Source organism: Anaerocolumna sp. AGMB13025 (genome assembly GCF_029689925.1).
Classification (GTDB): Bacteria; Bacillota; Clostridia; order Lachnospirales; family Lachnospiraceae; genus Anaerocolumna.
In genome coordinates this window covers 3656886-3714556 of record NZ_CP121445.1, presented here as the reverse complement: position 1 = coordinate 3714556, position 57671 = coordinate 3656886, and the positions used below count along the sequence as shown (strand labels likewise).

Annotated in this window: 56 protein-coding genes, 1 tRNA gene and 1 pseudogene (2 of these 58 cut by a window edge); 55 read left to right on the top strand and 3 right to left on the bottom strand. The window is 37.4% G+C overall.

Annotated features, from left to right (window positions below; all coding sequences use genetic code 11):
- The 37 genes from fliG to QA584_RS15130 all read left to right on the top strand — a co-directional run.
- Window positions 1-787, top strand: partial view of a flagellar motor switch protein FliG gene (gene fliG / locus QA584_RS15310; RefSeq protein ID WP_278269916.1) — the 3' portion only. Its footprint begins 224 nt before the window's first position; only the last 787 of its 1011 coding nucleotides appear in the window; the start codon falls outside the window, past its left edge; it ends in the stop codon at window positions 785-787.
- Window positions 780-1598 carry a FliH/SctL family protein gene (locus QA584_RS15305; protein WP_278269915.1) on the top strand — a complete coding sequence of 273 codons (819 nt, stop codon included), beginning with the start codon at window positions 780-782 and terminating at the stop codon, window positions 1596-1598. The genes fliG and QA584_RS15305 overlap by 8 nt, the downstream gene beginning before the upstream one ends.
- A 64-nt stretch (window positions 1599-1662) precedes the next feature.
- Entirely contained in the window at window positions 1663-2973 is a 1311-nt protein-coding gene (gene fliI, locus QA584_RS15300) for a flagellar protein export ATPase FliI (protein WP_278269914.1), read from the top strand.
- A gap of 8 nt (window positions 2974-2981) precedes the next feature.
- A complete protein-coding gene (locus tag QA584_RS15295) occupies window positions 2982-3431 on the top strand; it encodes a flagellar export protein FliJ (RefSeq protein WP_278269913.1) in 450 nt (149 codons plus the stop codon).
- Between the two features lie 11 nt (window positions 3432-3442).
- Window positions 3443-4273 (top strand): MotE family protein, encoded by an 831-nt coding sequence (locus tag QA584_RS15290; RefSeq protein ID WP_278269912.1) that lies wholly within the window; start codon window positions 3443-3445, stop codon window positions 4271-4273.
- Between the two features lie 78 nt (window positions 4274-4351).
- Complete coding sequence (locus QA584_RS15285) at window positions 4352-5782, top strand: flagellar hook-length control protein FliK (protein ID WP_278269911.1); 1431 nt, start codon at window positions 4352-4354, stop codon at window positions 5780-5782.
- A gap of 20 nt (window positions 5783-5802) precedes the next feature.
- Window positions 5803-6612, top strand: coding sequence for a flagellar hook capping FlgD N-terminal domain-containing protein (locus QA584_RS15280; protein ID WP_278269910.1), 810 nt, complete (start codon window positions 5803-5805; stop codon window positions 6610-6612).
- Between the two features lie 72 nt (window positions 6613-6684).
- Window positions 6685-7083 (top strand): TIGR02530 family flagellar biosynthesis protein, encoded by a 399-nt coding sequence (locus QA584_RS15275; RefSeq protein ID WP_278269909.1) that lies wholly within the window; start codon window positions 6685-6687, stop codon window positions 7081-7083.
- 86 nt (window positions 7084-7169) lie between these two features.
- A complete protein-coding gene (locus QA584_RS15270; protein WP_278269908.1) occupies window positions 7170-8627 on the top strand; it encodes a flagellar hook protein FlgE in 1458 nt (485 codons plus the stop codon).
- Window positions 8628-8791: 164 nt separating this feature from the next.
- Entirely contained in the window at window positions 8792-8980 is a 189-nt protein-coding gene (locus QA584_RS15265) for a flagellar FlbD family protein (RefSeq protein ID WP_278269907.1), read from the top strand.
- Window positions 8981-9004: 24 nt separating this feature from the next.
- Window positions 9005-9829: a motility protein A gene (locus tag QA584_RS15260; protein ID WP_442870337.1), complete on the top strand. Its 825-nt coding sequence runs from the start codon at window positions 9005-9007 to the stop codon at window positions 9827-9829.
- Window positions 9822-10625, top strand: a complete 804-nt coding sequence (locus QA584_RS15255; protein ID WP_278269905.1) for an OmpA/MotB family protein — start codon at window positions 9822-9824, stop codon at window positions 10623-10625. Before QA584_RS15260 ends, QA584_RS15255 begins: the two co-directional genes overlap by 8 nt.
- A gap of 40 nt (window positions 10626-10665) precedes the next feature.
- Window positions 10666-11178 (top strand): hypothetical protein, encoded by a 513-nt coding sequence (locus QA584_RS15250; protein WP_278269904.1) that lies wholly within the window; start codon window positions 10666-10668, stop codon window positions 11176-11178.
- A 69-nt stretch (window positions 11179-11247) separates the two neighbouring features.
- Window positions 11248-12225, top strand: a complete 978-nt coding sequence (gene fliM / locus QA584_RS15245; RefSeq protein WP_278269903.1) for a flagellar motor switch protein FliM — start codon at window positions 11248-11250, stop codon at window positions 12223-12225.
- Window positions 12226-12231: 6 nt separating this feature from the next.
- On the top strand, window positions 12232-13419 hold the full coding sequence (gene fliY, locus QA584_RS15240; protein WP_278269902.1) for a flagellar motor switch phosphatase FliY: 1188 nt from the start codon (window positions 12232-12234) through the stop codon (window positions 13417-13419).
- A gap of 36 nt (window positions 13420-13455) precedes the next feature.
- Window positions 13456-13818 carry a response regulator gene (locus tag QA584_RS15235; RefSeq protein ID WP_278269901.1) on the top strand — a complete coding sequence of 121 codons (363 nt, stop codon included), beginning with the start codon at window positions 13456-13458 and terminating at the stop codon, window positions 13816-13818.
- 87 nt (window positions 13819-13905) lie between these two features.
- On the top strand, window positions 13906-14301 hold the full coding sequence (locus tag QA584_RS15230) for a flagellar biosynthetic protein FliO (protein ID WP_278269900.1): 396 nt from the start codon (window positions 13906-13908) through the stop codon (window positions 14299-14301).
- Window positions 14302-14316: 15 nt separating this feature from the next.
- Window positions 14317-15183, top strand: coding sequence for a flagellar type III secretion system pore protein FliP (fliP, locus tag QA584_RS15225; protein ID WP_278269899.1), 867 nt, complete (start codon window positions 14317-14319; stop codon window positions 15181-15183).
- 218 nt (window positions 15184-15401) lie between these two features.
- Window positions 15402-15677, top strand: coding sequence for a flagellar biosynthesis protein FliQ (gene fliQ / locus QA584_RS15220; RefSeq protein WP_278269898.1), 276 nt, complete (start codon window positions 15402-15404; stop codon window positions 15675-15677).
- Between the two features lie 29 nt (window positions 15678-15706).
- Window positions 15707-16438, top strand: coding sequence for a flagellar biosynthetic protein FliR (gene fliR / locus QA584_RS15215; RefSeq protein ID WP_278269896.1), 732 nt, complete (start codon window positions 15707-15709; stop codon window positions 16436-16438).
- A 20-nt stretch (window positions 16439-16458) separates the two neighbouring features.
- Entirely contained in the window at window positions 16459-17568 is a 1110-nt protein-coding gene (gene flhB, locus QA584_RS15210; RefSeq protein ID WP_278269895.1) for a flagellar biosynthesis protein FlhB, read from the top strand.
- 34 nt (window positions 17569-17602) lie between these two features.
- The gene (gene flhA, locus QA584_RS15205) at window positions 17603-19636 is read left to right on the top strand and encodes a flagellar biosynthesis protein FlhA (RefSeq protein ID WP_278269894.1); all 2034 of its coding nucleotides are present in this window, start codon (window positions 17603-17605) and stop codon (window positions 19634-19636) included.
- On the top strand, window positions 19636-20856 hold the full coding sequence (flhF, locus tag QA584_RS15200; RefSeq protein ID WP_278269893.1) for a flagellar biosynthesis protein FlhF: 1221 nt from the start codon (window positions 19636-19638) through the stop codon (window positions 20854-20856). Before flhA ends, flhF begins: the two co-directional genes overlap by 1 nt.
- A complete protein-coding gene (locus QA584_RS15195; protein ID WP_278269892.1) occupies window positions 20856-21737 on the top strand; it encodes a MinD/ParA family protein in 882 nt (293 codons plus the stop codon). Before flhF ends, QA584_RS15195 begins: the two co-directional genes overlap by 1 nt.
- 18 nt (window positions 21738-21755) lie before the next feature.
- Window positions 21756-22517: a flagellar brake protein gene (locus tag QA584_RS15190; protein ID WP_278269891.1), complete on the top strand. Its 762-nt coding sequence runs from the start codon at window positions 21756-21758 to the stop codon at window positions 22515-22517.
- Window positions 22518-22540: 23 nt separating this feature from the next.
- Window positions 22541-23659 (top strand): chemotaxis-specific protein-glutamate methyltransferase CheB, encoded by a 1119-nt coding sequence (gene cheB / locus QA584_RS15185; protein ID WP_278269890.1) that lies wholly within the window; start codon window positions 22541-22543, stop codon window positions 23657-23659.
- A gap of 1 nt (window position 23660) precedes the next feature.
- A complete protein-coding gene (locus tag QA584_RS15180; RefSeq protein ID WP_278269889.1) occupies window positions 23661-25766 on the top strand; it encodes a chemotaxis protein CheA in 2106 nt (701 codons plus the stop codon).
- A 13-nt stretch (window positions 25767-25779) separates the two neighbouring features.
- Window positions 25780-26232, top strand: a complete 453-nt coding sequence (locus QA584_RS15175) for a chemotaxis protein CheW (protein ID WP_278269888.1) — start codon at window positions 25780-25782, stop codon at window positions 26230-26232.
- 12 nt (window positions 26233-26244) lie between these two features.
- Complete coding sequence (locus QA584_RS15170) at window positions 26245-26859, top strand: chemotaxis protein CheC (RefSeq protein WP_278269887.1); 615 nt, start codon at window positions 26245-26247, stop codon at window positions 26857-26859.
- 8 nt (window positions 26860-26867) lie between these two features.
- A complete protein-coding gene (locus QA584_RS15165; protein WP_278269886.1) occupies window positions 26868-27353 on the top strand; it encodes a chemotaxis protein CheD in 486 nt (161 codons plus the stop codon).
- Window positions 27354-27431: 78 nt separating this feature from the next.
- Window positions 27432-27716 (top strand): hypothetical protein, encoded by a 285-nt coding sequence (locus tag QA584_RS15160; RefSeq protein WP_278269884.1) that lies wholly within the window; start codon window positions 27432-27434, stop codon window positions 27714-27716.
- 26 nt (window positions 27717-27742) lie between these two features.
- On the top strand, window positions 27743-28510 hold the full coding sequence (locus QA584_RS15155; protein ID WP_278269883.1) for a FliA/WhiG family RNA polymerase sigma factor: 768 nt from the start codon (window positions 27743-27745) through the stop codon (window positions 28508-28510).
- Between the two features lie 15 nt (window positions 28511-28525).
- On the top strand, window positions 28526-30130 hold the full coding sequence (locus QA584_RS15150; RefSeq protein WP_278269882.1) for a DUF342 domain-containing protein: 1605 nt from the start codon (window positions 28526-28528) through the stop codon (window positions 30128-30130).
- Window positions 30131-30143: 13 nt separating this feature from the next.
- Window positions 30144-30455 carry a hypothetical protein gene (locus QA584_RS15145; protein ID WP_278269881.1) on the top strand — a complete coding sequence of 104 codons (312 nt, stop codon included), beginning with the start codon at window positions 30144-30146 and terminating at the stop codon, window positions 30453-30455.
- A gap of 14 nt (window positions 30456-30469) precedes the next feature.
- Window positions 30470-31099 (top strand): DUF6115 domain-containing protein, encoded by a 630-nt coding sequence (locus tag QA584_RS15140; RefSeq protein ID WP_278269880.1) that lies wholly within the window; start codon window positions 30470-30472, stop codon window positions 31097-31099.
- Window positions 31100-31178: 79 nt separating this feature from the next.
- Window positions 31179-31784: a PT domain-containing protein gene (locus QA584_RS15135; RefSeq protein WP_278269879.1), complete on the top strand. Its 606-nt coding sequence runs from the start codon at window positions 31179-31181 to the stop codon at window positions 31782-31784.
- Window positions 31785-32124: 340 nt separating this feature from the next.
- Window positions 32125-32847, top strand: coding sequence for a DUF434 domain-containing protein (locus QA584_RS15130; RefSeq protein ID WP_278269878.1), 723 nt, complete (start codon window positions 32125-32127; stop codon window positions 32845-32847).
- A gap of 398 nt (window positions 32848-33245) precedes the next feature.
- On the opposite strand, the gene QA584_RS15125 is transcribed toward QA584_RS15130, so the two are convergent.
- Window positions 33246-33917: a hypothetical protein gene (locus QA584_RS15125; RefSeq protein ID WP_278269877.1), complete on the bottom strand. Its 672-nt coding sequence runs from the start codon at window positions 33915-33917 to the stop codon at window positions 33246-33248.
- A gap of 105 nt (window positions 33918-34022) precedes the next feature.
- Window positions 34023-34295: pseudogene (locus QA584_RS15120) on the bottom strand (transposase); the annotation flags it as partial.
- 280 nt (window positions 34296-34575) lie between these two features.
- Here QA584_RS15120 and QA584_RS15115 point away from each other — a divergent pair.
- Window positions 34576-35763, top strand: coding sequence for an Ig-like domain-containing protein (locus tag QA584_RS15115; RefSeq protein ID WP_278269876.1), 1188 nt, complete (start codon window positions 34576-34578; stop codon window positions 35761-35763).
- A gap of 626 nt (window positions 35764-36389) precedes the next feature.
- On the opposite strand, the gene QA584_RS15110 is transcribed toward QA584_RS15115, so the two are convergent.
- Window positions 36390-36472: transfer RNA gene (locus tag QA584_RS15110), tRNA-Leu, on the bottom strand.
- A gap of 239 nt (window positions 36473-36711) precedes the next feature.
- On the opposite strand from QA584_RS15110, the gene QA584_RS15105 reads away from it, so the two are divergent.
- The 17 genes from QA584_RS15105 to QA584_RS15025 all read left to right on the top strand — a co-directional run.
- Window positions 36712-37338 (top strand): anti-sigma factor family protein, encoded by a 627-nt coding sequence (locus tag QA584_RS15105; RefSeq protein ID WP_278269875.1) that lies wholly within the window; start codon window positions 36712-36714, stop codon window positions 37336-37338.
- Window positions 37339-37361: 23 nt separating this feature from the next.
- A complete protein-coding gene (gene polA / locus QA584_RS15100) occupies window positions 37362-40010 on the top strand; it encodes a DNA polymerase I (RefSeq protein ID WP_278269874.1) in 2649 nt (882 codons plus the stop codon).
- A 222-nt stretch (window positions 40011-40232) separates the two neighbouring features.
- Window positions 40233-40832, top strand: a complete 600-nt coding sequence (gene coaE / locus QA584_RS15095) for a dephospho-CoA kinase (RefSeq protein WP_278269873.1) — start codon at window positions 40233-40235, stop codon at window positions 40830-40832.
- A gap of 319 nt (window positions 40833-41151) precedes the next feature.
- The gene (locus QA584_RS15090) at window positions 41152-43497 is read left to right on the top strand and encodes a cell division FtsA domain-containing protein (RefSeq protein WP_278269872.1); all 2346 of its coding nucleotides are present in this window, start codon (window positions 41152-41154) and stop codon (window positions 43495-43497) included.
- A gap of 339 nt (window positions 43498-43836) precedes the next feature.
- Complete coding sequence (locus QA584_RS15085; RefSeq protein WP_278269871.1) at window positions 43837-44634, top strand: MBL fold metallo-hydrolase; 798 nt, start codon at window positions 43837-43839, stop codon at window positions 44632-44634.
- 115 nt (window positions 44635-44749) lie between these two features.
- Window positions 44750-45022, top strand: coding sequence for an ACT domain-containing protein (locus QA584_RS15080; RefSeq protein ID WP_278269870.1), 273 nt, complete (start codon window positions 44750-44752; stop codon window positions 45020-45022).
- Window positions 45023-45197: 175 nt separating this feature from the next.
- Window positions 45198-46562, top strand: a complete 1365-nt coding sequence (locus QA584_RS15075; RefSeq protein ID WP_278269869.1) for a PFL family protein — start codon at window positions 45198-45200, stop codon at window positions 46560-46562.
- Between the two features lie 437 nt (window positions 46563-46999).
- A complete protein-coding gene (locus tag QA584_RS15070) occupies window positions 47000-48451 on the top strand; it encodes an aminoacyl-histidine dipeptidase (RefSeq protein WP_278269868.1) in 1452 nt (483 codons plus the stop codon).
- 2 nt (window positions 48452-48453) lie between these two features.
- Entirely contained in the window at window positions 48454-49680 is a 1227-nt protein-coding gene (locus tag QA584_RS15065; protein ID WP_278269867.1) for a CapA family protein, read from the top strand.
- A 370-nt stretch (window positions 49681-50050) separates the two neighbouring features.
- Complete coding sequence (locus QA584_RS15060; protein WP_278269866.1) at window positions 50051-51382, top strand: LCP family protein; 1332 nt, start codon at window positions 50051-50053, stop codon at window positions 51380-51382.
- 305 nt (window positions 51383-51687) lie between these two features.
- Entirely contained in the window at window positions 51688-52701 is a 1014-nt protein-coding gene (locus QA584_RS15055) for a M23 family metallopeptidase (RefSeq protein ID WP_278269865.1), read from the top strand.
- A gap of 79 nt (window positions 52702-52780) precedes the next feature.
- A complete protein-coding gene (locus tag QA584_RS15050; protein WP_278269864.1) occupies window positions 52781-53584 on the top strand; it encodes a GTP pyrophosphokinase in 804 nt (267 codons plus the stop codon).
- A 26-nt stretch (window positions 53585-53610) separates the two neighbouring features.
- Window positions 53611-54999, top strand: coding sequence for an RsmF rRNA methyltransferase first C-terminal domain-containing protein (locus QA584_RS15045; protein ID WP_278269863.1), 1389 nt, complete (start codon window positions 53611-53613; stop codon window positions 54997-54999).
- A 22-nt stretch (window positions 55000-55021) separates the two neighbouring features.
- Complete coding sequence (locus tag QA584_RS15040) at window positions 55022-55738, top strand: pseudouridine synthase (protein ID WP_278269862.1); 717 nt, start codon at window positions 55022-55024, stop codon at window positions 55736-55738.
- Window positions 55739-55755: 17 nt separating this feature from the next.
- The gene (locus QA584_RS15035; RefSeq protein WP_278275183.1) at window positions 55756-56403 is read left to right on the top strand and encodes an HAD family hydrolase; all 648 of its coding nucleotides are present in this window, start codon (window positions 55756-55758) and stop codon (window positions 56401-56403) included.
- Between the two features lie 89 nt (window positions 56404-56492).
- Entirely contained in the window at window positions 56493-57461 is a 969-nt protein-coding gene (locus QA584_RS15030; protein WP_278269861.1) for an RluA family pseudouridine synthase, read from the top strand.
- Window positions 57462-57567: 106 nt separating this feature from the next.
- Window positions 57568-57671, top strand: the beginning of a protein-coding gene (locus tag QA584_RS15025) for a Holliday junction resolvase RecU (protein ID WP_278269860.1). The gene runs 493 nt beyond the window's last position; only the first 104 of its 597 coding nucleotides appear in the window; it begins with the start codon at window positions 57568-57570; the stop codon falls past the right edge of the window.

Sequence of the window (57671 nt, the reverse complement as noted above, 5' to 3'; positions counted from 1 at the left end):
TGGTATCGCTTATGCCAAAGAACTTTTAGAAAAAGCTTTGGGTGAAGAAAAAGCAAAAGATGTTATTGGTAAGCTGACTGCATCCTTACAGGTGCGTCCGTTTGAATTTGTCAGAAAAACAGATGCAAGTCAGATGATGAACTTTATACAGGATGAGCATCCTCAGACCATAGCCCTTATTTTATCTTATCTGTCTTCCGGGCAGGCCTCATCCATTATATCTGCCTTACCTCCAGATAAACAGGCAGATGTTGCAAAACGTATCGCACAGATGGACCGCACTTCACCGGATGTTATTAAAGAGGTGGAACGAGTGCTGGAACGTAAATTATCCTCACTGGTTAATCAGGATTACACCATTGTCGGCGGTGTGGATTCTATCGTAGCAATCTTAAATACGGTTGACCGTGGAACAGAAAAACATATTATGGAAACCCTGGAAATTGAAGAACCTGAATTGGCAGACGAAATCAGAAGAAAGATGTTCGTATTCGAAGATATTCTTTCCCTTGATGATAAATCGATTCAACGAGTACTCAGAGAAGTTGATAATAATGAACTTGCAGTTGCACTTAAGGGCTCCAATGAAGAAGTTCAGACAGTTATCTTTAATAACCTTTCCAAACGTCTTGCTGCTATGATTAAAGAAGATATGGAATTTATGGGACCTGTCAGATTAAAGGATGTAGAAGAAGCACAGCAGAAGATTGTTAATATCATAAGAAAATTGGAAGACTCCGCTGAAATTATTATATCCAGAGGTGGAGGTGACGAGATTATTGTCTAATATAATTAAATCAAGATTTATTTATCTAAATGACGACAACAAAAAAGTAATTGACTCCAACGAAAGAAGTGAACAGTTCCGGTTAATTAATCTGGATCAACGTTTCAATCAATATTCTGCCTGGAATGAATCAGCTGTCACAAAAGAAGCAGACGGACAGACATTTACGGAAGGTATCCAGGTGACTGTAATTGATACAGTTTCACTGGAGGAAGAAGACGAAATGTCAAAACTCCAGCGGGAACAGATTCTTAAGGAAGCCAGAGAAGAGGCTGCAAGAATAATAGAAGCAGCTCAATTGGATGCCCAAAGTAAAAGTGAAGAAATCTATGAAGAAGCACGCAGTCTTGGATACCAGGATGGAATGCAAAAAAGTATGGCAGAAGTACAGGAAAAGCAAAATGAACTCGACCGGTTAATGGATAGCCAGAAACAAGAGTATTTAAAGCAAGTCAGTGACTTGGAACCCAAATTTGCCGAGGTATTGGCTCTTTTAGTAAAAAGTCTTACCGGGGTAGTTATTGAGGATAAACACGATGTCATTTGTTATCTGATACATAAGGCAATCCTGAATGCCGATAGCAGTAAGTTTTACATAATCAGGACATCGAAGGAGGACTATGAACCTGTGATGTCGAAAAAAGTAGAATTAGCAACTATGGTTAAAGAAGGGACTTCAATTGATGTTATTATGGATAAGGACTTGGAGAGAAATCAATGCCTTATCGAAACGGATACCATTATAATTGATTGCAGCCTGGATATTCAGTTAAATAATCTGATACAGGATATAAAATTTCTTTCAATATAAAGAGTGAATCAGAAACGTAAGTTTTAGATGAAAATATGAGTGGAGTAACAGATGGGGGTCAGTTATGATTACTGTAGACATAAATAAATACAGGAAATTAGCAGATAAAACATACGAAAAATCTTTGGGCAGAGTTGTAAAGGTAGTTGGCTTAACCATCGAATCCATTGGCCCTAAGGCTAATCTGAACGATTTATGTTATATCGTTTCTAAAGATAAATCCCAAACCCTAATGGCTGAAGTGGTAGGCTTCCGTGATGACCGCATCTTATTGATGCCCTACGGCAATGTAGAAGGCATTGGTATTGGCAGTACCGTTGAAACCACGAAGGAGCCTCTAAAAGTTTACGTTGGAGATAGTCTCCTTGGTAAAACCCTGGACGGGCTTGGAAAACCTATCGATAATTCAGAATTAAAACTAAATACAGGATATTCCGTGGAAGCGGAACCGCCGGACCCTCTTAAACGAAAGTTGATTGATGAAGTCCTTCCTTTGGGAGTAAAAGCTGTCGATGCCATGATAACGGTGGGAAAAGGTCAGCGTATCGGAATATTTGCCGGCAGCGGTGTAGGAAAAAGTACCCTCCTTGGAATGTTTGCCAGAAATACCAAGGCGGATATTAATGTGATTGCTCTGATTGGTGAACGTGGCAGGGAAGTCAGAGAATTTATCGAGCGGGATTTAGGCGAAGAAGGCATAAGACGCTCTGTGGTGGTGGTTGCTACTTCGGATAAGCCTGCGCTGATCCGTAAAAAGGCCGCAAAGACCGCAACAGCAATCGCGGAATATTTCAGGGATCAGGGCAAAGATGTGTTACTGATGATGGACTCACTCACTCGTTTCTCCATGGCCCAAAGAGAAATCGGGCTGGCTTCCGGAGAACCTCCAGTTTCCCGTGGATATCCGCCCAGTGTTTATTCAGAAATGCCGAAATTGTTGGAACGGGCAGGGAATTCTGATAAAGGTTCTATCACCGGATTATATACAGTACTGGTAGATGGTGATGATTTTAATGAACCCATAACAGATACCGCCAGAGGTATCTTAGACGGACATATTATGCTGACCAGAAAGTTTGCCAATAAAAATCATTACCCGGCTATTGATGTACTGCAAAGTATATCCCGTGTAATGTCCTCCATAGCAGACAAAGAACATAAAGAAGCAGCCGGCAGGTTAAAGATGGTTTTGGCGACTTACAGTGAAGCTGAAGATTTGATTAATATCGGAGCCTATAAGACTGGTTCTAATAAAAATATAGATTATGCCATATCAAAAATTGATTCAGTAAATGAGTTCCTCAGGCAGGATGTCAATGATAAATTGGAATTCGGGCAGATAATTGATTTACTTGCAGAAATTTTTAAGGATTAGGTGAAAGAATGACTAAGTTTGTCTATAAAATGGAAAATATCCTCTCCATTAAGTACAAAATGGAAGATCAGGCTAAAACAGCTTACGGACTGGCAAGGATGAAACTTTCCGAAGAGGAGGAGAAACTTACTGCTCTTAAAAATAAGGTAACTATGTATCAGGAGAGGAAAAGAAATCTGGTACAGTCAAAGCTTAAACTGTTTGATATCTGTAAATGTGAAGAAGCTATTGATATTGTGAAACACCATATCAGCCTGCAGCAGCTGGCGGTTAAAAAAGCTGAAAAGCAGCTGGAGAATGCTCGGATCCGTTTAAATGTTACAATGATGGAACGTAAGACTCACGAAAAATTAAAGGAAAATGCATTAACGAATTATTTTATTGAATATGAAGCCGAGGAAAGAAAAGAAATAGATGAATTAGTCAGTTTTAAATATAATAATCCTGCCGATAACTAGGAGGAAAGAAGATGCCGGATAAAAATAAGGATTTAGACACGAATGAAAAGACCAAAAAAGCAGGCAGCCGGATAATAGCCGCCATAATTGTTTTATTTATAGTTCTGATATGGCTGGCGGTCTTTGCGGTTTTGATTAAATTAGATGTTGGTGGATTTGGAAATTCGATACTAAGACCTCTTTTAAAAGATGTACCCCTTGTAAATAAGATTCTTCCTGATGTACCGGAGGAACAAATTGCCTACGAAAATGATTATCCCTATACTACCCTGAAAGAGGCAATTGACCGTATTAAGGAATTAGAAACCTTAAATGACACTTTGTCAAAAGGTGATAAAACAAGCGCTGAGAAGATTAAAGAGTTGCAGGCGGAAGTGGATCGGCTGAAAGTTTTTGAAGATAATCAAAAGGCTTTTGAAGAAAAGGTAAAACAATTTGATGAAGAAGTTGTTTTTTCAGACCAGGCTCCAAGTATTGAGGAATATAAGAAATATTATGAAGGCATAGATCCGACCCATGCTGAAGAAATCTACAGGCAGGTTGTCGAACAGATGCAGTACGATCAAAAAATCAAAGAAAAAGCAGATATTTACCGAAAGATGAAGCCAGCGGAAGCAGCAGCTATTCTTGAAACAATGACTGCGGATATTGATTTGGTATCAGAAATGCTTTTATCCATGAGACCCTCGGAGAGTTCACTTATCCTGGCCCAGATGGATCCCACAGCAGCGGCAAAGATCACCAAGAAGATGTTTGATATGGATGCGGAGAAAAAAGCAAAACTCAGTTACAATAATACCTCCGACTCAAGTGATACTACGGACCAGACTGGTGGAAATTAAACTTATGTTACTTACGCAGTAATATCATTTGAAATACTGCTTAAGTATAAATATTACTCGAGAAAGGAGGAAAAAAGTATGGAGATGCAAACGGTAAAGACAGATGCCATTAAGATATTTGGTGAATCCAAAACCAGTAAAACTACTTATAGTAATACAAAAAGCACAAATACTGATTTTGGCAGTGTTATGGATAATAGCTTAAAGGCGAAAAGTACTGGAACCAAAGACAAAGACACTGTTAAAGCAACAAAAAATGACCCAGCTGCTGATAAACTGTCTGCTGAGGATAAGCCAACAGCGTCTGATGTGAAACAAAAGTCTGGGAGTACTAGCAAAGCTGTTAACGATAATACGGAAGCTGTGAAAAATCCAGATGATATTGTGAATTCTCAAAACACCCAGGTGAATGCTTCTGATGATAATAAGGATGACATAGCAAGTGTTAATAAGAATCTGGAAGACTTCCTGGTCCTATTGCAGAATACTGTTATGAACAATCTTGGTCTGACAAAGGAAGAACTTGACAAAGCCATGGAGAACTTAGGGTTTACCTCAGCCGATCTTCTGAATACTGATAATTTAAAACAATTGGTATTACAGGTAAATGGTGCAGCTGATATTACTAAAGTACTGACAGATGAAAATCTTGCAGATAGTATGAAACAGTTGATTCAGGCCGTTGATGATTTAAAGACGGGGCAGGGTACCGGGTTCACAAAAGAAGAACTATCAGAGATGATGCAGAAATTAAACCAGACAGAACCGGATATTAATAATCAGGAACTCTTAAAACCAGCAGAATTAGAACCTGCACAGAATTTAAAGACTGACGATAACATGTTAACAGATAAACAAGATAGCATAAAAATCGAAGTTTATAAAACTCCTGATAATAAAACATCGAATGCGATGCAGCAGAACCAGGATGACGCTGGAAAAGATACTGCCAAGCAGGAACCTGATTTAAAAACACAAACACCTTCTGAAATGTTCGTACAGAATCTTGCTGTCAAAGGTAATGAAAACAGTATGAATTTTACAGAACAAATTGCTAATGTCAGACAAATGCAAAATATCACCAATCAGATCGTAGATCAGATTAAGATCATGATTAAACCGGAACAAACATCCATGGAAATTCAATTAAATCCGGAAAGCCTGGGTAAAATCAATCTGTCCGTCATAGCAAAAGATGGTATTATGACCGCTCATTTTACTGCTCAGAACGAATTGGCGAAAGAAGCAATTGAAAGCCAGATGCAGGTATTAAAGGATAATTTAAACAATCAGGGACTTAAAGTTGAATCCATTGAAGTAACAGTTTCTAATTTTTCTTTTGAACAAAGCAATCAGGCAGCTGGTGGCGATGGAAAAGAACAGCAGAACCGTTCCAAAAACCGGACGATTAATTTAACAGAAGCTGATGGTTATGCAGAAACTAAGGATGAGACTGAGGACATCGGTCTTGAATCCCAAAGCGGAAACAGTATTGATTACACCGCTTAATTTCAGGGAAAGGAGAATATATGAGTGATCCAATAAAATCAACAATTAATGAAATAAACAGCCAGACGACTTCCTACAAATCAGAAAAAACAACCGGAAGTTCTTTGGACAAAGATTCTTTTCTGCAATTGTTAGTAACTCAGATGAAATACCAGGATCCATTAAATCCGAATACAGATACCCAATATGTTGCACAATTGGCTACTTTTTCACAATTGGAGCAAATGCAGAATCTTAACCAATCCTATTCTAATTCACAGGCATTTGGTCTAGTGGGTATGAATGTAGTAGTAAAAAGTACGGATTCCGCCGGTAAGACCACGACGAATAGCGGTACTGTTGATTCCGTAGTCATAAATAATGGAAAAGCCCAGTTGGTAATCGGGGGTAATCTATATACACTGGATCAGCTTCAGGAGGTTATCGACAGTACATATATGATTAAACAAGGTTTGCCGTACATACCGAAGAAAGTTGAAGCAACCTTTGATAAATCAGAACCAAAGGATATCACATTTGAAGTTAACTTAGGCAAGGGAGAAACAGTGGCAACCGATGTGGCTATTGTTTTAAACGGTAAGGTTATTTCTGATGATAAAGTCAGTGTAAAAGATAATAAAGTGACAATCAGCAAAGATGTTTTCGAGGAATTAGAAAATGGTACTTATAAGCCTACGATAGTTTTTAATGATGCTTTATATACTACGATATCCAATGAGATAGTAATTGAAGTAAAGGGAGAAGCTCCCCCGAAAGATCCGGATCCTGATGCAGATAATGGAAATGACACAGGTGATGATTCAGGAGATGGCTCTGATAAAACTGCTTAAAGGTAGCTGCTTTTTATGAAAGTATAGCACGGATTGTCAAGGCTGGTTTCGCATGACGGAAAAGAGGTTTGTATGAATCAGATAGCACAGACTAGTTTCTCTTCCATTGAGTTAATGACAGGACAGCTCTTAAAAAATAAGAGTGCCACAGTAAGCCGGATTTCTGAAAACAGCAATCTATCATTTCAGGAACTGCTCGAAAAACAACAAATCTCTGATACCGGAGCTTTAAAATTTTCAAAGCATGCAAATGAAAGATTAGCCAGCCGGAATATAGATTTATCCGAGGAACAGCTTAAGCGGCTGGAAAGTGGTGCTAAAAGAGCTCAAGAGAAGGGAATCAACGAATCACTGGTTATGGTAGACAATATAGCTTTTATCGTTAATATTAAAAACAAAACAGTTGTAACTGCTGTGAATGACAGTGATGACAAAGTATTTACAAATATTGATGGTGCTGTGATTATATAATAATATGCCGGACCCAAAGGGAAGCATAAGTATCCTTAACTGACTGAAAGGATACGGCAGCACACAATTATAGGAGGTCATTTATTATGATGAGGTCATTATATTCTGGTGTTTCAGGACTTCGTGTACACCAGACCAAGATGGATGTTATAGGTAATAATATAGCGAATGTTAATACAGTTGGTTTTAAGGCCAGTTCCGTAACCTTTTCTGATGTATTTTATCAGACGATACAAAGTGCAACAGGACCTAACGCCGCAACCGGAGCAGGTGGTCAAAATGCAAAGCAGATTGGTCTTGGTGCCAATGTTGCATCCATTGTTGCATCAATCACGCAGACAGGCGGTTCACAAAGAACTGATAATCCTTATGATATTATGATTGCAGGAGATTCTTTCTTTATTGTTAATAGCGGCGGTACCAACTACTTTACCAAAGCCGGAAATTTTGGTACCGATGAGGATGGTACACTAACCATTCCAAGCGGCGCAGCCGTAATGGGCTGGCAGGTAGATCCCAAAGATAATACTAAGACAGTTGCAGGTACTGTTTCTCCGATAAAAATAGTTACACCTGCGAATCTGTATTCGGAGCCTCAGGCAACAACCAATACATATGTTTCCGGTAACATTGATTATAAGGATACACAGATTGTTGCCGGTGCCTCCGGTAAAGCTGCTAACGTAGAGTTTTTTGATAGTCTGGGACAGAAGTATACCGCTAAATTAAAAGTTAATCAGAATGCGGTAACCAATGAGTATACGGTTGCAGTAACCGATATTACCGATGCAACTGGAAAATCCATATTCGCAAAATCAAATGGCGCTACTCCGCCAGTATACGCACTAAATCCGGCTTTTACTAATTTTACATTTGGCGGAATCACATATAATCCAGCCATTAATACTACTACAGGCGAAGTTACCCTTACCGGTACCGGCACTGCAGATATTCTCCAGTTTGATGCGACTTCAGGTAAATTTAAGGGAATCGGTACGGGACCAAATCCTACCGGAAAGGGACTGAACTTAGTTATGAATGCAACACCGAATCCATTTAAGACTGTAAATATTGACTTCTCCTCCGTTACCATGTACGAGTCAGGCGGAACCTCTAAATTAGAAGCCGACATGGGCAGTATAACGCCTACCGGTGTATCTAGTTTAGGCTCCGGAAGGAAGGCAGGTCATATGACCGGATTTTCCATTGATACTAATGGTAAAATATATGGTAAGTATGACAACGGTGACAATCGGCTTTTAGGTCAGATCGCTGTAGCATCTTTCTCTAATCCTGCCGGTCTTGAAGCCAAGGGTGGCAACTTATTTGCAGAAACCCAGAACTCAGGCAGTTTTGACGGTGTAGGACACGATGTTTCCAGTGATGGCGGCAGTTTTATAACTGGTGTACTGGAAATGTCCAATGTAGATTTATCTGCACAGTTTACTGACATGATAACAACTCAAAGAGGATTCCAGGCGAACTCAAGAATAATTACTACATCTGATAGCATGCTGGAAGAGTTGATTAACTTAAAGAGATAATTTAACATTGCTTTAATATTTTAAAATATTTAATGTATTAAAATCAAATATAACAAGTACTGAATTTACTTCATGTATGAAACACCTGACGGCAGGCAGCTGTCTGCCGTCAGAAAAAGAAATGCAGGTAATGTAAACCCGTGCAGCAGCATAGGAGGAGTATAATGATTAATGTAACTAAAATGAATAATGTTAATATAACAATTAATTGTGATTTAATTGAGACCATTGAAGAGACCCCGGATACTGTCATAACACTAACGACTGGGAAAAAAATACTGGTAATTGAGAGTAGACAAGAGATTGTGGATCTTGTAAAATTATACAAAAAAGAACTTTTTTCGCAAGAATAGAATACAAATGAATAAGTTAGGTGGGTGGACATTTTGAATATTGCTTCAATTATTGGTTTAATAAGCGGGATTATAATCATGATATTTGGTATGGTGTTTGAACAGGACACAATGAGTTTTAATTTTGCTAAGATAATGAACTTTATCGATTTTGGATCTATATTGATTACTTTTGGTGGCTCTTTTACAACCTTAATTACGATGGAACAGAGTTTATCATCCTATGTAAAAAAACTGGCTTCTTTCAGACTGGTATTAAAATCTCCGGCTTATAATGATGTTGAAACAATAAGGGATATCATTGCATTATCCAACGTAGCAAGAAAAGAAGGTCTTCTGGCTTTGGAAGAAACGGCGAATGGTATCGAGGATGAGTTTTTACAAAAAGGAGTTCTGCTAATAGTTGACGGAACAGATCCTGAACTTGTCAGAAGTATTATGGAAACTGAGTTAAGCTGTATAGAAGGCAGACATAATGAGGTAATTGGTTTTTGGGACAAGCTCTCAGCAATGGGTCCTGCCTGGGGTATGATTGGTACTTTAATTGGTTTGATTAATATGTTAAAAAATTTAAATGATCCATCTACCATCGGTCCTAACATGGCAGTTGCCCTGGTCACTACATTTTACGGTTCCTTATTGGCGAATTGGGTATGTATCCCGGTTGTTAATAAGCTAAAGGCAAATAATTCGATTGAAATCATGTTAAAAGAAGTTATTGTAGAGGGGCTTTTATCCATACAGGCAGGTGAAAATCCCAGGGTTATCGAAGAAAAATTAAAATCCTTCTTAAATCCTGCTAGTCGTTTAGAATTTGAAACTGCCGAAGGCGGTGAAGTTGATGGCTAGAAAGAAAAAGGCGGAGGAAGCCAGTGCCGGAGCTCCATGGCTGAGTACTTTTGCAGACTTAATGAATTTGTTGCTTTGTTTCTTTGTTTTACTGTTTGCATCTTCAACGGTTGATGCGGAAAAATACGAAGAAATAGTAGCTTCCATGTCAAGCAGTTTTAGTATATTCAGCGGAGGTCAGACTGCGATAGACGAAGGAAAACTCATATCTTCCGGAATTTCACAGCTCAATGACTTATCCGATTATTACAACACAACCGGAGAAAGCGTTGGGGAATCGGAAACAGAGGAAACCGACGCCATGCAGGAGCTGATGGAAGAAAAGAAAAAAGCATCCCAAGCAATATATGACAAAGTTTCTGATATGGCTGATAAAAACAGTCTGGGAGATTATATAGAACTTAGCATCGATTCTAATTATCAATATGTTAAAATTTCTCTAAGTGGCTCAATCCTTTTTGATTCTGGTAAAGCCGAAATTAAAGCGGATGCAGTGCCGATATTTAGCAAACTGGGAGATATCTTAGAAGAATTTAAAGAATATCATATTGAATTAGAGGGTCATACGGATAATGTACCTGTAAAAAACAAGCTATTTAAAAACAATAATTGGCTCTCATCGGCCAGGGCGCTAAATGCTGCTACCTATCTGATGAATGAAAAGGGACTGAATCCAAAAACATTAAGTTGGACTGGAAGAGGGGAATATGATCCAGTTGCCAGTAATGCTACCCCTGAGGGCAGGGCAAAGAACCGGCGTGTTGAGATCAAAATTTATAATAATATAAATAATTAAGACATAAGAAACTTGCCATTATAGGCAGATGGGAGACATTATGAAGAGAAACATATTAACAATTATTATTTTAGCACTGGGAATACTTAACATGGTTTTGACAGCGGTAATCGTGTTTGCAGTGGTGCCGACTACTATGAGAACGAACAATCTGATTTCTAAAGTAGCTGCTACCATAGATCTTGAACTCGAAAGTCCATCTGAGGCGGAGCAGGTTGATATCGCTGATATAGAGACATTCTCCCTGCCGGCAGACCTGACAATCAGTCTGAAGCAGAATGAAAGTGATCAGAAGAAACATTATGCGCTTTTAGTAGGTGTTTCCTTATCAATCAACAAGAAATGTGAGGATTATAAAACGTTGCGACCTACCATAGACAGTAATGTAACCTCTATTACTGAGATAATTACCGATGAATTTTCTAAATATTCCGTTGATACTGTGAAAGATAATAAGGACAAAATTAAGGAAGAAATTTTAAAAAACTTACAAGAGTACTTTAAATCAGAAATTATTATCGGTATTTCAATTGGTAATATAGTCACTGAATAAAATATTTTGGTGATTTTATTCGAACTATGTGATAATATAGTATTAAGTAATCACCGGGAGGTAATGGTAATGGGCGACGTCTTATCTCAAAATGAGATTGACAACCTGCTTAAGGCGTTAAGCAGCGGTGAACTAGACGCGGACGAATTTAAGGGGAATGGTGAAAAACAAGTCAAGAATTACGATTTTGCCAGACCGTCAAAATTCTCAAAAGAACATCTTAGAACGTTAGAGATTATATTTGAACATTATGGGAGATTGCTTTCTACGAATTTACCGGCGTATTTTAGAAAGAATGTACAAGTTGAGGTTATAAACTCAGAAGCGGTTGCTTATTCTGAATTTACCAATGCGTTGTCTAATCCGGTTTTACTTGGAATTGTAGATTTTTCTCCACTGGAAGGAAATATCATAATAGAAATAGCAGATAATCTTGGATATGCTATGGTCGACCGCATGTTAGGCGGAGGCGGAGCTCCTTTGGAAAAATCAAGGGACTTTACTGAGATAGAATTGATTATTATTGAACGGATATTTAATGTGTGTACCAATCTTTTAAGCGAACCCTGGAATAATGTCATACAGGTGGAACCGAGATTGATCCGAATTGAAACGAATTCACAGTTTGCTCAGATTATTGCGCCTAGTGAAATGACATCAATTGTTACCATGAATATTAAGATTGGTAACGTAGAAGGTATGATGAATGTCTGTCTGCCCTTTGCATGTCTGGAAAGCGTAATCGATAAATTAAATACAAAATACTGGTTCTCAACCATGCAGATAAAAGATGATGAAACTTATAAAGACTTAATTGAACTGGCAATATCAAAAGCAAAGATTCCAATAAAAGCAGTACTTGGTAAAAGCGCCATATCTGTTAATGATTTTCTTGGCTTACAAAGAGGAGACATCATTAAGTTAAACACGAAGGTAGAGGATGAGCTGAATATTTATGTTGGAAATATAAATAAATTTAAGGCGTTACCGGGTGCATCTTCGGATTCTTATGCAGTAAGAATTTCATCAATTATTAGAGAGGAGTAACAGAATATGGATGGTATGTTATCTCAAGAAGAAATTAATGCGCTTCTAAGTGGGATGAATTCTGACATAGAGAGTGCGGGGGGCAACACAGAATTAGAATCATTATCCGATGCTGAAAAAGATGCAATTGGTGAAATTTCTAATATAAGTATGGGAACAGCAGCTACAACATTATCTTCCTTGGTTAATCAAAAAGTAATCATAACGACTCCGGTAGTATCTTACGCTACCTGGGATGATTTGGCAGATAATTACACAAGACCATGTGTTTTTATACAGATCTATTATAAAGATGGTTTGGATGGTAATAATATTTTAATTTTAAAAGAATCTGATGTTAAAATTATTACCGATTTAATGATGGGGGGAGATGGATCCAATACGGAAGGAAGTCTTTCCGAATTACATCTAAGTGCCATTAGCGAAGCGATGAATCAGATGATGGGATCTGCATCAACTTCAATCTCATCCATGTTAGAAAAAAGAGTTGATATCAGTCCTCCAATCGCAAAATTAGTCGATATGAACGAATCTATTGATGAAGCTGATATTGCACCATTCCTGAAAGGACGATTTACAAAGGTTTCTTTCAAAATGCAAATCGGGGATCTTGTAGACAGTGAATTATTACAATTATATCCATTTGATTTTGCTAGAGATTTATATAGAAAGTTTATTAAAGAAGATCAAGTACAGGATGTTGTTAAAAAAACGGAAGCAAAGCCGCAGACAAAACTTCCGGAACCGGACAATAACGTATCAATGAATAATGCACAGATGACGCAGGGGCAAATGATGCAGGGACAGATACCGCAAGGTCAGATGTCTAATATGCAGCAGATGCAAGGCGCACAAAATATGTATGGGGGGATGAATTTTATGATGCCACCGGTTCAGGATATAAATGTTTCACCAGCTCAGTTCCAGCCTTTTACAGCACCTCAGAATCCTGTGATACAGCCTGAAAATATAGACCTGATTATGGATGTACCTCTTGAAGTTACGGTCGAGCTTGGAAGAACAAGTAAATCCATAAAAGAAATATTGGAATTTTCACCAGGTACTATTATCGAGCTGAACAAGCTTGCCGGTGAACCCATTGATGTTTTGGTAAATGGTAAGTTTGTGGCTAAAGGTGAAGTTGTTGTCATCGAAGAATCCTTTGGTATCAGGGTTACAGAAATAATTAAATAAGCTAATATATAATAACACATGATAGGAGAAAAAATAATGGCAAAAAGTATTTTAATTTGTGATGATGCTGCATTTATGAGAATGATGATTAAGGATATTTTAAGTAAAAATGGTTACACCATTGTGGGAGAAGCAGAAAACGGTTTAAAAGCAGTTGAAAAGTATAATGAAACCAGACCGGATTTAGTAATGATGGATATTACCATGCCGGAAATGGATGGAATTCAGGCATTAAAGAAAATCAAAACGGCTGATCCAAGCGCAAATATTATTATGTGTTCAGCAATGGGTCAACAGGCAATGGTTATTGAATCAATTCAATCCGGAGCAAAAGATTTCATTGTAAAACCTTTTCAGGCCGACAGAGTTTTAGAAGCTGTTAAGAAGGCAATCGGCTGATTAGAACAAACCTAAATTTACATCCTCATTAGAGACAGGAAATCAGGGATATACAAAAGTATACTTTGATATGTCAATGGAGTTGGAATGATTATTTTAACGGCAGGAATGTCAAGTGGAGATAGTTTGCTTCAATTAATCGGGGTAAGCATACTATTCATAATTATACTTGTTGTAACCTATTATACGACCCGGTTTGTCGGCGGCGTAAAGATGGGGATAACAAAGAACAGTAATTTCAAAGTTCTTGAGACCTTTAAGGTAACCCAGAACAAATATCTGCAGCTGATTCAAATTGGTACAAGATATTTTGTAATATCAGTCAGCAAGGATGATATCAGATTTTTAACAGAATTAAATGAAACTGATATTATACGGCAGGCTGACTCTCAACTGCCAAAGAATAATTTTACCGAATTATTTCATTCGGTATTAAAAAAACAAAAAGATAAAAATAAGACTGATCAGGAAGATGATCAATAGTAAAGGTTGGTATTCATGAATACATTTGTTAAACGGCACATAAGAAGCATGCATGGAGTTATCAGAATCTTATATGTAATATGTTTATTAACCTTTATTTTTGCAACTCCGGCACAAGCGGCAGGCGTTAATACAAGTTCACCGACAGGTACCGCAGCAGGAGAGAATTCAAATTCAAAGGATACATCTGATGTAGGGCTTAACGGCAACATAGGACCTTTTCAATTTAATCTGGATACCGGAAGTGAGAACGGAGGATTAGCGTCTACACTTCAGATATTAGTAGTTTTGACCTTGATATCTTTAGCACCGTCTATCCTTATTATGGTTACCTCCTTTACCCGTATCCTGATTGTTCTGCATTTTGTCAGGTCTGCACTAGGAACACAGACAACACCCCCGAATCAGATTTTAATCGGACTTGCATTATTTCTAACATTTTTTATTATGTCGCCGGTGTTTACCCAGATTAATAATGAAGCCATAAAACCATTGTCAAGTGGGGAAATAACTCAGGAAGAAGCGTTTACAGCCGGTGTGGCCCCTTTAAGGGAATTTATGTTAAAACAGATTAAAAATCCAAAAGATCTAAAATTATTTATGGATATTGCAGAGATAAAGGTTGATTCAATGGATAAGATTCCTACTACTGTAATTATTCCAGCATTTATCATTAGTGAACTAAGGATAGCGTTTATTATAGGTTTTGTTATATATATACCGTTTATCGTAATTGATATGGTAGTCGCGTCGACCTTGATGTCTATGGGTATGATGATGTTACCGCCTACAACAATTTCCATGCCATTTAAAATACTTTTGTTTATTCTGGCAGATGGCTGGGGACTGATTATTGGATCATTAGTAAAAACATTTTTTTGAAATTAAAACTGAAAGGATGCCACACTACGATACTTTCAAAGGTTGAAAGAAATTATTAGTATACAAAAGGTGTCACACTACGATTCTTTCAAAGGTTGAAAGAAATTATTAGTATACAAAAGGTGTCACATTACGATTCTTTCAACCTGTGTAACCTGTTTTACATAGTTTCTGTGGCAGTATCGCAAGTGGACTTGCGATATGCAGTGGGTATAAAAATGAATGAAAACATTATCATTGATATAGCCAGGGATACCCTTTGGTTAATCATTAAAGTATCGGCACCTATGCTGCTTACTTCTCTCGTAGTAGGTCTTGTGGTAAGTGTCTTGCAGACAGTTACTTCAATTCAGGAACAAACCCTCACATTTGTTCCTAAATTAATCGCGGTATTTTTAGTTATCATGTTGTTTGGCAGCTGGATTATGACAGAAGTAAGAGATTTTACCGTTAATCTGATAACTAATATAGGCTATTATATTAATGCTGTATGACATTTACAGTAAACGATTTTGAGGTTTTTTTGCTGATACTTGTGAGGATTACAGCGTTCGTCTATGCTGCACCGTTTTTTAGCTTAAGGGATGTTCCTCAGAAAGTTAAAGTTGGTTTTTCATTATTCTTTACTCTGATATTATTCCAGATCGTACCCGGGCAAGTCCAGTATGACGGTATTATTGGTTTTGCGGCACTTATAATCAGTGAATTGATGGTTGGGCTTATTATCGGTTTTTTTGCAAATATCAGTTTTTATATCCTGACTTTTGCCGGCAGCATCATGGATATGGAGATAGGTTTTTCTATGGTAAACCAATTTGACCCGGTCTCTAATATACAGACAACAATAACCAGCAATTATTATATGTATATTGTAATGTTAATCATGCTAGTTACCAACCTGCACCATTATCTGATTATGGCAGTGGCAGATACCTTTAAGCTGATACCCTTGGGAGCAGCCAAAATCAGACCTGACTTATATCTGCTTATGCTTAGGTTTATTAAAGATTATTTTATCATTGGATTTCGGATTGTTTTGCCGATATTTGCAGGAATGCTTATTGTTAATTCTATTTTAGCAATCTTGGCCAAAATTGCACCTCAGCTTAATATGTTTGTAATTGGTTTACAACTAAAAGTTTTAATTGGCTTGTTCATACTATTCCTGATGGTTGGTTTAACACCTACGGTTTCCGGATTTATATTTGATGAAATGATATCAATGATAAAATCGGCAATAAAAGCCTTAACTTAAGAAAAGCGGGGAGGTATAGAATGGAAAGGCTTTTAAAATACAGACTCCAGTTTTTTGCGGAGGGTTCCGGGGGGGAGAAGACAGAGGATGCAACCTCCAAAAAATTAACCGATGCCAGAAGCGAGGGACAGGTTGCCAAAAGTACAGACCTCATAACTGCTTCAGCCTTATTAGGGTTATTTTTTGTACTAAAAACATTTGTAGGAACCATTGGAAACAATTTTATTAATATATTTATTAGAACGTATAACAGTATTGATGTTTACACCCGTAATGATTTTACACAGGCAACAGCACAACAGATTATGCGGGATAATACAATCGAGATTATAAAAATATCAATTCCCGTATTTATTTCAGCATTTGTAATTGCCTTTGTCACTAATATTTTTCAGGTAAAGTGGAAGATTACCGGCAAACCTCTGATGCCGAAGTTCAGTAAATTCAATCCCATTAAAGGATTTAAGAAAATCTTCTCAAAAGATAAACTTGTTGAACTATTAAAAGAAGTTGTAAAAATTGCTGTTATTATTTATCTTGCAAATAACACGCTGCAAAAGAATAAGGATATCTTGTCAAGGCTTTATGATATGGACCTGATTCCAGCAATATTATTAATCGGTAATATTGTAATTGATTTAGGGTATAAAATCAGCATAATATTCCTTTTTATCGGATTTGCAGATTATTTCTATCAAAAATTAAAATTCAAAAAAGATATGAAGATGACCAAACAAGAAGTGAAAGATGAATACAAACAGGCAGAAGGAGATCCTCAGATAAAAGGAAAGATTCGTGCAAAGATGAGGGAAGCTTCCCAGCGCAGAATGATGCAGCAGTTGCCGGAAGCGGATGTAGTTATAACAAACCCGACCCATTTTGCAGCTGCAATCAAATATGACAAAGAAGTATCCGACGCACCCATATTAATAGCAAAAGGTGCTGATTATCTGGCTCAGAAGATTAAAGAAGTAGCAAGGGAGAATAATATTCAAATAGTAGAAAATAAACCTCTTGCAAGAATGTTGTATTATAATGTAGAAATTGGAAATGAAATTCCGCCGGAACTCTATCAAATGACAGCAGAAGTTCTGGCTTATGTATATAATTTAAACAATCAGCAAGCATAAAAATGAAAGGGTAGCTTACTAGGGGGTAGTACTAATGAAAAAAACAGATTTAGCCGTCGGCTCGTATCTCTTGGCTGCAATTATCTTTCTAATTGTTCCAATCCCTTCCATATTATTGGATATATTGTTGGCTTTGAATATTTCTATTGCATTGGTGGTCTTATTTAATGCTCTATTTTCAAAGGAAGTCTTAAATATGGCATCCTTCCCAACCATATTACTGTTTACAACCGTATTCCGTATCTCATTAAATGTTTCTTCCACCAGACTAATCCTTACCACCGGGGAACCAGGTAATGTTGTAACGACCTTTGGTAAATTTGTAGGCGGCGGAGATCCAATTGTTGGTATTATTGTATTTATTATATTAATCATCGTTCAGTTTATGGTAATTAATAAAGGTTCGGAACGAGTTGCGGAAGTAACAGCCAGATTTACCCTGGATGCAATGCCGGGTAAGCAAATGGCTATTGATGCAGATCTTAATACCGGTGCCATTACAGATGCCCAGGCAAAGGAACGTCGTGAAAAAATACAGGAAGAATCCAGTTTCTTTGGTTCTATGGATGGTGCCACAAAGTACGTAAAAGGTGATGCCATAGCAGGTTTAATTATTACGGTAATAAATTTCGCTGGCGGTCTTATTATGGGCGTACTAAGAATGGGCATTCCGATGATGGAGGCTTTTGATAAATTCACCATTCTGACAATCGGTGATGGTCTTGTAAGCCAGATCCCCTCACTTTTAATATCCTTAGCAACCGGAATCCTTGTCACCAAGGTATCCAAGGAAGCAGACTTTGGAGACCTGCTTATAAAGCAGCTGTTTTCTATTCCAAAGGTTTTGTATATGGTTGGTGGTACCCTGATATTCCTTGGTATAGTAACACCCTTAAGTACTCTGGTATTCTGCGTTTATGGTGTGGTATTTATCATTACCGGAAGAGTCATGGCAGGTAGAATCGAAGTAGATAAAATTGAAGAACAGGCCTCCATGGAGGAAAGTGCAGGAGACGAAATCAGAAGACCTGAGAATGTGGTATCTTTATTGCAGGTTGATCCCATCGAACTGGAATTTGGATATGGTATTATTCCTTTAGCTGATGTAAATCAAGGCGGTGACCTTTTAGACAGGGTAGTTCTCATCAGAAGACAGGTTGCTTTGGAACTTGGCTGTGTAGTACCAATGATCCGTCTCAGGGACAATATCCAGCTTAATCCGAACCAGTATGTCATAAAAATCAAGGGAATTCCAGTTAGTGAAGGAGAAATCTTATTTGACCACTATATGGCTATGAATCCTGGATATGTAGAAGAAGAAATCACTGGTATACCTACCTTTGAACCCTCCTTCCATTTACCAGCCATCTGGATTACGGAAAGCCAGCGGGAGAGGGCTGAATCTTTGGGTTATACGGTAGTTGATCCGCCTTCCATTATAGCGACCCATTTAACTGAAATTATCCGAAGCCATATCCATGAGTTATTGACCAGACAGGATGTACAAAATCTTATTACCAATGTCCAGGAGGCCAATTCAACCCTTATTTCTGAGTTAGTACCGAAATTACTGGGTGTGGGTGAAATTCAAAAAGTACTACAAAACCTGTTAAAAGAAGGGATTTCCATAAGGGATTTAATTACAATTTTTGAAACCCTGGCGGATTATGCTTCAACGACAAGGGATACGGATGTCTTAACCGAATATGCTAGACAAAGTCTGAAACGAGCTATCTCAAACAAATATTTCCCGGCAGCGGAGACTACCAGTGTAGTTACACTGGATCCTAAAATCGAGCAGGAAATTATGGGCTCCGTGAAACAGACGGAACAAGGTGCATACCTTGCATTAGATCCGGATAAAACACAGACAATCATACATTCTGTGGAGGAAGAAATACAAAAATTAGAAAACATAGGCAAGAATCCAATTGTTATAACTTCTCCGATTGTAAGGATGTATTTTAAAAAGTTAACACAGGACTACTTTAGGGATTTAATTGTTATATCATATAATGAGATTGAATCTAATGTAGAATTACAATCGGTAGGGATGGTGACAGTATAGTGATTATCAAGAAGTTCCAGGCAGGTACGGAAACGGAAGCAATTATGCTTGCGAAAGAAGAATTAGGAAAAGATGCTATCGTAATGAATATAAAGACAGTGTCGCCCAAAGGAATTTATAAACTATTTAAAAAGGCTTCAGTGGAAGTAACAGCAGCGGTGGACGACAGTGCCCTGCAGCAGACAGCTGTAAAAAAAGAATTTACAATACCGGATAAAAGCAGTTATAAATCAAATTCAAATTTAATCTATGACAAAAGCGGAAGTACATTCCTAAGCATAGACAAAGAGAATGTAGAAGATAATAATGCTTTAGCCATTGAAAAAAAGTTAAATAGTTTACAGGACCTTTTGGAAAAACAGCTGAACGAGAAACGCCAGGAGGAGAAAGAAGTTAAAACGGCACCGGAAAAGAAAGAAGAGGATAAGAATCCTCCTTATGTCCAATTAATCTACAATCAGCTTGTACGTAATGAAATGGATGAAAAGTATGTTAATCAGATTTTAAGTGAAATCGAGGGTAAATTTAAAAAAGACATATCCATTGATAATGTACTTGCCAATGTGTATCAAAAAATCATTCTCAAACTTGGACAGCCTAAAACCATTGAATTAACTGAGGGTAAGACAAAACTGGTATTTTTTATCGGTCCGACTGGTGTTGGAAAAACTACAACCATTGCTAAAATTGCATCGAATTTAAAGCTCAATAGAAAAGCAAAGGTTGCTTTGTTGACCTCTGATACTTACCGTATCGCAGCGGTGGAACAGCTAAGAACCTATGCTAATATCCTTGGGGTTCCTATGAAAGTAATCTACACAGAAGAAGAAATTAAGGAAGCCAGAGAAGAATTTGGTGATTATGATGTAATTTTAATAGATACCGCCGGACGTTCTCATAAGAACAGAGAACAGCGGGATGATATTGAAAAATTAATGAATTCAGTAGAGGACGAAGAAAAGGAAATCTATCTGGTACTCAGTGCAACCACAAAATATAAAGATCTTATAAGGATTACGGAGTGTTATTCCGAAATAACGAATTATAGACTGATTTTTACAAAATTAGATGAAACAATTTCTGTCGGTAATATATTTAATATCAAAATGTTAACCAGTGCTGACCTGTCATATGCAACCTACGGACAAAATGTTCCCGATGATATACGTAAGATTGATACCCAGGAAACCGCTAAGAAGCTGTTAGGAGGCAATGATTAATGGATCAGGCAGAACAGTTGAGGAATATCATTAAAAAGCAAAGCCCCCAGAGAAAACTGGCCAGGGTAATAACGGTAACCAGCGGCAAAGGCGGAGTTGGAAAATCCAATATATCTGTTAATCTGGCAATACAGATGAGCAGGCTTGGCAAACGGGTGATTATTCTGGACGCCGATTTTGGACTGGCGAATGTTGAGGTTATGCTTGGAATCAGACCAAGGTATAGTCTGGCTGATCTGATGTTTCGGGGTAAGGAACTAAAAGATATTATAACAAAAGGTCCTGAAAATATCGGTTTTATCTCAGGTGGTTCCGGAATCCATGAATTAACCAATATATCAAAAAGCCAAATATTATTTTTGACACAGAAATTATATGAACTTGATCAACTGGCGGATGTAATAATTATTGATACAGGTGCAGGGATTACAGATAGTGTTCTGGAATTTGTTACTGCCAGTTCAGAAGTACTCTTGGTAGTCACTCCAGAGCCCACATCCATAACAGACGCCTATGCACTGCTAAAAACCCTTAATAGAAAGGGCGATTTTGTACCGGATAGCACAGTAATAAAAATGATTTCAAACCGGGTGGAATCCTATGAAGAAGCAAAGCAGTTATTTACAAAGTTAAATTTAGTGGTAGAAAAATTCCTTACGGTTAAGATGCAGTTCCTTGGAGCGATTCCTCAGGATGCCAATGTTACAAAAGCAGTGATGCAGCAGAAGCCGTATTCTACCTTATATCCCAATGCACCTTCTTCAAAAGCTATTTTTGAGCTGGCTAATATACTATGTAACAATGCTACACCGAAAGTTAACACAGTAAATGGAATAGCCGGTCTTTTTTCTAATTTGATCCGTTTAAAATTTAAAAAATAGTGGGATATGGAGGTTGTTATGGTAAGTGATATCGTTTCAATTGGTGATAAACTGGAATTAAAATCAATAAGGTTCAGCGCCAAAGAAATTGAAAATGAAAAGGTCTATAAAAGTCAGGTCTTAGACTTTATTGATGAAGATACAGCCAGTATTTTAATGCCTATTGAAGGAGGCAGAGTAATTCCTTTAACGATAGGCGATAAATACAATCTTTGTTTTTATACAAAAAAAGGTCTCTATCAGTGTAAATCGGTAATTACAGACCGTTCCAGAATCAATAATGTATTTGTCTTAACGGTGCAATTTACCTCTGAACTGGAGAAGTATCAGAGAAGACAGTATTATAGACTGAAATACTTACTGGAATTTAAATATAGTATCATAACGGATATGGAAATCTCCATTATGAATAAATTAAGAAATAACAATGCAAAAAAGGAAGAGGAAAAACAGGCTTTTCTTGATACGCTGGATTCAATTAAAAAAGAAATCTTATCTGGAACGATTTTAGATATCAGCGGTGGCGGAGCAAGATTTGTTTCCGGACATAATCATGAACATGGGATTATGATTCAGATGTTATTGGACTTTGATAATGGGCTGGGGGCAAAAAGTTTCCAGATCCAGGCAATCATTGTTTCATCAGATAAAATGATTAATCGACAGGGCTTTTATGAACATCGGGTTCAGTTTATAGATATGACAAAGGAAGAGAGAGAGGCTATCATCAAATTTATTTTTGAAGAGGAACGTCGACAAAGAAAAAAAGAAAAAGGATGAATTAAGTACAACGGAGGCGTAAAATGCAGAAAAAAGTTTTAATTGTTGATGACTCTGCACTCATGAGAAGGGTGCTCTCTGATATAATAAATTTAGATTCAAGGTTTCATGTTACAAAAGTAGCGACCAATGGATTGGAAGCCTTTAACCTCCTGGTTCAGGACCATGAAGTATATGATGCCATTATACTGGATATTAATATGCCCAAAATGAGCGGTCTTGAATTACTGGAACAATTAGAGAAAAATAAGGTGAAGGCAACCGTTATTATTGTCAGCACAGTGGCTAAGGAAGGTGCAAAAGAAACAATTCGTGCATTGGAATTAGGGGCATTTGATTTTGTAACTAAGCCGGACAGCTTCTTTGATGTAAAAAGTGATAATTTCAAAAATAATATTATTGACTGCCTGGTTGTCGCAACGAAATTATACCAGGAATCTTACAAAGAGCCGGCCAGTAAAGAACAGGCTGTCCTGTCAAAGATAAACCCAATTGAATCCTTAAAACAGCCGGTCATTCCTACCATAAAAGAGGACAGGCCAATCCGTAAAGTTCCTAATTCAAAAAAATTAGTGGCAATTGCCTGTTCAACCGGAGGACCGAAAGCTTTGCAACAGGTTATACCGCTGTTAACGGAAAACTTAGGCGTAAGTGTTCTGATTGTTCAGCATATGCCGGAAGGTTTTACTGCCTCATTAGCCAATCGCTTGAATGAGATGAGTAAAATAACAGTAAAGGAAGCGGAAGATAAGGAACTTATTAAAAGCGGAGTGGCATATATAGCAAAAGGCGGCAGTCAGATGCGGTTACTTCAGGACAAGAATGGCATGCAGCAATTATCAGTAACTGTGGAACCGGCAAGGAATGGACTTAAACCTTGTGCTGATATTATGTATGAGTCCTTAATGCAATCCGATTTTTCGGAAATTACCTGTGTAGTTTTAACAGGTATGGGCGGTGACGGAACAAAGGGAATTAAACAACTAAAAGAGAAAAAGAATATTTATGTGATAGCGCAGGATGAAGCCACCAGTACGGTATATGGTATGCCTAAAGTAGTTGCCGAGGCAGGGCTGGTGAATGAAATCCTTCCGTTAGGACAAATTGCAGGTGCTATCCTAAAGAACTTGGGGGTGCGTTAAGATGGACGTAAGTCAATATCTTGAGATTTTTATCGATGAAACAAAAGAACATTTACAGAGTTTGAATCAGCAATTATTAGTTTTGGAAACTGAACCTGAGAATTCAGAAACGATTAACGAAATTTTCCGTGCGGCTCATTCCTTAAAGGGAATGGCAGGTACCATGGGTTATAAGAGAATGCAGCGTTTAACCCACGATATGGAGAATGTTTTCTCTGAAATCAGAAATGGCAAAATGAGTGTGACTGCTGATCTTGTAGACGTCTTATTTAAAGGACTTGATGCACTGGAGGCATATTTGGCCAATATTCAGGAAAGTGCAGATGAAGGTACGGAAGATTATGAAGATATCATTAATCAGTTGAATAATATCTTAAATATCGGTCTTGGAAAAGAAACTGTAAAAGAAACGAAAAGCGAGCCAGCTGTAGTAAGTGTAAATTCAGGAGCAGCTGTTACTGCCGGCGCCTTAGAAAATACGGCTTTAAAATATAAGAATCTTACCATAGCCGATTATGAAAAAAGAGCCATTAATAAAGCGGAAGGCATGGGAATTGGCGCTTATGGCATAACAGTTTTTATCCAGGAGTACTGTATATTAAAGGCCGCCAGGGCATTTTTGGTTTTTAAAGCGTTGGAAGAACTGGGTGATGTTATTAAATCACAACCGGAAGTTCAAGACATCGAAGATGAGAAGTTCGAACTTGACTTTAGTGTAATTATACTGACCAAAGCGAGCATAGAAAAAATCAAAGATACCATTATGAATGTATCCGAAGTTAAAGATGTAGTTATTGAGAAAATCGATGTAGATAAAAACGAAATTATAGATACAGCAGAAGACATAAGTAACGATTCTGATACCAAGAAAGAGAATGGAACCAACACTACCGTTTCAGCAGCTAAAACCGCTACGGCTGCCGCAAAACAGCAGACTGCCAAACCAGTAGTAAACCGTTCTGTCCGTGTTGATATCGAAAAACTGGATGTATTGATGAATCTGGTTAGTGAGTTGATTATAGCTAAAAATGGACTGGTTTCCATTAGTGCCACCGACAAAAACAGTAAAAATGAGTCCGGTTTTAATGAGCAGATTGAATATTTGGAACGTGTAACCACCAATCTCCACGAATCTGTTATGAAAGTTCGAATGGTGCCTATTGAAAGCGTTGTTAACCGTTTCCCCAGAATGATCCGTGATTTATCCAAGAAACTGGATAAAAAGATGGAACTATACATGACCGGTGAAGAAACGGAACTTGACCGTACGGTTATCGATGAGATCGGGGACCCATTAATGCACTTGCTGCGTAATGCTGCCGACCATGGACTCGAAAGCAATGAAGAACGTATTGCAGCGGGTAAACCAGCAGTTGGTTCCATATACCTGGATGCATATCAGGATGGTAACAATGTTGTTATTGAAGTCAGAGATGACGGTGCAGGTATCAATGTTGACAAAGTTAAGAAAAAAGCGGTAGAAAAAGGAACGATTACAGCAGAACAGGCAGAGTTTATGACTGACAAAGAAATTATTGACTTGTTGTTCAGACCTAGTTTTTCTACAGCGGAAGTAATTTCAGATGTATCCGGACGGGGTGTTGGTCTTGATGTCGTTAAGACAAAGATTGAAGCACTGGGCGGAGATATTGAAGCTAAGACTAAATTAGGAGGAGGCAGTAATTTTATTATCCGCCTGCCCCTTACCCTTGCTATTATCCAGGCTCTTATGGTTGAACTGGGACCTGAAAAATACGCAATTCCGTTAGGAAGTATACAGACCATCGAAGATGTTATGACTTCAGATATTAAATATGTTCATTCCAAAGAAGTCATTAACCTTAGAGGAACTGTTATCCCGCTGATCCGCTTGGATGAAATGTTAGAAGTCCCTGAAACAGATACACAACCCGATAACCTTACCGTTGTTATCGTATCAAAAGGTGACAGATTAGCCGGAATTGTAGTAGATAACTTAATCGGTCAGCAGGAAATCGTAATTAAGTCCATCGGTAAATACATAAATAACAATAAGATTATTGGCGGTGCAACCATTCTTGGTGATGGCGAAGTTGCCCTGATTCTTGATGTTAATACTTTAGTCTAGGGGGTGGAAAGCTATGGAGGCAAATTTAATTGATACAAAACAATATATCGTAGTTAAAGTAGGGATTGAACAATATGGTATTGATATAAAATATGTAGACAATATCGTCAGAATGCAGAGAATTACCAGAGTGCCTAAAGCTCAGTCCTTTTTTAAGGGTGTAATCAATTTAAGAGGTGAAATTATACCTGTAATGAGTATGCGGTTGAAGTTTGGACTGGAAGATGATGTTATGACCAATGCCACCAGAATCATTATTATCAAATTAGAGCCACAATCAGCAGTCGGAATTATTGTGGATGAGGTTAAGGAAGTTGTTACTTTAGACGATACAATGATTGAGAAAGTAACCAATAGCGCGGTAGAAGATAAGAATGGTTATTTGAGCGGAATTGGAAAACATAAGGACGGATTAATATCTCTGTTAAATATTTCCGGAGTAATCATTGAAAAAGAAACAGTTTAAGGAGTGCTGCCAGTGTCAAATATAAACTTGGATCAAATTGATAGCATGCAGTTTGATGTACTGAAAGAAATCGGTAACATCGGTGCAGGGAATGCCACAACAGCACTTTCAACAATGATAAACGGCAAAGTGGATATGAAGGTTCCAAAGGTGGCATTACTAGAATTTAAAGAGCTTCCTGATATGGTTGGCGGAGCAGAGAACATTGTTGTCGGTATATTGATTACCCTGGAAGGGGAAATTAATGGTATGATGATGTTTATGATGGAGCAAAAGTCTGCTTATCATCTGGTTAATCTTTTAATGGGTAAGTCCATGGAGGAGGAAGCTTTCACTGAACTGGAATTCTCTGCCTTAAAAGAAATCGGCAATATAATAGCCGGAGCTTATTTGTCATCTTTGTCAACACTGATTAATATACGAATTGATGCCAGTGTTCCTTATATGTCTATTGATATGGCTGGTGCTATTTTAAGTGTTCCTGCTATTGAATTCGGAAAAGTTGGTGATAAAGCTCTGATAATTGAAACACAGTTCAGTAAAGACGATTCTGATGTAAATGGTTATTTCATATTAATCCCTACGATAGAATCATATAGTGTTATATTGACATCGCTAGGATTATAGGTGGGATTATGAGTGTAATGATAAAAGTTGGAATGGCAGACTTAAATGTCTGCTCTTCGCCCGATGCGCTGACTACGCTGGGGCTCGGTTCCTGTGTCGGCATTGTATTATATGATTCATACAGTAAAACTGCTGGAATGGTTCATGTCATGCTGCCTGATAGTACTAAGATTAAGAATAATGAGAATGTAGCGAAATTTGCTGATACAGGAATAGATGCCTTAATTAAAAAATTATTAGGGATTGGAGCGAACAGAAACCGGTTAATCGCAAAGATCGCAGGCGGAGCTCAAATGTTTGCTTTCAGTTCAAATAATGATATGCTTCGGATTGGAGAACGTAATACGGAAGCAAGCAAATCTAAATTACAGTCCTTAGGTATACATATTATTGCGGAAGATACTGGACTGGATTATGGCCGAACAATAGAATTTTATCCGGAAACTGGGCAGCTGCATATTAAATCGGTTGGAAAGCCTTTAAAGATTATGTAATTCAGATAATGTAAGGGTAATTAAAACACTACCGGATTTTGACGTATATCTGATAATTTCAATGAAGAAGGTGACGATATGAGAGAAAGATATATAGCTCCTGCAATAATGCTGGTAGCAGGTGCAATAACAAGTATATTAAATATTGTACAAGAGATAGACTTCTTAAAAGGTCTGGAACGGTTACTAATTGTACTTATTGCGTTTTATATAATCGGAAGAATAGCAGCTAAAGTAATTAAAAAAGCGACAGCTACTGTTAATAAGCCTTCTCAGGAAGAGGAAAAACCTTCATTGGAAGTGGACAGCAATACGGAAGAAGAACTTATCACCAAGGATACAGCAGAAGTTAATAATGAGTAAACTCATGAAACAAAAGGAGCACTATTATGAATGCGGAATGCAGAGCTAAACTTTGGGAGGATTATAGTAAGTATAAAACAACCGAAAGTCGCGAAAAAATCATAATTGAATATGCTGGTTTAGTGAAAATAGTGGCAGGACGTTTAAGCATGTATTTAGGCTATAATGTTGAATATGACGATTTAGTCGGATACGGAATATTCGGTCTGATCGATGCTGTTGATAAATTTGATTATACCAAGGGTGTTAAATTTGAAACCTATGCAAGTTTTCGTATACGCGGCGCTATTTTGGACGAAATCCGTAAAATGGACTGGATCCCCAGGACACTGAGACAGAAACAGAGAAAACTCGATGCTGCATTTCAAAAAATTGAAGCCGAACAAGGCAGGATGGCAACGGATGAAGAGGTTGCAAAAGAATTAGAAATTTCCATGGAAGAGTTAGATACCTGGCAGAGTCAGACTAAAGTATCGAGTCTCCTTTCTTTAGATGAATATATGGAGCAAGGCAGTGAGGTCAAGATGGAATCCAGCCTCAGTGCGCAATATGAGACACCGGAACGCATTGTTGAAAAACAGGAATTAAAAGAGATATTATTTAAAACCTTAGATTCTTTGACGGAAAAGGAAAAAAGAGTTATTACTCTTTATTATTATGAAGATTTAACTTTAAAAGAAATCAGCTCTATTTTAGAAGTATCTGAATCAAGAATTTCGCAGCTTCATACAAAAGCTTTACAGAAAATGAAAATGAAGCTGGGTAATAATATAGATATTTTAGTAAGCATTTAAGGGAGGGGGAAGCTTATGGATAATCGAAACAGTTTTTTTAGTCTTGTTATTAAGCAGGATGGAACATACTTAAAGCTGTTTCCGGCACAAGGAAGCGGAAAGCAGGTTAGCTATGATGAAATCAATACTTATTTGGCAGACAAAAGAATTTACGATTATGATATCAAAGCTTTAGGCCATGCAATCACTGCTTTAAAAGATCAACCGATGGAGGTTAAATTAACACCAATAACAATACAACCAGAGAATGAATGTGTAAGGGTAATTATTTCTCAGGATAAGATGCATGCAATCGGCAGATTTTATCCACCGTCCAATGGGGGACAGATGATGACGGACACAGAAATAATTAACAGTCTGGCTAAAGAGGGAATTAAATACGGCATAGTGAAAAGCAGCCTTGATTCTTTTTTAACCAACCGCAGGTATTGTGAGGACTTTATACTTGCCAGAGGAACAAATCCGGTTGAGGGGAAAGATGCTATTATTACCTATAATTTTAATACGGATAACAGTTTAAAGCCTAAATTAAATGAAGACGGGACCGTAGATTTTCACAAGTTAGATACCATCAGCGCCATTAATAAGGGAGATATTTTAGCAACCTTAAGCCCGGCAGTACAAGGAAAACCCGGCATGGATGTATGCGGTATCGCATCAGTTCCGAAAAAGGTAGTAAACCGAATCCTAAAACACGGACGAGACATCCATCTGTCCGAAGATGGATTAACCATGTATTCCGATGTCAGCGGACATGCAGTATTAACTGACGGTAAGGTCTTTGTAGCAAATACATATGAAGTATTGGCAGATGTGGATGCTTCTACCGGAGATATTGTCTATGAAGGCAATGTTACGGTGAAAGGGAATGTCAATACAGGCTATTCCATTTCAGCCAAGGGGGATATTATAGTAAATGGTGTTGTTGAAGGTGCATCTTTGGTTGCCGGCGGTCAGATTATTCTAAAGCGGGGCATGCAGGGTATGAGCAAAGGAAAGATGGAAGCTGGAAGCAATATTATTACTAAATTTATTGAAAATGCACAGGTAAAGGCCGGAGGCTATATAACCACAGAAGCAATCCTGCATAGCAGAGTATCAGCCAAAGGGGATATTGTTGTTGGAGGTAAAAAAGGGTTTATTACTGGCGGTGAAATACGCTCAGGTTCAACCATAACGGTTAAAAATGCCGGATCCACTATGGGCACAAGTACCATTTTGGAAGTGGGAATTGATCCAGGGATTATAGAGGAATACCGCAGTCTGGAAAAAAGTATAATGAATATGAATAATGATATGGAAAAATTATTACCTATTCTGGAAGCCTATAAGAAAAAATTAAACCTTGGTGAAAAGCTTTCACAGGATAAACTGGATTATATTAGATTAGCTACGGAAAACTGTTTGGCTTTACGGAACAAAATTAAAGAGTCAAGCAGTCGGTATGAACAGCTCCACGTTGAAATGAACAACAGCGACGGAGGCAGTATCAAAGTGGAGAATATAGCATATCCGGGTGTTAAAATTGTTATATCAAATGTAAATTATTTTGTGCGAAGCGAAATACATTATTCCAAATTCGTACGTGACAGAGCGGATATTAAGATTGTAGGATTATAAAGGAGGAATATCGATGCCGATTACACCGATAGAAATTGCAACGATGGCTCCAAAATCTCAGGAAGCTTCTATTTATAAACATCAGGAAAGCCAAAAGCCTTTAAATGAGCAGATCGTTCTAGGTCAGCAATTAAACAGCCATATTAAACAGGAAAGCCAGCAGACTGTTAAGACGATAAAAAGTGAAAATAAAGAATACCGATATGATGCAAAGGAAAAAGGTAATACTTCTTATACCGGTTCGAAGCAAAATAAGAAGAAAAAAGAGAAAGAAGCAGCTCCTAAAGATAACTATCGATCTGGTTCTATAGACATTAAAATATAGCAGGAGAAAAACGAATGACACCTTTAGTAATAATTTTACTCGTTATAGGAGCAGGAATCCTGATATTTAGTTGTTTCCTGGTAGAAAAGAATAATTCGGAAGTATTTTCTGACATGGCACTGCAGAGAGAATTAAATATAACGGAAATTAACGGCATAAAGACTAAGGTTGAGGCTGTTATTTCAGAATTATCTGAGGAAGCTGTGTTAAAAACGGAAGATAGGTTAAGCCAGATTACCAATGAAAAAATTATAGCTGTAAATGATTTTTCTAATCAGGTAATCGAAAAAATCAGTCAGAATCATGAAGAAGTAGTATTCTTATATAATATGCTGAATGAAAAAGAGACAGAAATTAAAGAGACTGTTAGAAGCTTTGATAAGATCAAAAAGCAGTCGTTTGAAAACGTAAAGCCGGTACCACAAGCCGAAACAAGAAGAACGGGTACGGATAGCAAAAAAAACGTCAATGGTCTTACTGCCGAGTCAGGAAATGTGGATGAGATTTCAGAGCAGATGAATAATCATAATCAAAAAATCCTCGAATTGTATTCACAAGGTTTTTCTATAATAGACATATCCAGGACCTTAGAACTTGGTCAGGGAGAAGTTAAGCTTGTAATTGATCTGTTTAAAGAGAAGTAAGTCCGATTCAATGTCGAGAATACATCATAGCAGCAGCTTAATTAATTCAATCGAAGAAAATTGAAAGGCATGTGTTTATATGAAACTTAAGTATTATTTAAGAGGCGTGGGTACAGGGATTTTGTTCGCTACCGTTATTTTATCCGTGTCCTACCATGTGACCTCTAAAGCAAAGCTTTCTGATGCAGAAATCATTAAAAGAGCAGAAGAACTTGGTATGGTAAAAGAAAGTGATATCAATCTTGAGGATTTAGTGGCTCCAACTGCGGCACCGACTAAAGAACCGACTGAAAGTCCAACTGCAGCGCCAACCAAGCAGCCCACAGATGAAGAAAGTACAGATCAGACAGATACGTTGACTCCAACACCTGAAGCTGGGAATGAACCATCCTCCGTACCTGCCGATGAGCCTGTGAATGCACCCGAGGAATCAGATACTTCTTCGGGGACACCAGAGGCGGATAATCAAACGGAGACGAAGCTTGTTACATTTGAAATCGTAACAGGTATGACCTCCGAGGATGTATCAAAGCTGTTAAAAGAAAAGGGTGTTATTGAAGATGCAAGAGCTTTCAACCAATATTTAAAGCAGAATGATTATACGACCAGTATTAATATTGGAGATTTTGAAATTGAACGGTTTGCATCTTACCAGGATATTGCCGATGCAATAGTTAGTAAGTAAGTATAGTAATGAAATTCCCAGCAAATAATTTGAGGTACTGAATTATTTGCTTTTTTGTTTGAAAAACTAATAACAGTTTTTCAATAACTTGATTAGAAGGTATGCTAGGCACACAGGCGGGAGTTAAATTGAAAAACAGAAAGCAGTTTTTCAATATCCTGATTAGAAGGTGTGCTAGGCACACAGCGGGAGTTAAATTGAAAAACAGAAAGCAGTTTTTCAATATCCTGATTAGAAGGTGTGCTAGGCACACAGGCGGGAGTTAAATTGAAAAACAAAAAGCAGTTTTTCAATATCCTGATTAGAAGGTGTGCTAGGCACACAGCGGGAGTTTAAGTTGATGAGTAATAGTGTGAAGAGAGGTTTTATACCAACGGATGCAAAGGAATTTAATGAAGAGAGTCTTAATACCTTGATAAAGGCCCAAAAGGATCTTTTGTACTTGATGGAGCAGGGGTATCCGATTAAAAGTGCATCTACTTTTGTAGGAAATCACTATATGATATCCGAAAGGCAGCGTCTTGCACTTTCCCGGGCAACTACTATTCCGGAAATCGTTGAGCTTAGAAGAAAAAAGCAAGTAATAGGGAAAACAGATAATCAAACCTTATACCTGGATGGATTAAATCTTATCATTACACTGGAAGTGGCCTTATCCGGGTCCGTATTGATTCATTGTATGGATGGAACCATCAGGGATCTGGCAGGACTTAGGGGTACTTACCGCCTAATTGATAAAACTGATCTGGCTATTAACCTAATTGGTAAGAGACTTAATCAGATGAATATAGATACAGCTCACTTTTACCTGGATTCCCCGGTATCGAATACGGGTAGGTTAAAACAGAGAATTTGTGAATTATTAGCTGGATATTCTTTTCATACGATTGTTGAACTTGTGAATAATGCAGATGTAATGTTAGAAAATAAAAGTAATGTAATCTCCAGTGATGCCATCATATTAAATAAATGTACCAGTTGGATTAATCTGGCGGCAGAAATAATGAATGACAGCATCAAAGATACCTTTCTAGTGGATTTGAGGTTAATGAATGCAACTTAAGGTCTTAATAAGGGATTGCAATAGAAAATTGATATAGAATAATTTGCAAGAGAATTGGTATAGAAATTATACAATAGAGACTTGATATAGAATAATATGCAACAGAAAATAAAAAATATGCAATAGCAAATTGGTATATAAAATATACAATAGCAAATTGGTATAGAATAATATGTAATAGAAAATTTGTAAAAGAATAATATGCAATAGAATATTGGTATAGGATAATATACAGTAAAATTGTAGCGAATAAAATGTAACAAAAAAGAGGGCTGACTCAATCAGCCCCCGTAAGTTTAAAATTATAGATAAGTTACCCCTGATCATTATGGGCACCAAAGTGCGGAGAAAGGTTATGAAAAACTTTTTCTCAACAACTGCTTAAAGGAAAAATCAGATTATTTTTTAAGTTCCTGTTTTCCGGTTACTTTACTGGCATCATCCATCTTAAAGGTATCTTGCAGATCTTTTGAATCAAAATATAAATTACCGTCTATCGTTGCATCTATCAACTCAAAATTGTTTGCACTAACATAAACATCACCTTTGAAGGTTCCGTGCTGTATACTGGCCATGGGACTGTTAATTGTTAATTTTGGAGCAGTTAACGTATATCTTGCAGTTATATTACGGTTCTCATCCTGGGAGTAAAAGGCTAATTTACGCTGTATAATGTCTTTTCCGTTATCGTCTTTCTTACCGTTCTTAAATTCACCGTCCAAGGTAAGATCCTTATTAATTGTCATATCTTTTAAAATAGCAATAATCCAGGTACCATCTTTACTGATTGCTTTCATGAAAGCATCCTCGGTATTTACGATGGAAGCAGTTGTTACTACGTCTGCGGTATCTCCTGTAGTATCCGTAGTATCAGCAGTATTTGAAGTATCAGTGGTATTTGAAGTATCAGTGGTATTGGATGTATCTGTCGTATCGGTTGAAGTGTCCGTCGTTGAAGTGTCCGTCGTTGAAGTATCCGTTGTTTGACCAGTAGTATCATTTTTTTTGCCGCATCCTGCAAGTAATGCAGTGAATAATAATAAAGTTAAGAACAAGATTTTAAATTTCATTGATAAAACTCCTCCTTATATAGGTAGTGAAATAACTTTTATTCATTTAATTATTACCCTAAAAATTTTTATTTATACTTTGATATTATTTAATGTTAAACCAGTATTATCATAAGGGTTTCCTTTACGGCTAAAGGAATGTATCATTTCCTTTTTTGAAATTAACTCTTGGAACGTTTGACTTGTGTACTGTGTTCCGAGATCACTGTGTAGTATAATGCCTTTTGTGCTTTTTACATTTAAGTAGGCATTTTCTAGTGATTTAACAACTAATTCTGCAGTCATTGAGGTTCCATATGTATAGCCAATAATCTTTTTACTATAGAGATCCATGACAGAGGCTAGGTAGGTCCAACCATCTTTAAGAGTATGAATATAATTGGTACAAATGAAATTGCCACATATGATATTGAAAGAAATTTATTTATTGTAAAAAAATAACCGATAATAAATAATAGCTAGAACATATGTAAGTATCAAGTATGAAAGCGCCAAAACATATATATTTGTACAAATAGACAATTATTTATACTGAAATCTTTGTGTTTCAATTTCATTATCTTCAAGAATTAATAGATCATCTGCATTATATTTAACTTGTCTTATTTTACATTAAGATGTATAATTGTGGTAATAATAGATGAGGGGTATGTGGGTAATGAAAAGTAGTTTAAGATTACAATCAGTTTTTGCAGTATTATTAATTATAACTTTTTTGGTATCAGTCTTTGTTCCTTTAAATGTAAATACTGCTAGTGCAGCAACAGTTAGCATTAATAAGAAGAATGCAACAATAAGTCAAGGCGATACACTGCAATTAAAAATTTCAGGAACGAAATCAAAGGTTATTTGGTCGACAAATAATAAAAAGATTGCAACAGTTACTTCTACAGGAAAAGTGTACGGTGTAAAATCAGGTACTGCTTTTATAACTGCAAAATTGGGTAATAAAAGCTATACATGTAGAGTTCTAGTGGCATTTCCAACCTTAGAAAAATCTCAGTTTACATTAAAATATAATAAGAAGAAACAGATAATTATAAGAAATTTACCAAAACAATTTAATGAAAATGATATAAAATGGATATCTGATAATCCTGATGTAGTTTTTGTTGACACTAAGGGAAATGTGACTGCATTAGCCGAAGGATATGCAAATATTAGAGTAGTATTTGGAAAAACTACATTAAGATGTAGTATAAAAGTTCCTGTATTAAATGATCAAGAAAAACAAGAAAAGCAAAAAGAAGATCAAGTAAAATATCAAGATTTTATGAGCAAACTAGACTATGAACATGGTGAATTCAATAATAAAGAAGTATATATTATTAAAAACAATATTACTAGCGTTAAAGTTGATTATCAACTAGAATTTTATGATTTAAATGATAATTTGATATCAGTATCTACACAAGGTTATATGCAGTTACCTAAAGGAAAAGAAAAAATTATTTACATAGATAAACCAGAAAAGGATTACAAATATTATAAATTTAGGTACAATAATATTAGAGCTATGGAAAACTCAAATACAATTGAAGATATTTCAGACAAGATTAACGTAAGTACCTCTGAACTCTATGATTATAGATACACTTATTATGGTAATATTTCTGATACAGTTAAATTATTTGATTTAGTCGTAAATAATCAATCAAATAACAGGATATCATTTAGTGCTGATGTTATATTTTACAAAGATAATAAAATTGTTAATATAAAAAATTTCATGATGAATAGCTTAGATGTGGGTACTACTATAATTAAAAGCTCTGATCTTCAACTTCCATTTAAAATCTATTCACCGGAATATGATAATTATAGAGTGATTTACAATATAAAGTGAACTGTTTAAATTTAGCTTTTTCTTTATCTGGGCATTACAGTATCTTGCTTTAAGAGATGTGATATATCAATTAGATATACAGGGAAAAACTACGATTACACCTGATGGTAGAGAAGAGTTAATGAAAAATTTTTAAAACAAACTATTCTTATTGTCTGTATAACTATGTGAGCCACTTAAACCCATTCAACGGTAAATTCTATACATCTAACTATAAACGTCTTAAAATGGCTCAAATATTAATAAAATAATTAAGTCCCCGGCTATGTTAGTCAGGGACTTTAGTATTTTAAAATTACATTCGGTGATGTTGGCTCCGAAGAGAATATCGGATACCTAAAAACAATATTATAGAATATCAGTCAAGATAGTTAAGTTTATGTTATTATTAAAGTAACAATTTTGACAGTAGGCTATAGAAAGGAGATAATATGACGGGAAGTCTACAGGAAAAAAACAACAAATTTTTTTATGGTACTCAATTATAACATTAGACATATGTTAGAAATCGGTTAGAAAAAACTCTATTAAAACTCATTGAATCTTTTGTATTTCTTGATATCTACATAATAAAAAAAGTTCCCGAAATTCTTAACTTACAAGAATTTCAGAAACTAAGCAATTAATGCGGATAGAGGGACTCGAACCCTCACAAGGTCACCCTTGGCAGATTTTGAGTCTGCTGCGTCTGCCATTCCGCCACATCCGCATGAACCAGCGAAGACTATTCTAACATAATTGATACTATAATGCAAGTCCAAAAATAAAAGAAATGAAAAAAATTCAATAATATCTAGATTTTAGAATTTTTGTAACAGAAAGCCAATATAAACAAAAAAAGAGAATCCGATAAAATGCAAAAGATTAGTTGAAACATTGCTTAAAAAAGGGTAAAATGAATTATTAACGGATACAATATTTACTAGTTGTATGCCCAGGAGGATATTTATGAATTGCATTGAAATACAAAGGCTTATTGTGCCGTTTATAAATGATGAACTAAATATGGAACAATTAGAAGAATTCATCCATCACGTTCATTCGTGTCCTAACTGCATGGAAGAACTGGAAGTATATTATGTACTTTTAGCAGGTATGAAGCAATTAGATGAGGATAAAGAACTTTCTACGAATTTTAACCAGGATTTAAAGGATTTGCTGAGTTTGTCGGAAGACCGTATTGTCCATAATAAGTTCTTACATATCAGAAAACGGATCGTATTGATTATTTTGATAACTCTGGTGGCAATCGTTTCAAGTTTCCGTATCGGTGAGTTTGTTGTAGAAGATGTACTAAATGGTGATAAGAAAAGCGACTTTCTATTAGATAATGTTTTTATGGCTAATAACCCGGTATCCTTTGATACTACAGCATTGGGGGCTGGTAATAACAGATTGAACGGTATGATAGTAAACAATTTAGCAGATATTTATATCTATCTTAAAATGAATGACCCTAAGGGGGCTAAACTTATGAAAGAAAAGTTCGGAGACCGTATTTGGGAGAATACCACAGTATCAAAAAGTGTAGGAATGAAAATTAATATAAATGATTGGATCATATTTGATTATTAAACAGAAGTTAGGAGAAAACCAAATTGAAAAAAATAGTATTAATAGACGGACACAGCATATTAAACCGTGCCTTTTATGGACTTCCCGATTTGACTAATTCCGAGGGAACCCATACGAATGCAATATTGGGATTTTTAAATATTATGTTTAAAATTCTGGACGAGGAAAAACCGGAATACTTAACAGTTGCCTTTGACGTACATCAGCCCACCTTCCGTCATGAAATGTTTGAACAGTATAAAGGAACAAGGAAATCCATGCCGGACGAACTCAGGGAACAAGTACCTATTATGAAGGAAGTACTTCGCGCCATGGGTATTACCATTATGGAAAAGCCTGGATTTGAGGCAGATGATGTCCTTGGTACCATTGCAACCTCCTGCGAACAGGAGGGATTTTTGGTATCCCTGGTATCCGGTGACAGGGATTTGCTCCAGCTTGCCAGTGACAAAATTAAAATCCGTATACCAAAAACCAAAAAGGGCGGTACAGAAATAGAGAACTATAACACACAGGATGTAATAGCAGCTTACGGGGTAACCCCAAAGCAATTTATTGACTTAAAGGGTCTTATGGGAGATACCTCCGATAATATCCCCGGTGTACCGGGGATTGGTGAAAAGACTGCTTCTAAAATTATAGCAGCCTATGACTCCATTGAAAATGCCTATGAACATATAGATGAAATCGGACCGGCAAAGGCGAAGGAAGCCTTAAAAAACAACCATGACCTGGCGGTTTTAAGTAAAGCCTTAGCAACTATTAAGACAGATTGCGAAATAGACTTTAACTTAGAAACTGCTGTACTTGGAAACCTTTATAATGAAGGCGCATATTCCTTCTTTAAAAAGCTTGAATTTAAAAGTCTGTTAAACCGTTTCCAACTGGAAGTTACCCACTATGACAGTATAGAAGATCATTTTAAACTAATCTCAGAGCTTAATGAGGCAGAAACGATATTTCATAAGTTGTTAAAGCAGGCGGCTAACGAGACGGTGGCAGGGGTCCGGTTCATAACAGAAGCTGAGAAGGTATTGGGACTATCCTTAACCTTTGGAGACAAAGATATCTATTTTATCCAGACAGAAGGTTTGATAACCCCGGATTATTTAAAAGACAAGGTTACTGAATTACTAAATTTAAAGATTACGCTGGCTGTAATAAATCTTAAGCCCCAGCTTCCATATATTGAGGCAAGTGAAAAAAGCAGGGTATTTGATGAAGGAATTGCAGCTTACCTTTTAAATCCGTTAAATGATTCTTATGATTATGACGATATCGCAAGAGACTATTTAAAAATGACCATTCCTTCTATGAGTGACTTATTTGGTAAAGGAACCCTTTGTTTGGCCAGAGAAGAGAAAGAAAATGAGTTTAAAGCTTACTGCTGTTATCAAAGTTATGTTGCCTATAAGGCCTATGAAAAATTGACGGAGACCTTAAAACAGGCGGAGATGTTTGAGCTGTTTGATTCCGTAGAAATGCCCCTTGTGTACACCCTGTATGATATGGAAACCCGTGGTATCCGTGTGAATAAAGAGGCACTGAAAGAATATGGTGATAAGCTTTCGGTGGGAATTAAGGAGCTGGAAGTAAAAATATATGAACAAGTCGGAGAAACGTTTAATATTAACTCCCCGAAACAGCTAGGGGTCATTTTATTTGATAAACTCCGTCTGCCCTATGGGAAGAAGACGAAAACCGGATACTCTACGTCCGCAGATATATTAGATAAATTAGCAAATGAACATCCTGTGGTCAGTATGATTTTAGAGTACAGGCAGATTACCAAGTTAAAATCTACTTATGCCGATGGGTTAGCAGGTTATATAGGAGAGGATGGAAGAATCCATGGTAAATTCCATCAGACGATAGCAGCCACCGGACGGTTAAGCAGTACGGAACCAAATCTCCAGAATATTCCCATACGTATGGAATTAGGCAGGGAAATCAGAAAGGTATTTATTCCGGAGGAGGATTATGTGTTTTTAGACGCTGATTATTCCCAAATTGAACTCAGAGTTCTTGCTCATATGTCAGGTGATCAAAGATTAATCGATGCGTACAGACAGGCTCAGGACATTCACCGTATTACGGCCTCTCAGGTATTCCATACCCCTCTGGAGGAAGTTAGTTCCTTGCAGAGGAGTAATGCTAAAGCTGTCAATTTCGGAATTGTATATGGAATCAGTTCTTTTGGTTTAGGACAGGGTTTAAATATATCCAGAAAGGAAGCTGAAGATTATATTAGCCGATATTTTGAAACTTATCCCAGGGTAAAACAATACCTGGATGACCTGGTATTAAACGGAAAAACCTTAGGATATGTTACCTCCTATTTTGGCAGAAGAAGACCGATTCCAGAACTTAGTTCCTCAAACTTTATGCAGCGTTCCTTTGGAGAGAGAGTAGCTATGAATTCGCCCATACAGGGTACCGCAGCCGATATTATTAAGATAGCCATGATCCGTGTCAATGAACGGTTAAAAGACTTAAAGTTACGTTCCAGACTGATACTTCAGATTCATGATGAATTATTAATTGAAACCCATAAAGAAGAAATAGAACAAGTAAGTGCAATCTTAAGGGAAGAGATGCTAAAGGCAGCTGATATGAGTGTACCGCTGGAGGTTGAGGTAAAGACCGGATCAAACTGGTACGAAGCGAAATAAATCGGCAGCTGTATACAGGCAGGTTAACCCCATGGAAGGAAAATAAAGTGCAGAGAAAAAGCGGCTGTACACCTCCATTGTTTAACAGGTGCAAAGCGAAACCTTAACGGAAAGGTTGAGATATTATATCAATGGAAAGGATGCTGCAAAATGATTTTTATAACATAGCTTTTTTTGCAGCAATATCGCAAGAGAGTTTTGCGATATTCAATGGGTATATAGATGAAAGTAATTGGAATAACCGGCGGTATTGGAAGCGGTAAGTCTTTAGTATCAGATATTATGAGAGATACCTTTCATGCCTATCTCATTAATACGGATCAGATCGCCCATAAATTCATGGAAAAAGGAGAAGTCTCCTATCGGCTTATTGTGGAGTATTTCGGTGAAGAAATATTAAGTCCCTCGGGAGAAATAGACCGTGGGGTCTTAGGAAAGATCGTATACAAGGATGAGGATAAACTGCTTAAATTAAATTCCTTTTCCCATCCTTATGTGATGGAGTATGTAAGAAATTTAATTACGGAAAAGAAAAAAGAAAAGATCGAATTGATTTGTGTGGAAACAGCCTTACCCATTCAGGCTGGTCTAAAAGATTTCTGTGATGCCATCTGGTATGTATATGCACCAGAGGGGGTAAGACGGGAGCGTCTAAAACAGTCAAGGAATTATGATGAACAAAAGATGAATGAGATATTTAAAAATCAAATCAGTGATTTCGAATATCGTAACGCCAGTACCCATGTTATCATAAATGACTATCCCATTGAAAAAATAAAGGAACAGATTCAGATTTTGCTAGAGAATTACGAAAAATTATAATATAATGGAATTAAAACAAGACACGTTTCTGTTCTTTTATATTAAAGCAGTAACGGGAGTTATTCCCTGTCATTGTAATAGATAAATAAGATAGGTAATATAAACAAAATAATATATAAATGTACCCTAGTAGTGGATAGTTTAGCTGATCAGTTAAATAGCACAGATAACAAATTAAGATAGATTATCTAAAAGTAAGTATATATGAGTTGCAAGTTTAGTTTTACTATAAGTGTAGAATAGTTATTGTTCAGTATTAACCGCCAGGTTGGCTGAAACATAACCAATATTTTAGACATACGTTGTGGGGGATTTTGCTATGGAAAACAAAAGATATCCGGAGCATTTGGTATTTGGATTAGACATCGGAACCAGAAGTATTGTTGGAACAGTAGGCTACAGGGAGAATAACAATAGTTTTATCGTAGTTGCCCAGTGTGTAAAGGAACATGAGACCCGTGCCATGATGGACGGTCAGATCCATGATATAACCAAAGTATCCGAAACAATAATGGAAGTGAAAAAGGAACTGGAGCAGCAGATAGGCAGAAGACTGACCGACGTATGTATAGCAGCGGCCGGACGGGTATTAAAGACAGTTACGGTGAATGCCGAATACGAATTTCCCAGTGAGACAGTTTTAAATGAAGAGCATATCCACTCCCTGGAACTGATTGGAGTGGAAAAAGCATATGATACCTTAAGGGAAGAAGTTAAGGAAGATAAGATTAATTTTTATTGTGTCGGCTATTCCGTTATACGCTATTATCTGAATGGTTACAATATGGCGAAATTAGAGGGACATAAAGCCAATAAAATCGGTACAGAATTACTGGCAACCTTTCTGCCGGATGAGGTCATTGATGGTCTGTATACAGCTGTAGAACGGGTTGGTCTGCAGGTTGCTAATCTTACCTTGGAACCGATTGCTGCCATTAATGTAGCGATTCCGGAAAAATTCCGGCTCCTCAACATTGCGATGATCGATGTTGGTGCCGGAACCTCGGATATATCCATTACCAAGGACGGCAGTATCATTGCCTACGGAATGATTCCCTATGCCGGTGATGAAATTACAGAAGCCATTGTTCAAAACTACCTGGTGGAGTTTAAAACCGCCGAAATCATGAAACTGGCATGTTTAAAAAAGAAGAAGGTTACCTATAAGGATATTATGGGGCTTAGCCATAAAGTTACTACCGAAGAGATTATAGAAGCAGTGTCCGGCGCGGTACATAAAATAACCAAAAGTGTAGCAGAAAAAATAATAGAACTGAATGGTAATAAATCTGTCAGTGCGGTTTTTGTAGTCGGAGGCGGCGGTAAAATACCAGGTTTTGTAACCAGTCTGGCAGAGTATTTGAATCTGCCCAAAGACCGGGTTGCTCTTAGGGGAGAAGAAGTGCTAGGTGAGGTTACCTTCCTTCAGGAAAACATCAAGAAAGATCCTCTGCTCGTAACCCCAATTGGTATCTGCCTGAATTTTTATGATCAGACTAATAACTTTATTTTTGTCAATGTAAACGGTGAACGTGTAAAACTATATGATAATAATAAGCTGACCATAGTAGATGCAGCCATACAGGTCGGTTTCCCGAATGAGAAGTTATTTCCAAGAAGAGGTAAGGCTATTAATTATACATTAAACGGCAATAAAAGGCTGGTTCGGGGAGAACTTGGTGAAGCTGCGGTAGTTAAGCTGAACGGAGAACTGGTTGGAATCAGCCATACGATTGTTCAAAATGATAAAATAGAGATAATAGAGTCTACCATTGGCGATGACGCAGTATTTGAGGTAAGACAGCTGCCAGAGTATAACGGAACCATATCCTTTCTCTTTAACGGACAGAATGTCATTTGTCCCAAATTTGTTATGGCTGACGGTAAATTGGTTTCGGAATTTTATAGCATACAGGACGGAGATGAAATTCAGATTCTGAATTATTATACACTGGAACAGGTGTTGGAATTTATGGATATCGAATTTAAAGGTACTATATGTGTTAATAATATACCGGCTAAAATGGATGAAAAGGTATATGAGAACTTTTCTATTCAGTGTATATTAAAAAACAGTCAGGCAGAAGACACAGACTACGGGGCAGATGAGAGTGAGGATATAGATTCTCTCTATTATGACTATGGTGACAGTGAAACAGATTTGGAAGGACGAATTGGTGCAGAGCCTGCAAGAACAGCAGAATTAAACGATATAACAGAGCATACGGAAACGAAGCGAGCAAATACAGCAGAGCAAGCAAATACAGCAGAGCAAACATATACAGCAGAGCGAACAAATACTGCAGAGCGTACAAAAACAACAGATCAAGTAAAAACGCCAGGATTAACAGATAAGCCAGAACTCGCAATAACAAATAAAAGTGCTGCCAACTTGCAAAATTCAGGGGCTTTTAATAATTCTTCGAATGCGTCGGATAAAGTTGGTACAAACAGCGAGATAAAGGATGTATATGTAATAATTAATAAAGAACCGATAAAGCTCTCCAATAAAGCAAAATATATATTTGTAGACATCTTTGATTTTTATCCCTTTGACCTGACCAAAGCCGGAGGTTCTGAGCTGGTAATTACGTTAAACGGTGAAAAAGCTGATTTTACGATGCCTCTGAATGAAAGAGATATAATAGAACTGTATTGGAAATAAATAAAGTATACCAATTATATCTGGAAATAAATTATAGATATAAACTGGTAATGGAAATAATTTTATATACCATTTATATCTGGCAATAAATTATAGATAAACTGGTAATAGAGATAATTTATATAGGAATTATATCTGGAGATAGATAAACTGGGACTCGTGATATTTTTATATACCAATTGCATCTGGAGATATAAAATATATAGGAGCAGTATTGGTGATTTTAATTATGAGAACCGTGCTTAGAGTAAATTATTATGTTGACAAATCTTCCGGAATAAGGGATACTTTTTCATGATATAAAGTTGAAAAAACAAGAACAGGTCAAAGGAGGTACTTATGAATTTATGCAGTATTGCAAGCGGCAGCAGCGGGAATTGTACCTTTGTAGGCAGTGAGCATACCAAGCTTTTAGTAGATGCCGGTATCAGCGGCAAAAAGATTGAAAATGGTCTGAATTGTATTGAAGTCTCACCGGAGGACATCCAGGGAATATTAATTACCCATGAACATGCCGATCATATCCAGGGTCTTGGAGTCCTTGCAAGGCGTTATCATACTCCTATTTACGGGACTGCCGAGACGATTAATTCCATTCTTAAAATGAATAATATCGGACGTATTTCTGAAGAATTATTACATTATGTAGTACCGGACCAGTCATTTCAGATCAATGACATTACAGTGGAGCCATTTTCAACCTCCCATGATGCTTCCAATCCGGTGTGCTATACCTTTGAGGCAAACGGACATAAAATAGGAATGGCAACAGACCTGGGAAAGTATGATGATTATATTATTTCAAAACTTACCGGTTCAGAGGTCTTACTATTGGAGGCTAACCATGATGTGAATATGCTGATGGTAGGCGGGTATCCTTATTACTTAAAACAGAGAATATTAGGAGACCGGGGGCATTTATCCAATGAGAATTCTGCAAGGTTACTCTGTAGGCTTTTTCATGAGAAATTACGATATATTACCCTTGCTCATTTAAGCAAAGAAAACAATTATGAAGAACTTGCTTATGAAACTGTTAAAGTAGAATTGAACCAGTTTATGGATGACAGGACTTCAGACTCCGTCCTAAGCGTCGCCAAACGGGATATGGTATCGGAAATGCTATCAACAGTTTAAATTTAACATAAGGTTGAAAGAAAATAACAAAACTGAAAGGTGCCACAATACCTTCTTTCAACTTTTATTCTGTGGCTGTGTCGCAGGAAACTTGCGATATACAAGGGTATTAAGTATGAAAAAAACGATTATAACCGTTGTCGGTAAAGACAGTGTTGGAATTATTGCAAAGGTTTGTACGTATTTAGCGAATAACAAAGTGAATATATTAGATATTACCCAGACGATTGTACAAGGATATTTTAATATGATGATGATTGTGGATGCCAATGAAGCAACTAAGAATTTCGAAGATCTTGCTACGGAATTAGAGCAGATTGGAGAAGAAATCGGTGTTATTATTAAAGCACAGCATGAGGATATTTTTAATAAAATGCACCGTCTGTAATTCTGCCTGTAATCAATTTGTATAACTTATTATAGTATTATATAGTTTTCAGTATATATTATAGACGGATATGACAGCCTGTGGAGATTATTTGCCACAGGTATTTCGTTAACAATCTAAAATCCAAGGGTCAGTGGATATTGAAACCAGGCAGATATTCGAAAGAGAGGTCAAAATGATAAATATTCATGAAGTTATTGAAACCAACAAAATGATCGAGCAGGAAAATCTGGATGTAAGAACGATTACATTAGGAATAAGCCTCCTCGATTGTGCGGATAATAATTTAGAAGAAGTCAATAAAAAAATATATGATAAAATCACTACTGTAGCAAAAGATCTAGTAGCGACGGGAAAGTCAATTGAAAGAGAATATGGTATCCCTATTGTAAACAAACGGATATCGGTAACCCCAATATCACTTGTTGGGGCAGCAGCCTGTAAAAGCCCGGAGGATTATGTTACCATTGCACAAACTCTTGACCGTGCGGCAAAAACAGTAGGTGTTAACTTTATTGGAGGTTATTCAGCCCTTGTATCCAAAGGAATGACCACCAGTGACCTGAATCTGATCAAATCAATTCCCAAAGCGCTTGCAATAACCGAAAGAGTGTGCAGCTCCGTAAACGTAGGTTCCACCAAAACTGGTATTGATATGGATGCAGTTAAGCTCTTAGGTGAAATCGTAATAGAAACAGCAAATCTGACAAAAGACAGAGACTCCCTTGGCTGTGCCAAATTAGTGGTATTTTGTAATGCTCCTGATGATAATCCTTTTATGGCAGGTGCATTTCACGGTATTACGGAAGGAGATGCCATTATTAATGTCGGGGTCAGTGGTCCGGGTGTTGTAAAGAAAGCACTGGAGAATGTAAGAGGAGCTGATTTTGGTACCTTGTGTGAAACCATTAAGACTACAGCCTTTAAGATAACCAGAGTAGGACAGCTGGTAGCCCAGGAAGCCTCTAGAAGGTTAAACATACCTTTTGGAATCATCGATTTATCTTTAGCGCCTACCCCGGCAGTTGGGGACAGTGTAGCGGAGATCTTCCAGGAAATCGGTCTGGAGCATGCAGGTGCACCCGGTACTACGGCAGCTCTTGCCCTATTAAATGATCAGGTTAAAAAGGGCGGTGTTATGGCTTCATCTTATGTAGGGGGCTTAAGCGGCGCGTTTATACCAGTCAGTGAAGACCAGGGTATGATCAATGCAGTTCAGGCTGGAGCGCTTACCTTAGAGAAACTGGAAGCCATGACCTGTGTTTGCTCCGTAGGTCTTGATATGATTGCGATTCCCGGTGATACAAAAGCTACTACCATATCTGGTATTATAGCCGATGAAATGGCAATTGGAATGATAAACCAAAAGACAACAGCGGTCCGTATCATCCCGGTTATCGGTAAAAAAGTAGGAGATATGGTGGAATTCGGTGGTCTCCTTGGATATGCACCGGTTATGCCGGTTAATCCCTTTAGTTGTGATGACTTTATTAACCGAGGGGGAAGGATACCTGCTCCGATTCATAGTTTTAAGAATTAATGTAAATATTCAATTAATTCGGGGGTAATCGGGTGTGACTTACGCCGGACTAAAGATAAGATATTATGCCAGGATGGCACGGAAGCGGAAATTATAACATGATGATTGAAAAGAAAATATAGGAATGAAATAATGTAATATTACGCTTCTTTCAAAGGTTAAAAAGAAAATATAGGAATGAAATAATGCCATATTACGCTTCTTTCAAAGGTTGAAAAGAAAATATAGGAATGAAAGGATGCCATATTACGCTTCTTTCAAAGATTGAAAAGAGAATATAGGAATGAAAGGATGCCGTACTTCGATTCTTTCAAAGGTTGAAAGAAAATATATGAATAGAAAGGATGCCACACTAGAATTCTTTCAACCGTGAGACTTGTTTCACATTTTTTGTGGCAGTATCGCAAGTAATTTTGCGATATGCAAGGGTATAAAACATGAATCAACAATTATTGGATATGGACTATAAGAAGGTATTTCATTTTTTTAGTGAAATTTCTGCAATACCAAGAGGTTCTAAAAATAATACGGCTATCAGCAATTACCTGGCTGAATTTGCAAAAAGCCATGGACTTCAATATGTTCAGGATGAATATGAGAATGTTGTTATCATCAAAGAAGCATCTTCCGGTTATGAGAATGCACCGGCTGTTATCCTTCAGGGACATATGGATATGGTTTGTGAAAAAACCAATGACTGTACCCACGATTTTTTGACAGAAGGAATTGAGCTTTTTGTGGAGGGGGATTATATCCACGCTGACCGCACTACACTTGGAGCAGATAACGGGATAGCTGTTGCATATGCCCTTGCCTTGTTAGAGGATACCACCTTAAGTCATCCAAGAATTGAAGTTGTAATTACAACAGATGAAGAGACTGGTATGGATGGCGCTATGGGTGTGGACGTATCCATTTTAAAGGGCAAATACATGATTAATGCCGACTCGGAAAATGAAGGAGTTTTATGGACCAGTTCCGCAGGTGGACTAACCAGTACCTGTGAGCTGCCAGTTAACCGTATTAGTGATAAAGGAGTTAAAATCAATATTGCTATTAGTGATTTACAGGGAGGTCATTCCGGTGCTGAAATCGATAAGAACAGAACCAATGCAACAAAGCTTATGGGAAGACTCTTATTTGAATTAAGGGAACAGGTTGGTTTCGGGCTGATTGATATGACGGGCGGTCAAAAGGATAATGCAATTCCCAGAGACTCCAGTGCAAATCTGTTTTTGCAGCCAGAGGATTTGGACGAATTTAACTTAAGATTTGAAGAACTGGTTAAAAAATATAAGACGGAATTAGTATCCAGTGAACCTCATCTGGAGATTGAGGCAACTAACTTAGGAGAAGGAGAATACCACTTTCTGCATCCGACGTCATTTGAAAAAGTATTATTCTTCTTACTAAATACTCCCAACGGAGTTCAGGTAATGAGTACCGATATTCCTGGACTGGTTGAAAGTTCCTTAAATCTGGGAGTATTTCGCATAGAAGAAGACAAAGCCATGTACTGTTTTTCTGTGCGCAGTTCTGTTAACAGCTATAAGCTGCATCTGACTGACAAGCTGCGATATATGGCGCAATTCTTAGGCGGCGAGTTCTTTGTAAGGGCACAGTACCCAGCCTGGGAATTTAAAAAAGAATCGGCATTAAGGGAACATTTAATTAAAGTATATAAAGAACAATACGGCAATGAACCGAAGTTAGAAGCTGTTCATGCCGGATTGGAATGTGGTTTCTTTGCAGAGAAAATACCCGGAGTTGATATTGTATCCCTAGGACCGGATATGCATGATATTCATACACCCAAGGAACGCCTCAGCATATCCTCCGCCATACGAGTATATAAATACCTGGAAAAGGTAATTGAAGGATTGAAATAAACATGAGCAGAAAGAAAATGTACCGTTTATTGGCATTTATCATATTTACCTTTACTTTACTTGGTGTTGTGGTAACTGTTGAATTTAACCGGTATACGAACCGTTTTGCAGAACAAGTGAATAGTGATCAAAGTACCAAAGATTTGACAAATACTCCAGATGCCGGCCAGAGCACAGGGGAGGATTTGAATTCGGGGAATTCTACGGATAATTCAGGGAATACCGGTGCTGAGGATGCTTCCGTGAATCCTGGTGGTAATACATCGGAAGATTCAAAGGATGATGATATACCATGGGAGAATATTGAATTACTATTTTCCGGTGATATCAATATGACGGATAATATTCTGAATACGTATAAAAAGCGTGGAATAGATGGTATCTTATCCAGGAATTTTCAAGAAGAGTTTAGAAACGCCGACCTTGCTATGGTAAACCAGGAGTTTGCCTTTACCGAAAGAGGCACCAAGGCAGAGAACAAGCAGTATACCTTCCGTGTAGCCCCTGAAAATGTTCAGATTTTTAAAGATATGCAGGTGGATGTGGTTTCTTTGGCTAACAATCATTCTATGGATTTTGGTATTGAGGGCTTAACCGATTCCTTTGCTGCATTAAACAGTGCCGGTATACAGTATGCAGGTGCCGGAAATAACTTAACAGAGGCCAGAGAAATCAAGTATTTCAATATAAAAGGAAAGAAGATTGCCTGTCTTGGTGCCTCCAGGGTAATTCCGGAACCTACCTGGAATGCATATGCCAATAAACCAGGTATGTTAACGACCTATGACCCGACGTACCTGGTTGAAGATATTAAAACTGCCAGGACTCAAAGTGATTTTGTCGTAGTATATGTCCACTGGGGGCTTGAAAAACACGATACGCCAGAGGAATACCAGCGTAATCTGGCAAAACAGTACATAGATGCAGGGGCGGACCTGGTAGTGGGAAGCCATCCCCATGTACTGCAGGGAATCGAATATTATAATGGAAAACCAATTGTTTACAGCCTGGGTAACTTTATGTTTTATAGTAACATTAAGCAGACGGCTTTACTTAAGGTTTCCATAAACGAGCAGAATGAAGGCAGTATACGGCTGATACCGGGAAGAGCTGTGGAATCCCTTACCGGTGAACTTGTAAAAGCTGAAGAGATACAAAAGTTTTATGAATATATGACGGGTATATCCTTTGGTATTCAGTTTAACAACGATGGTACGGTAATTCATTAAGAAATAATATAACCCAGCTTACACAATAAATGCTGTGCCAAAATAGTAGACGCTGTCCCTTAACATAATAGATCCTGATAACACAATAGACCTTGTGATAGCGCGATAGACCTTGTGATAGCACGATAGACCTTGTGATAACACGATAGACCTTGTGATAACACAATAAGAATACTCTATATACTATAATAGTAGTCCGTAAACGGAAATGATGATAATTAAACATTTTCGTTTATTGGACTATTATTAGTTAAACAGAAATAAATTTACATTTCGTTAAAAAAAATTTTACATTCTAATCTAACCATGCTATAATATTCCATACCAGTATTTGGAATCGAACTGAAATAGTAAATACAGGAGTCAGAATATGAAAAAGCAGGAAATGGATAATCCAGAGGAATTACAGGATTCAACGACTGATAAAGCTGGGAACGGCGAAGTATCCGAAGAGCAATATGATTTTACGAAGTGGGTGGATGAACTTGTGAAAGACGAGCCTATAGAGAAGGAAATCGTTATAAGCAATGAAGAAGAATTTATAGAAGGTCTTAATGAAGATTTAAGCAGACAGATTACAAACGAGTTGGACATGCAGAATAAGACGGGCACAGGCAGAGAGAAAAAGAAGTTTCCCCGTTTTATAAAAGTGGCTCTTATAAGTTTTGTCACTATTTTATGTGTATGTTTTGTCTTATTATTAACACCTTTTGGAAGAAATTTTCTGTGGCAGGCAGCTACGGATTATGCATACAGTAAAATGAATTATGATGAAGGGGTGAATGTAGCTACCCAGGAAGTAACGGATGATGTGGAGGAAACGAAGCAGCCCGCTCAGGTTACAGATACACCGGTTTTGTGGGACCAGAGCCAGTCAGAGGATAGTGCCAGAATCGAAAATGGTGTAACCAATATCCTTCTTTTAGGAGAAGAAGCAATCGATTCCGGCGGCGGACGGGGACGTACGGATATCATGATGATTGCTACCATGAATACCAAGGATAAAACATTTAAATTGACCTCTTTGATGAGGGATATGCTAGTTCAGATACCTGGTAATAAAGATAATAAATTAAATGCTGCCTACGAAATCGGCGGTGTTCCTTTGCTATATAAGACCATCGAGTTAAACTTTGGAATCAAACTGGATGGCTATGTTTTGGTGGGTTTTGACGATTTTGAAAAGGTAATTGATAAACTTGGCGGGGTTAAGATAACATTAACCAGAACGGAAGCCAATTATCTGAATACGACAAATTATATATCAAAACCGGAATACAGGAATGTTGTGGAAGGCATGCAGATTCTAAAGGGTAATCAGGCCCTTGGTTACTGCAGGGTTCGATATGTAGCCACCGGAGATGACCAGATCAATGATTTTGGCAGAACATCCAGGCAGCGGATTGTATTAAATGCTATCTTTGAACAGTATAAATCAAAGAGCCTGCCCGAACTGGTCTTATTGTTAAATGATATTCTGCCACTGATCACTACTGACATTAAACCGGACGATTTTGAAACTTATTTAAGGACGGCCATGAATATGGGAATGTCTGAGATACAGAACATGCGTATACCGGCAGATCATACGTTTGAAGAAGGTTATGTTCGTAAAATGTCGGTGTTAATACCAAATTTGCAGGAAAATACCAAGATACTGCATGATTTTATATTCGGCAGTGAAAATCAATTAAATAAATGATAGAATAAAGTCAATACGAAAAGATCAGCTGTTTAAGAATATTCTTAAACGACCGGTCTTTTTTTATGTTACATACGAGGAAAGTTCTCTGTACTATCCTGTAAAATCAAAGCACCTGTACAGGAAACCCATGACCTTCAAGAGGAGAATATCACGGATGTGTAGAATCTGGCGAGCCAGCCTCCAGTACTTTCACAGAATATTCTTATGAAATTCACGGCATATTCTTTCTGGTAATAAGCATATCTTCTTTTCCCATACATATAATAATAAGGACGTGCCAAACTTTAAAATTGGAGAAAGCAATGCCTTATCTGAAAAGAAACCGTGTTTATAACAGCAGAGTTTATAAAAGTCACAGATCCTATAAAAACCCCAGAACCTATAAAAGCACCAGGACCTATAAAAGCCCCAGAACTTATAAAAGCAGCAATAACAAAGCCATAACTCTAAAACTTTTGCGGTTTTACAGTGTTCTGCTGATGATAACCCTGACTATTACAGGGATTACTTTAAACCGCCTTGAGCTGGATCTAATAATTCAGGATGTAAAAGCGGAAGGAATTGATTATGATGCTTTCCGAGAAATGATGATACCTGTTAATCTGATAAAAACGGTAAAAGATAAATATAGTAAGGAACTTACAAGAAAGGAAGTTACAAACGAAGAACTTACAAGCAAAGAACCTAATCCAGCTGACTATATAACAGTTTCTATGTTATTAAATGAATATAATTTAAAAAATGCTAAAACTTTACGCAAAAGCAATATGAATTACTTGATTAAGAATCTGTCACAGAACCCAAGCTTTACCGAGTTAAGCAGGTATTATAAAGCAATATTGGCGGATATCAAATGTTATCCGGTTATCCCAGATAAAGTGGGAAAGCTTAATATTACATTTACCGACACCTGGAATGAATATCGAAGTTATGGCGGTAACCGAAGACATGAGGGTACGGATTTAATGTCCGCAGAGAATATTAGGGGAGATTATCCGGTGGTCAGTATGACGGATGGAACGGTGGAGAAAAAGGGTTGGCTGGAGCAGGGAGGTTACCGGATTGGAATTAGAGGTACATACGGAGCTTACTTTTATTATGCTCATTTAGAATCCTACGCACCGGAGCTTCAGGTAGGAGATACCATTAAGGCAGGACAGTTATTAGGTTATATGGGAGACAGCGGATACGGGAGTGAAGGAACGGTGGGAAAATTTGATGTACATCTCCATGTTGGGATTTATGTTGAAACGGATTTTGGGGAGTTAAGTGTCAACCCCTATCTGGTACTGCGGTATTTAGAGACTCTAAAATGATAAAATTATTTCCACAAATATGTAGGTATGTGGTATAATAATATGAATTGATTATTTGGGGGACAAGGAGTGAGGATGAATGGAAATACAATTATGGAGGGAAATACTGGATCCCTATTTCCTGGCAGTAGATGAATTAGTGGTTAAGTTTAATCATATTATAGAGGAATATCGTAAAATGGGAGATTATTCTCCCATTGAACAGGTAAACGGAAGAGTAAAAACTATCTCCAGTATTCTGGAAAAGGCTCAGAAAAAACAAATAGCCCTTGAAGATATCGAAGAAAAAGTAGAAGATATTGCAGGTATCCGTATTATCTGCCAGTTCGTGGAGGATATTCAGAAGGTCGTTGAAATTATAAAAAAAAGAACCGATATGCGCATAAAAAGTGAGAAAGATTATATCACTACAATGAAACCAAGCGGATACCGGAGCTTTCATTTGATTATATATTATAACGTGCAGACCTTAAAGGGCACCAAGGAACTTCAGGCAGAAATTCAGATTCGTACCCTGGCGATGAATTTCTGGTCTACCATTGAACATTCCCTGCAATATAAATACAAACAGAATATGCCAGAACACATCAGAGAAAGACTTACAAAAGCCGCTGATGCAGTTATTGCACTGGATCAGGAGATGTCTTTGGTAAGAGACGAGATTATGGATGCCCAGAATTCCTTTAAGATTAAAGCAAATATGGTGGCAGATATTCTAAACAATATACAGAACCTGTATAAAGTAGCCAATAAGCGGGAAGTTGTTAAAATACAGGATGAGTTCTTCCAGATTTATGAATCAGGGGATTTGGAACAGCTAGAACGATTTAATAGAGAACTGGATATTATATCGGAAGGATACCGTGCACAGAGCCTCCGATAAGGAAAGTAAGATGTAAGGAGATTATAATGACATTACCAAAGCAGTTTGAAGACCGGATGAAGGAACTATTAGGAGAAGAGTTTTTAGATTATACCGCGTGTTTTGAGAAAAAGCATTACAGCGGATTAAGGGTCAATACCCTTAAGATAACACCGGAGGAGTTTGAAAAAATCTGTCCCTATGAAATAAAGCGCATTCCCTGGATTGAAAATGGTTATTTTTTTGATGAAAAAGATCAGCCGGCAAAACACCCGTATTATTATGCCGGTTTATATTATATACAAGAACCCAGTGCCATGACCCCGGCAAGCCTGTTACCAGTAAACCCAGGAGATAAAGTCCTGGACTTGTGTGCTGCCCCGGGAGGTAAAAGCACCGAACTGGCCGCCAGACTAAAAGGAGAAGGCGTACTGATTGCCAATGATATCAGTAATTCCAGAGCGAAAGCCCTGCTTAAGAACATAGAATTGTTCGGAGTAAAGAATCCCGTTATAATCAGCGAAGCTCCTGGGAAGCTGGTTAACTATTTTGAAGGGTACTTTGATAAGATATTAGTAGATGCCCCCTGTTCCGGTGAAGGTATGTTCCGTAAAAGTCCTGCCATTATGAAAAATTGGGAACAGTATGGAGTAGGTTATTACAATAAACTTCAAAAAGAGATTATCCTAAGTGCCGCCAAAATGTTAAAACCTGGCGGCAGTATGCTCTATTCCACCTGTACGTTCTCACCGGAGGAAAATGAAGGTACCATAGCGTTTTTATTAGAACAATGCCCTGAATTTCATGTTGTTAATCCCCTGGAGGGCAAGGATAAGAATAAAGTTTCGTATGAAGGGTTCTCTTTTGGCAGACCGGAATGGGTAAACGGACCGGAAGAATTAAAGAATTGTATTCGGCTGTGGCCTCATAAGATTCAGGGAGAAGGTCATTTTATAACCTTACTTAAAAAAGATGGATCAGAAGAAGGACAAGCCTTCTTCACAGAGAACAAAGAGAAGATAACCTTATCCGATGAAGCTGTGGACTTTCTTAAAAAAATAGGGCTGCACGAGGAGATAAAGCATATCAGCTTACGAGAGGACAAGCTTTACTTGATGCCGAAAGAATTACCTAACCTGAAAGGGTTACGCATTATGAGAATGGGACTTTTTCTTGGAGAAATGAAAAAGAACAGGTTTGAACCCAGTCAGGCCCTTGCCTGTGCTTTAAAGAGAGAGGACTATAACCTTGTTATAGATTTAACGGCGGCTGATCCTGATACCATAAAATATTTAAAATGTGAAACCCTTGATATAAAGGGTGAGTATCAGGAAGGACTGAACCTGCTATGTGTAGACGGATTTCCGTTAGGATGGGGTAAACTAGCAGCAGGAGTACTGAAAAATAAATATCTGCCCGGCTGGCGCTGGATGTAGTAGGACAGAAAGGAAAATCAATATGGGTGCACTGGTTCGCTTGGATAAATACCTTGCAGATATGGGAGCAGGTACGAGAAGTGAGGTAAAGGAATATATCAGAAAAGGAAGGATAACGGTTGGTGGTAAAGTGGTAAAACAACCGGATCTTAAGCTTGATATCTCACAGGCAGAAGTGTATTTTGACAGCCGCTGTATTGAGTACGAAGCGTTGGAATATTATATGCTTAATAAGCCGGCTGGAGTAGTTTCTGCAACAACCGACAAGCATTGTAAGACAGTCGTAGAATTAATCGAAACTGGTAAAAATAAAGATTTATTTCCGGTAGGAAGACTGGATAAAGACACGGAAGGACTGTTACTTATCACAAATGACGGAGATTTGGCACACCGTTTACTGTCCCCTAAAAAACATGTACCAAAGACCTATTACGCCCATATAAAAGGCAAGGTAGATGAGGAGGATGTTATCGTGTTCCATTCAGGAATTAAACTCGAGGATGATTTTACAACCCTGCCTGCCAGGTTAGTTATTAAAAAAGCGGGTGAAGTTTCAGAAGTTGAAGTAACTATTTATGAAGGTAAATTCCATCAGGTTAAGCGGATGTTTGAGGCAGTAGGAAAAGAGGTACTTTATCTGAAACGGTTAAGTATGGGTGACTTAGTATTGGATGAGAACCTTATCCTTGGAGGATACAGAAAGCTGACAGAAGAGGAATTAAATAGATTAAAAGGATAGGATAAAGCATGAATAAAATATTTGATAACGTGAAAGCGGTTATCTTTGATCTGGATGGTACCCTGGTAGATTCTATGTGGATGTGGCGAGATATCGATATTGAATTCCTTGGAAAATACGGAATTGAGCTCCCGGAGAATCTGCAAAGTGAAATAGAAGGAATGAGTTTTTCGGAAACTGCGGTATATTTTAAGAATCGTTTTAAATTAACTCAGTCCCTTGAGGCTATAAAAGAGGAATGGAACCAAATGGCCTGGGATAAATATATGACAAGTGTTCCGTTAAAAGAGGGGACCTTGGAATTACTCCGGTTCTTAAAAGATAATAATATAAAAGCAGGCATTGCCACCAGTAATTCCAGGGAATTAGTGGAACTGGTAATTGAAAAACATAAGGTGAATGGATATTTCCACTCCATCCGTACTTCCTGTGAGGTGGAAAAGGGAAAACCCTCACCGGACATATATCAATTAGTTGCCAAGGATTTAGAGATGGCTGCTAAGGATTGCCTGGTGTTTGAAGATGTAATACAAGGTATTATGGCAGGCAAAAATGCAGGAATGAAGGTGTGTGCGGTATATGATTCCTATTCCAGTGATGTTACGGATAAAAAACAGGAACTGGCGGATTATTATATTGAGTCATTTAAGGAATTATTTAATTGATAAGTTTCATAGAACCAGTACATTGGTTTCTGGTTAACTTGACTGACGATTAATCGAAATAGGCGATAACTTATACACAGGAGCGGGCAATGAAAATTATAACAGTTGATAAGAATGAAGCCGGTCAGCGTTTAGATAAGCTCCTTATGAAGCAGCTTAACAAAGCGCCTAAAAGTTTCATTTATAAAATGCTTCGCAAGAAGAATATTATACTAAATGGGAAAAAAGCGGACGGTTCAGAAAAAACCCAGTTAAATGATGAAATAAAATTATTTCTCTCTGAGGAAACGATTCTGAATTTCAGTGAAACTTATCACACTACAAAAGTAGAACATGACTTCACAGTAGTGTATGAGGATGAGAATATCCTGGTAGTTAATAAACCGGCAGGTTTGCTCTCTCAGAAAGCCGGTAAGGATGATATATCATTAGTGGAACATATTATATCCTATCTGCTTACTACCAAACAGATAACAGAGGATGAACTTCAATTTTTTAAACCTGGTATCTGTAACCGTCTGGACCGCAATACCAGCGGCTTGGTTGCTGCCGGGAAAACCCTTCTTGGTTTGCAAACCCTGTCGGAGTTATTCCGGGAAAGAACCCTTGATAAGTACTATCTGTGTATCGTTAAGGGATCAATAAAGGAATCACAGAAAATTGCAGGTTACCTTGTAAAAGATGAGGCGGCTAATAAAGTTACTGTAACAGAGGAATTTACGGAAGGAAGCGAACCGATTAAAACGGAATATGAACCTCTTAACTATAATGAGAACTATACATTACTAAAGGTAAAACTAATTACGGGTAAAACCCATCAGATCCGTGCCCATTTAAGCAGTATCGGCCACCCTGTAATTGGGGATGGTAAGTATGGCAGTAAAAAGAATAATGCGGAATTAAGGAAAACCTTTCAATTACAACATCAGCTGTTACATTCTTACGAGCTGGTTTTTCCCAAAATGGAGGGGGAGTTTAAGCAGTTATCGGGCAAAGTCTTACGAGCGTCTCTTCCGGATTATTTTATCCGGATTCAGAAAGAAGTTTTGGGCTTATAACTAAGGGCTTTTGGACACTTGAATCAGGATGTATGAATTGCCTGACATATAGATACAATATTATAGCAATTATCTGAGATTTGATGATATTGAAAGGAGGATGGGTATGCCGTCTTGGAATTCCAGAGGTCTTAGAGGTTCTTCCTTAGAGGAGTTAATTAATTTAACCAACACAAGATACAGAGAAAAAAAGCTGGCACTGATTCAAAA

Coding starts and splice junctions, on each gene's coding strand:
- QA584_RS15105 (WP_278269875.1), top strand. CDS start 36,712: ATGAATTGCATTGAAATACAAAGGCTTATTGTGCCGTTTATAAATGAT.
- QA584_RS15135 (WP_278269879.1), top strand. CDS start 31,179: ATGAAACTTAAGTATTATTTAAGAGGCGTGGGTACAGGGATTTTGTTC.
- QA584_RS15165 (WP_278269886.1), top strand. CDS start 26,868: ATGAGTGTAATGATAAAAGTTGGAATGGCAGACTTAAATGTCTGCTCT.
- fliY (WP_278269902.1), top strand. CDS start 12,232: ATGGATGGTATGTTATCTCAAGAAGAAATTAATGCGCTTCTAAGTGGG.
- QA584_RS15265 (WP_278269907.1), top strand. CDS start 8,792: ATGATTAATGTAACTAAAATGAATAATGTTAATATAACAATTAATTGT.
- QA584_RS15155 (WP_278269883.1), top strand. CDS start 27,743: ATGAATGCGGAATGCAGAGCTAAACTTTGGGAGGATTATAGTAAGTAT.
- fliI (WP_278269914.1), top strand. CDS start 1,663: ATGATTACTGTAGACATAAATAAATACAGGAAATTAGCAGATAAAACA.
- flhB (WP_278269895.1), top strand. CDS start 16,459: ATGGAAAGGCTTTTAAAATACAGACTCCAGTTTTTTGCGGAGGGTTCC.
- QA584_RS15190 (WP_278269891.1), top strand. CDS start 21,756: ATGGTAAGTGATATCGTTTCAATTGGTGATAAACTGGAATTAAAATCA.
- QA584_RS15235 (WP_278269901.1), top strand. CDS start 13,456: ATGGCAAAAAGTATTTTAATTTGTGATGATGCTGCATTTATGAGAATG.
- QA584_RS15230 (WP_278269900.1), top strand. CDS start 13,906: ATGATTATTTTAACGGCAGGAATGTCAAGTGGAGATAGTTTGCTTCAA.
- QA584_RS15180 (WP_278269889.1), top strand. CDS start 23,661: ATGGACGTAAGTCAATATCTTGAGATTTTTATCGATGAAACAAAAGAA.
- QA584_RS15075 (WP_278269869.1), top strand. CDS start 45,198: ATGATAAATATTCATGAAGTTATTGAAACCAACAAAATGATCGAGCAG.
- QA584_RS15085 (WP_278269871.1), top strand. CDS start 43,837: ATGAATTTATGCAGTATTGCAAGCGGCAGCAGCGGGAATTGTACCTTT.
- QA584_RS15125 (WP_278269877.1), bottom strand. CDS start 33,917: ATGAAATTTAAAATCTTGTTCTTAACTTTATTATTATTCACTGCATTA.
- fliP (WP_278269899.1), top strand. CDS start 14,317: ATGAATACATTTGTTAAACGGCACATAAGAAGCATGCATGGAGTTATC.
- QA584_RS15065 (WP_278269867.1), top strand. CDS start 48,454: ATGAGCAGAAAGAAAATGTACCGTTTATTGGCATTTATCATATTTACC.
- QA584_RS15050 (WP_278269864.1), top strand. CDS start 52,781: ATGGAAATACAATTATGGAGGGAAATACTGGATCCCTATTTCCTGGCA.
- QA584_RS15175 (WP_278269888.1), top strand. CDS start 25,780: ATGGAGGCAAATTTAATTGATACAAAACAATATATCGTAGTTAAAGTA.
- QA584_RS15055 (WP_278269865.1), top strand. CDS start 51,688: ATGCCTTATCTGAAAAGAAACCGTGTTTATAACAGCAGAGTTTATAAA.
- QA584_RS15040 (WP_278269862.1), top strand. CDS start 55,022: ATGGGTGCACTGGTTCGCTTGGATAAATACCTTGCAGATATGGGAGCA.
- QA584_RS15080 (WP_278269870.1), top strand. CDS start 44,750: ATGAAAAAAACGATTATAACCGTTGTCGGTAAAGACAGTGTTGGAATT.
- fliM (WP_278269903.1), top strand. CDS start 11,248: ATGGGCGACGTCTTATCTCAAAATGAGATTGACAACCTGCTTAAGGCG.
- QA584_RS15070 (WP_278269868.1), top strand. CDS start 47,000: ATGAATCAACAATTATTGGATATGGACTATAAGAAGGTATTTCATTTT.
- QA584_RS15280 (WP_278269910.1), top strand. CDS start 5,803: ATGAGTGATCCAATAAAATCAACAATTAATGAAATAAACAGCCAGACG.
- QA584_RS15275 (WP_278269909.1), top strand. CDS start 6,685: ATGAATCAGATAGCACAGACTAGTTTCTCTTCCATTGAGTTAATGACA.
- QA584_RS15270 (WP_278269908.1), top strand. CDS start 7,170: ATGATGAGGTCATTATATTCTGGTGTTTCAGGACTTCGTGTACACCAG.
- QA584_RS15140 (WP_278269880.1), top strand. CDS start 30,470: ATGACACCTTTAGTAATAATTTTACTCGTTATAGGAGCAGGAATCCTG.
- QA584_RS15295 (WP_278269913.1), top strand. CDS start 2,982: ATGACTAAGTTTGTCTATAAAATGGAAAATATCCTCTCCATTAAGTAC.
- QA584_RS15030 (WP_278269861.1), top strand. CDS start 56,493: ATGAAAATTATAACAGTTGATAAGAATGAAGCCGGTCAGCGTTTAGAT.
- QA584_RS15115 (WP_278269876.1), top strand. CDS start 34,576: ATGAAAAGTAGTTTAAGATTACAATCAGTTTTTGCAGTATTATTAATT.
- QA584_RS15160 (WP_278269884.1), top strand. CDS start 27,432: ATGAGAGAAAGATATATAGCTCCTGCAATAATGCTGGTAGCAGGTGCA.
- QA584_RS15045 (WP_278269863.1), top strand. CDS start 53,611: ATGACATTACCAAAGCAGTTTGAAGACCGGATGAAGGAACTATTAGGA.
- QA584_RS15255 (WP_278269905.1), top strand. CDS start 9,822: ATGGCTAGAAAGAAAAAGGCGGAGGAAGCCAGTGCCGGAGCTCCATGG.
- coaE (WP_278269873.1), top strand. CDS start 40,233: ATGAAAGTAATTGGAATAACCGGCGGTATTGGAAGCGGTAAGTCTTTA.
- flhA (WP_278269894.1), top strand. CDS start 17,603: ATGAAAAAAACAGATTTAGCCGTCGGCTCGTATCTCTTGGCTGCAATT.
- QA584_RS15130 (WP_278269878.1), top strand. CDS start 32,125: ATGAGTAATAGTGTGAAGAGAGGTTTTATACCAACGGATGCAAAGGAA.
- QA584_RS15285 (WP_278269911.1), top strand. CDS start 4,352: ATGGAGATGCAAACGGTAAAGACAGATGCCATTAAGATATTTGGTGAA.
- QA584_RS15195 (WP_278269892.1), top strand. CDS start 20,856: ATGGATCAGGCAGAACAGTTGAGGAATATCATTAAAAAGCAAAGCCCC.
- cheB (WP_278269890.1), top strand. CDS start 22,541: ATGCAGAAAAAAGTTTTAATTGTTGATGACTCTGCACTCATGAGAAGG.
- QA584_RS15090 (WP_278269872.1), top strand. CDS start 41,152: ATGGAAAACAAAAGATATCCGGAGCATTTGGTATTTGGATTAGACATC.
- QA584_RS15250 (WP_278269904.1), top strand. CDS start 10,666: ATGAAGAGAAACATATTAACAATTATTATTTTAGCACTGGGAATACTT.
- QA584_RS15290 (WP_278269912.1), top strand. CDS start 3,443: ATGCCGGATAAAAATAAGGATTTAGACACGAATGAAAAGACCAAAAAA.
- QA584_RS15150 (WP_278269882.1), top strand. CDS start 28,526: ATGGATAATCGAAACAGTTTTTTTAGTCTTGTTATTAAGCAGGATGGA.
- QA584_RS15145 (WP_278269881.1), top strand. CDS start 30,144: ATGCCGATTACACCGATAGAAATTGCAACGATGGCTCCAAAATCTCAG.
- QA584_RS15060 (WP_278269866.1), top strand. CDS start 50,051: ATGAAAAAGCAGGAAATGGATAATCCAGAGGAATTACAGGATTCAACG.
- fliQ (WP_278269898.1), top strand. CDS start 15,402: ATGAATGAAAACATTATCATTGATATAGCCAGGGATACCCTTTGGTTA.